This window comes from Zobellia sp. 1_MG-2023 (assembly GCF_030549125.1).
GTDB classification, from domain to species: Bacteria; Bacteroidota; Bacteroidia; order Flavobacteriales; family Flavobacteriaceae; genus Zobellia; species Zobellia russellii.
Genome location: NZ_JAUOSY010000003.1, coordinates 346,029 through 403,699 on the forward strand (window position 1 = coordinate 346,029; position 57,671 = coordinate 403,699).

Sequence of the window (57,671 nt, forward strand, 5' to 3'; positions counted from 1 at the left end):
ACAAGTGTATTTCTAAGTTAAAGGCCGAAAGAACGTACGATGAAATTATCTATATGACACCAGATGGGGAAACCCTGAACCAAAGAATGGCCAACGGCATTTCATTGCTTAACAATGTAATCATACTTTGCGGCCACTATAAAGGTGTTGACCAAAGAGTACGAGATGCTTTTATTACCAGAGAAATTTCAATAGGCGATTATGTACTTTCTGGCGGTGAACTAGGTGCCGCTATTCTTTGTGATGCCGTAATTAGGTTGATTCCCGGGGTTTTAAACAACGAAACATCGGCGTTGACGGATACCTTTCAGGATGACCTCCTTGCTCCTCCTGTCTATACCAGACCCTCAGAGTACAAAGGCATGAAAGTACCGGAAGTGCTTTTGAGCGGTAACTTTCCCAAAATAGAGAAATGGAGGGAAGACCAAGCACAAAAAAGAACGGAAGAACGTAGACCCGATCTACTGGAGTAACAGCCCTACGTATTTTGATATATCAAAAAATCAAAAAAATTATTGTCAGTTCTAAATTATAGAGTATTTTTGCAGCCTGTTAAATCAACCTCTGACGAAAATCGTGAATGTTGACCATAACATAATCATTAATAAAAAAATCATGGAAGAATTATTAAAATTCGTTCAGGACGAGTTTGTTCCAAAAAAAGAATTTCCAAAATTTTCAGCTGGTGATACTATCACTGTGTACTATGAAATTAAGGAAGGTGAAAAAACACGTACTCAGTTCTTTAGAGGTGTTGTTATCCAAAGAAGAGGTTCTGGTGCTACCGAAACTTTTACAATCCGTAAAATGTCAGGTACTGTAGGTGTTGAACGTATTTTCCCAGTAAACATGCCAGCCTTACAAAAGGTTGAAGTTAACAAAAGAGGTAAAGTACGTAGAGCTCGTATCTTCTACTTTAGAGGTCTTACTGGTAAAAAAGCACGTATTAAAGAAGTGCGTTCTTAAGCCAAGAATACATACAATAAAAAAATCCCGCAGTAGCGGGATTTTTTGGTTATGAACAATTGTTAATATCAGCAGTTCATAAGTTGTTGATTTATAATATGTTAAAAAAATTGGTGACTTAGACTATTTTTCCTACATTTATAAAACAATTAAAGAAAACATCTGTCGAAGATAGGTTCTGAAATTGTTATAGAGGTAGCGTTCTTTATAGTATTGTTTAGGTTTTATAAATGTTTAAAGATGTATTTCAGAGTACGCCATTTAGTAAAACGAACATATCAACAAAAGGCTGTCGCTTTTTGAGAAATGATTATGTGAACATATTTGTAAATATTCAACGGATGCAAGTCTAGGAAATATGCACAAAGAATGTGTAAACAATATGAAGAGATATAAATTGTAGCTTGGTTCGATAATTAAGTACAATTCATCTCAAACGTTGAAATTGTGATGCGAATGCAATCAATGGTTGCCGATCTGTCGTAAGAACAGGGAAGAAAGTTTGCAATATCAGTTTCTAAAAAGCCATATCAATGTACAAGTACAATGATATGGCTTTTGTTTTGCCTTTTTTTTTCCTAATTCGCAAGGTTTTTGTTAAAATAGCCCATAAAGAGATACAGCTCAAAACAACCCCTTATCTTTTGGCTTGGAAGAATACATAAAGTTGTATATTTACTCCGCTTTAAATTAAACCTTTCCTTACATGTCCAAAATTTTTTATACAAAAACAGATGAAGCTCCGGCTTTAGCTACACAATCATTTTTACCAATTGTAAAAGCATTTACCAAAACGGCCAATGTTACCATAGAGACCAAAGACATTTCTTTGGCCGGAAGAATTATAGCAGTATTTCCTGATTTTCTAAAAGATGAGCAAAAAATCGCAAATGATTTAGAAGAGTTAGGTGCTTTGGCTAAAAAACCAGAAGCAAACATTATAAAGCTTCCTAACATTAGTGCTTCCGTTCCACAATTAAAGGAAGCCATTAAGGAATTACAAGACAATGGTTATGATTTACCAAGCTATCCGGACGAGCCTTCCAATGAAGCCGAAAAGGATATTAAATCTAGATATGACAAAATTAAAGGTAGCGCCGTAAACCCGGTACTACGAGAAGGAAACTCCGATCGTAGAGCTCCACGCGCCGTAAAAAATTACGCGAAACAAAACCCACACTCCATGGGGGCTTGGAGTCCTGATTCCAAAACCCATGTTGCCACAATGGATCATGGGGATTTTAAAGCCAATGAGAAATCATTGACACTTGCCCAACCTACGGATATAAGAATAGAATTGGTCAAGAACAATGGAGAAACCCAAGTTCTTAAAGATAAATTAGGTCTTCTAGAAGGTGAAATCATAGATGCTACCGTTTTGAGCAAAAATGCACTTGTCGCATTTTTGAAAAAGCAGGTGCAAGACGCCAAAGACCAAGGTGTGTTGTTCTCGCTTCACATGAAAGCTACCATGATGAAAGTTTCTGATCCAATTATTTTTGGACATGCCGTTGAAGTTTTCTTTGCAGACGTTTTCAACAAATATGAAGGCACGTTCAAAACTTTAGGAATTAGTGCAAATGACGGTCTTGAAAACTTGTTCGCCAAGTTAAATGAGCTGCCAGTAGATAAAAAAGAGGCTATTGAAAAAAATATTCAAAAAGCTATAAATGAAGGTCCGGACTTGGCCATGGTAAATTCGGACAAGGGTATTACCAACCTTCACGTTCCTTCGGATATTATTATTGATGCGTCAATGCCGGCTATGATCCGTAATTCTGGTCAAATGTGGAACGCCCAAGGAAAACCACAGGATACCAAAGCGGTAATTCCGGATAGCAGTTATGCAGAAATATACTCGGCCACAATCGATTTCTGTAAAAAGAACGGTGCTTTTGACCCTACTACTATGGGAACCGTTCCCAATGTAGGTTTAATGGCCCAAAAGGCTGAGGAGTATGGTTCTCATGACAAAACTTTTGAAATTGGCGCTGCTGGAACCGTAAAAGTAGTAGACATCAACTCGGGTAAAGTTTTAGAAGAACATGTGGTTGAAGAAGGTGACATCTGGCGTATGTGCCAAGTTAAGGATGCTCCTATCCAGGATTGGATAAAATTGGCCGTATCCAGAGCGAGAGCAACAAATGACCCTGCAGTTTTCTGGTTGGATGAAAATAGGGCGCATGATGCAGAACTTATCAAAAAAGTAAACACTTACTTACCTAATCATGATACCACCGGGTTAGACATTCGTATTCTTTCTCCTAAGAAAGCTACTGAATTTACCTTGGCAAGAATGAAAGAAGGTAAAGACACTATTTCCGTATCCGGAAACGTGCTTAGAGATTATCTTACAGATCTGTTCCCTATTTTAGAAGTGGGCACCAGTGCAAAAATGTTATCTATTGTACCACTTATGAACGGTGGTGGTCTTTTTGAGACCGGGGCAGGTGGATCAGCTCCAAAACATGTGGAACAATTCATTGAAGAAGGTCATTTACGATGGGATTCTTTAGGTGAGTTTCTTGCCTTAGGAGTTTCTTTGGATTTCTACGGAGAAAAAAATCAAAATGAAAAAGCTAGAATTTTAGGTGATGCTTTGGACAGTGCCACAGAAAAATTCTTGATTAATGATAAATCGCCTTCAAGAAAGGTAAAAGAAATAGATACACGTGGAAGCCACTTCTTCTTGGCCATGTACTGGGCCGAGGCTTTGGCCAACCAAGATAAGGATGCCGAATTAAAGGCTACTTTCTCTAAAGTCTATGAAGCTATTCAATCTCAAGAATCTAAAATTGTAGAGGAGTTAATGCAAGCTCAAGGCAAACCTCAGGACATTGGAGGGTACTACAAGCCAGATGCAGAACTTGCCGCTAAGGCAATGAGACCTAGTGAGACTTTTAATTCTATCTTGGATACATTATAACCATTATGAGTTAAGTACTATAAAAGGGCCCTGCATTTGCAAGGGCCTTTTCTCTTTAAAATAGTGTTAACATTTTCTGTAAAGGTCTTTTTCTAGCTACATTTATAAAAAAATTGCTCTTCGATGAACCAACTTACCAAGGTCGTTCTCAGTGTCTTTCTACTTTGTTTTTTTAATAGTTTTGCCCAAAGGCAATACACTTTAAGCGGAACAATCTCAGAAGATTCCAGCAATGAAACTCTTATTGGGGTGGCTATTGTTTTTCCCGAACTGGAAACAGGGGTTACCACCAATGAATACGGTTTTTATTCCATTACCCTTCCAGAAGGCACCTACCAGTTGTTGGTCAGGTATCTGGGTTTTCAGGATGTTGTAAAAACGGTCACTCTGGATGCGGATAAAAAAATGAACTTTCAGCTGATGGAATCCGCTGAACAGTTGCAAGAAGTTGTAGTAACGGAAGACGTAGAAAAAATGGATGTACGCAAACCCCAGATGAGCGTGAACTCCTTATCTGTGGGAACCATTAAAAAAATTCCGGTTATCTTGGGAGAAGCCGATGTTATTAAATCCATTCTCTTACTGCCCGGTGTAACCAACGCAGGCGAGGGTGCTTCCGGTTTTAATGTACGGGGCGGTGCCGTAGACCAAAATCTAATTTTATTGGATGAGGCCACTATTTTTAACTCCTCCCACCTATTCGGCTTTTTCTCTGTCTTTAACCCGGACGCCATAAAGGATATTAAACTATATAAGGGGGGAATTCCGGCCCGTTATGGCGGTAGAGTCTCGTCGGTTCTGGATATTTTCCAAAAAGAAGGAAACAGCAAAAAAATTAAAGTAAACGGAGGTATAGGTGCCGTAGCCAGCCGTTTGTTGGTAGAAGGCCCTATAAAAAAAGACAAAGCTGCGTTTCTTGTGGGAGGCCGTGCTTCCTATGCTCACCTATTCCTGCCCCTTTTTGACGTAGATAATACCGCCTATTTCTACGATTTAAATACCAAGCTCAATTACAACATAAACGATAACAACAGTATTTTCCTATCAGGATATTTTGGTCGTGATGTATTTGGTATAAGCGATAGTTTTGTAAATACTTATGGAAACGCAGTAGGTAATTTTAGATGGAATCACCTTTTTTCAGATAAGTTATTTTCAAACCTCTCTTTAATCTATTCCAACTATTACTATGGTCTAAAACTGGATTTTGTAGGCTTCGATTGGAATTCGGGTATTGAAAACTTCAATATAAAATATGACCTGAAGCACTATATCACGGACAAGTTTCAAATCAATTACGGCATCAATAATATCTACTATCGTTTTAACCCTGGAAAAATACAGCCTAGCAACGAAGATTCCGGTATAGTAGAAGAGCAGTTAACACAAAAGTATGCCAATGAATTTGCAGCCTATATTGATATTGAACATGATATAACCAAAAACCTGAGTCTAAATTATGGACTCCGCTTCAGTAATTTTTTACGATTGGGACAAGACGAGGTAAACGTCTATTTAGATGATAACCCTGTCTTTTTTGACCCGGTACTTCAAGTATATCAGGAAGGCATACCTATAGACCAGTATAACGTAAAAAGAAGTGGTAGCTTGGCTACCTTTAACAATCTGGAACCACGTATATCTTTGGCATACACCTTAAACAACAGCAGTTCTATAAAAGCCAGCTACACCCATTTGGCACAGTACCTGCATTTACTTTCCAACACCAGCTCTCCTACTCCATTGGATGTTTGGACTCCAAGCGGCCCCTTTATAAAACCCCAAATTCTTAATCAATACGCCGTGGGGTATTTTAAAAATCTAAAGGATGGTGATTTCTCTTTTGAAACCGAGGCTTTTTATAAGGACGTTCAAAATCGCATAGACTATATAGATGGCGCCAACCTTATTGCCAATGATGCCATTGAGCAAGTTATTCTAAATGGCGAAGCGCGAGCTTACGGTCTGGAATTTTTACTACGCAAAAACGAGGGTAAGTTTCAGGGTTGGCTTGCCTATACGCTTTCAAAATCTGAGCAAAGGACACCAGGAAGAACCATTGAATTGCAAGACGGGACTTCATTTACGGAAACTGGCATAAACTCCGGAGCCTGGTACAACACCCCGTATGACAAGACCCACGATATATCGGCCTATGCGAGCTATGATTTAAATCAAAAATGGAATTTTAATACCAATTTTGTATTTCAAACAGGGCAACCCACCAATTACCCTATAGGTCAATTTCGTTTTCAGGGGCTTACCGTTCCCTATTACGGACTACGAAATGAAGAGCGTTTGCCCGCTTACCATCGTATGGATGTCTCCGCAACCCTGACCCCAAAAAAGAACAAAAACAGAAAATGGCAGACCGAATGGGTCTTCAGCGTATACAATGTGTACAATCGCAGGAATGCTGCCTCTATAAGTTTTAGTCGCAATGAGGATACCGGGGCCAATGAAGCGGTACGTACATCAATTTTTGGCGTGGTACCGGCGGTAACGTATAACTTTAAATTTTAAGGCCATGAAAAAGTTTATCTATATACTCTGCCTGCTTCCGTTTTTATCCGCTTGTGAAGATGTTGTGGAAGTAGAAGTTCCAACGGACCAGTCTCGCTTAACCGTAGATGCCTTAATGCGAATTGATCTTACTCAGTCCTCCTCTACATATTATGCCGAAGTAAGAGTGAGCACATCAACTAATTTTTTTGAATCTGTAGAACCTACACGACTAGACCAAATAAGCATTACCAATCTGGAAAGCGAAGAAACTATTCCCCTTTTTGAAACCTTTAGCGGTAGCGGTGTCTACCAGAGTGAAACGACCATAGATTTTATGACGTCCGGTGATTTGGTTCTGTTTATTGAACATCAAGGTTCTAGATATGCGGCGCAGACTGCCTATGTGCCTACGGTACCAATTACCAAATTAGAGCAGGGCGATGCAACTCTTTTTTCAGGCGAAGAAACAGAAATAGTAGTAGCTTTTAAGGACCAACCCAACCGAACCGATTTCTATCTTTTTGATTTTGATTTTAACGAATACTTGGTCACGGAAGATACATTTTACCCTGGAGAGACTTTTGAGTTCTCTTATTTTTATGATGATGATGTAAAAGACGGAATGGTACTGGATATAAGTATACTGGGCGTTGATAGGGGCTTCTATAACTATATGAACCAACTTATTGTGCAGTCCGGAGGAGACCAAGGTCCGTTTCAAACCCCAGCAGGCACGGTAAAAGGCAATATTATAAATGTCACTAATGTTGAGGATATTTCGGATTTGGATAATCTTGATAACCTAGTTGACCAAGAGAATTTTGCCCTAGGATATTTTGCCGTTTGCCAAACGTACTCCAAGTCCATTTCTATTGAGTAATTTTGCCCAAATTGAATTTTGCAACTATGTCTCAAAAGAGAACGGATAAAGATTTACTGGTAAAAGGACTTAAACATATTGCCTATACAATTTTCCTAATGTTCCTGGCTCCAGGTGTAATATACCAAGCTTTCAAAAACCAAGGTCATCCCTTGTATTGGCCCGTTCTAATATTAGGTTTTATATTTGCCATTGGAGCAATAGTAATGGCATTTTACGGTTTACGGTTAATTATGGAGTCTCTGTTCGGTAAGAAAAAGAAAAAATAATTCTATTGTTTGCTTCCTACATCTCCCCACTTATTGATTAACTGGGCATAATCATAGTCTAGTACAGACTCTTGGCGCTCCAGCCTAAACTCGGAGAAAGCGCGCTGCAATATATCTTCTATGAGGTAATCTTCATGTACTTGATCAGGCTGAAACCGTTCTTTTAAGCTTATTTTAAACATGCTTGCCGTGGTATTGTACCAAAAGGCACGCCAACCGCTCCTAAGCTCCTTAACGAGGTCAAAAGCCGTTTCTCCGGTCTGCCTGTATATCAGTTTCACCAAAATCTGACCTTCCGTACGAGTCAATTTTTTTAATTCTTCGGAAAATTCCTCTTCAATAAACTTTTGGATTTCTTTGGTATATTTCTTTTGGTGCCTACGCTTCTTGATTTTTGTAATACTGTCATTAAGTTCCTCTAGCCGCTCAGCCGCCAATTTGGCATAGGGATACACCTTTAATGTCTTTCTTCTCAAAATATAATACCTTAATTTATCCTTGTAGGAAGTGAATTTTAATTTCCCGAACAGATAAACTTCGTCCAAATCTATGGAATTCCTAAATATAGAATCGCCTTCTACGATAATCATCTTTTCCGCAATGGAGTCCAAAGGTTCTTCCTCTATTTGAGAATACCCTAAAAGAAAGAGGTTTGTAAAAAATAAAAACAGAATTGTTTTTTTCATAACGGACATTATACAAAAGCCTTGCCAAATTAACGATAAATAGGTCTGCTTATTATTAAATAAAAGTGAATATTAGTAAATTCGTATTTAAATATAAATTTAATGGCTACAAAGAAAATTCTTACCAAAAAATCACTTGATTTTTTTGAAAAATATTTGAATAACGCAGCTCCAACAGGCTACGAATGGGAGGGTCAAAAAATATGGATGGACTACCTTAAACCCTATGTGGACACCTTTATAACGGACACATACGGTACGGCCGTAGGGGTAATTAACCCAGATGCCAAATTTAAGGTAGTAATAGAAGGGCACTCAGACGAAATATCATGGTACGTAAACTACGTTAGCGATAACGGATTACTGTACGTAATTAGAAACGGAGGCAGTGACCACCAAATAGCCCCTTCCAAATGGGTGAATATCCACACCAAAAACGGAATAGTTAAAGGAATTTTTGGATGGCCAGCTATCCATACTCGCGATAAGGGCAAGGAAACACCTCCTAAATTGGATAATATATTTATTGATATAGGAGCAAAAAACAAAGAGGAAGTAGAGAAAATGGGAGTTCATGTTGGGTGTGTTATTACCTATCCGGACGAGTTCCAAATCTTGAACGGCGACAAATTTGTTTGTCGTGCCATTGATAACCGTGCCGGTGGCTTTATGATTGCCGAAGTAGCACGTTTGCTTCACGAGAACAAGAAGAAGTTACCTTTTGGGCTATATATTACCAACTCGGTTCAGGAAGAAATAGGTTTACGTGGTGCGGAGATGATTACGCAGACCATTAAGCCCAATGTGGCCATCATAACAGATGTTTGCCATGACACCACTACCCCAATGATCGAGCAAAAAACACAAGGCCATACCGAAATTGGTGCCGGACCCGTAATTTCCTATGCCCCAGCGGTTCAGAACAAATTACGAGAACGTATCATTGAAACTGCCGAGGCTAACAAAATACCTTTTCAGCGCATGGCAGCTTCCAGGGCTACCGGAACGGATACAGATGCTTTTGCTTACAGCAATGGAGGCGTTGCTTCCGCTCTTATCTCCTTACCGTTACGCTATATGCACACCACTGTTGAAACGGTTCACAGAGACGATGTTGAAAACGTAATCAGGTTGATTTACGAAACGGTCTTGAACATTAAAGACGGAGAAACTTTTAGTTATTTCGATTAAACAAATCTAACCCTCCCCAAAAAGGAGGGTTTATTTTTTACATATGGATGAATTAATTGATATCCTTGACTCCAATGGAAATACCACTGGAAAGACGACAATGAAATCCGAAGCTCACCGAAAAGGATTATTTCACCCAACGGTTCATATTTGGTTGTATACCAAAAATGGACAAATCTTGCTTCAGCAACGGTCTAAAAACAAAGATGTATTTCCTTTACTGTGGGATGTATCGGTGGCAGGCCATATTGGGGGCGGAGAAAATATAGAGGTTTCGGCCACGCGCGAAATTGAAGAAGAGATAGGCCTAAGCGTTCAGCCCGAAGCTTTAGAAAAAATCGGCATTTTTAAATCCGTTCACAGACATTCCGAGCAGTTGCTAGACTGCGAATATCATCACACCTTCTTATGTGAACTTAAAGTGCCCTTACATCAACTAAAAAAACAAGAAAGTGAAGTTGAAGACTTGGCCCTACTATCTTTAATTCAATTTTCTCAAGAAACATGGGGGCTGGCCAACACCCAAAAATATGTTCCTCATAGTACGGAATACTATAAGACCATTATTAAAGAGATTAAAAAGAGGTTATAATGTTGCTATAAAATCGGAAATGGCATTCAAAGCATACGTTTTTTGCTCACCACTTTCCATATGCTTTACAACAAAAGAATTTTCTTCCAATTCTTTTTCCCCGATCAAAACTACATACGGTACATTTCTGTTATTAGCGTATTTGAATTGCTTCTGAATTTTTGCATTGGACGGGTAGACATCTGCTTTAACACCATTTTTACGCAAAGCAGATACCAATTTTAACGCGGCCAAACCTTCTTTATCCCCAAAATTCAAGCAAAGTACTTGCAGGGATTGATCAATACGTTCAGGAAAAAGGCCCAGTTCTTCTAAGACCAAATAGATACGGTCCAAGCCAAAAGAGATGCCAACCCCACTTACATCCTTTAAACCAAAAATACCGGTAAGGTCATCATAACGGCCACCACCACCAATAGACCCCATTTTTACACCTTCCGGTGCACCAACCTCAAAAATAGCTCCTGTGTAATAATTAAGCCCTCTAGCCAGAGTAACATCAATAGAAAGTTTAGCGGATTGCAGACCCATTTCTTCAATAGTGCTCACGATAAAAGTCAGCTCTTCAACTCCCTTACTACCTGTTTCAGAGTCTTTTAACATATTTCTTAAAGCTTGAAGCTGCTCTAAATTACTACCCGTTAGTGAAAAAAGTGGTTCTACCTTGGCAATAGCTTCCGGAGTCAACCCTCTTTCCGCCATTTCTTTCTTCACACCCTCTTCACCAATTTTATCCAACTTATCCAAAGCAACGGTAAAATCTATAAGGAGGTCCTGTGCACCTATAACTTCGGCAATACCCGAAAGAATTTTTCTGTTGTTCATTTTAATGTTGACACCTTCCAACTTTAAATCAGTAAAAACGGCATCGTACAACTGCACAAACTCTATTTCCTGCAAAAGAGAATCAGAACCAACTACATCTGCATCACACTGAAAAAACTCACGAAAACGTCCTTTTTGAGGCCTATCCGCACGCCAAACCGGCTGAATCTGATAGCGCTTAAACGGAAAATCAATTTCATTCTGATGCATGACTACGTAGCGAGCAAAAGGCACGGTCAAATCATAACGGAGCGCTTTTTCAGAAATCTTTGGGGTTAAAGAACTTGAATTTTTAGAACTGTAGGTAACATCATCTACCTTGTTCAAGAAATCACCCGAATTCAAAATCTTAAAAATGAGGCGATCACCTTCATCACCGTATTTTCCCATTAGGGTATCCGAATTTTCAAAAGAAGGGGTTTCAATAGGCTGAAAACCAAAGGTCTGAAAATGCCTTTTTACAATATCAAAAATGTAGTTTCTTTTGATGACTTCGGAAGGGGTAAAATCCCTGGTTCCCTTAGGTATGCTCGGTTTTTGTGCCATTATATGTAATTGTGGTGCAAATATAAAATTTTAGAAAGACGAGCAGTGAATTATATAGACAATCCCTATTCCGTCCTCTGTTGTAAAATTAGCGTACTATAAAAATAAGGTTCGCCTAAACCTCTATAACCTTATCAAACCATTGGTACAGATCACCTTTTGTAATAACTGCACCTTGCTGGATAAGCTTAAATTTATCTAGGTTTTTATCATCAGTATACATCTTGGAAGCCGTTAAATATTCTACGAAGTCTGACTGCCAGTTTTTCTTGAACCAAGAAAACCCAATATTAGTGGTCAAATCTATTTCTGGGTTCATCACCTTTACCGAAATTAATTTCATTTCCTTTTCGGCCAAATAGAATAAATGCATTTGCTTTTCGGAAATATTTTCCAAATATGCTACTTTGGTAAGTACGCCCTCCCAGACCAAATCACTAAAAACATCTATCTCTTCTTCTGCAACTTGTGGTCTGTTCGTTTTAATTTCTTCCCATTCATCACCCGTTATGGATTGTGTAGCCAGGAAGTTTATAAATTCTTGATGCAGCTCTTCTAATTGCTGTTTGGTAAGCCTCATGTATTTCATTCTGCAAAAATAAAAAGACCGTACGATAAGTACGGCCTTTGTTCAATAAAATATGATTATTAGTTCTAGAAAATATAGCGTAGACCAAATTGCATTTGCCATCTAGAGAACAAACTTGAGTCATACCCAAAGGTTTCCGTCAATTGCTCATTAAATGTGTAAGTAGGTACATTATTCTCATCTACGGAAACAGATAATGGATTTGGAGTATTAGGTTGCTGGATTATACCCCAATCACTATTCAATAAATTGCCGAAGTTTAAGATATCAATACTAAATTGAATGGTATGCACCTTATTTTCTGCAACGTTAAAACGATAATCCTGCAATAACTTCACATCCCATTTTCCGCGCCATGGTGCAAGAGCCCCATATCTATCAAAATACTGGCCTCTATTATCGCTCATATACTCATCCTGCTGAATAAACCGCTCAAAAGCATCGGCTTGGCCGGCACCGGAAAACTGCATTTGCTGAACTTCTGCCGTGGTTGGAATATAAAGCAAATCATTATTCTGGAAAGAACTGTCATTATTAATATTACCACCATAGGTGTAATTGAACCTTCCGCCTTGCGCATACTCAAAGAACGTAGAAATAGTTGTAGACCATTTATTATCGTTCCCGTAATTAAATTGTTTAGCAGCAGCTCCAATAACCCTATGTGTATCACCATATTTAGAATACGATAGAACATCTTGATTGGCATCCCCTAGGTTAGGGTTGAAATCAAAAGCATCACCCGTAATCTCCGCCTCAATTGAATTTACATCTTGAGCGTTCAAATAATTATAGGCTACACTTGCAAAAAGACCATTATCCCAAGTCTTTTGAGCTTTTATGGAAGCATTCCATATTCTACCTTTATCGGAATTTGTGAATACGTAAGCATTGGTAGCTCCACCAAATTCATTAACCGATCTATCTGATGCTTGATAAACCGGACGATTATCAACACCTTGCAATGTTCCTGACGGACTATTAAGTCCCCAGTTCTGAACGTGGGCTCCGTTTATATCTTTAGTATAGGAAAGGTCTGCCGTTAGAATAAGACCGTTGTCAAACCTGTGATCTGCACCTATGTTGGTACGCCAAACCTGCGGCCATTTAAAATCCGGATCAACTATTTGATAGAAGAAAAAGTCTACTGCCTGTACTTGGTTTCCTAACCAAACAAAAGGGAAACGGCCAGTAAATACGCCAGTACCACCACGCAATTGAGTTTTATTTTCGCCTTTTACATCCCAATTGAAGCCCAGTCTAGGAGAAACAAGAAAGTCATTACTAGGCAGCGTTGTAGAATCTAAAGTTGTGGCCTCTCCCGTTTCAGGGTCATAATATTCTATATCCGGTTGATAGGTTCCATCAGGAAAAGCACCGCCTTTCCGTTCAATATTTTCCTCAATTTTATCCTGCGTGTCAAAATAGAGCGGCTTATCAAAACGGATACCATATGTAATCTTTAAGTTTTCATTAATATTCCAGTCATCCTGTACGTAAAGCCCTAACTGCCCAACATTGGTTTCCGCCAAAGCCCAGCCTCCAGGGGTGCCTTCTGCAGATTGGTTATTATTAGCAAAGGTTGCCTCCGCTCCTTGAATAAGATTATCAATAAGCCCACCAGGTTGTGCGTTGGCCAAAAATTCATCCACATCTGCAAAATTCCTATCGAAAGGACCACCTAGAGGAAAACCGAAAGTACCTCCGTAAACACCTAAGTTAAAAGAATTGTCAAATTGAAATTTCTCAAAAGAAACACCTGCTGTTAGCGTATGATTACCTATAAAATAATTAAAGTTGTTCGTAACCTGAAAAACCTTTTGATCCAACTTGTTGTTAATTGAAAAAGGCTCATGCCCAGCTACTATATAGTTGCTCTGATCACCTCCCTGAATAATAATACTAGGCGCCGGTGAAGAAAACGGACTTCTAAAATCATCAAAATGAGAATAGCCAACCTGAAGTTTATTGGTTGCATTTTCCCCAAATGTTGAATTCAACTCCAACTGAAAAGATTGCAGGTTGTTATTGATTTCATATCCTGAATTTTCAAACTGTAAAACCTGCGCACTAGGACCACGAATACCTATTGCCGTGGGATGTGCAGGTTTCTCTTTTGAAGAATCCAAGAAATTATAGATTACTGCCAAACGGTGATCATCGTTTATATTCCAGTCTAATTTTAAAATACCTTTTGTTGATTCCGCCCCATAAGTAAACCCTTCATACCTGCCAGTATCATAACCTAAAGCACCAAGAGCAGACTGTACGGATATTAAATCACTTTCTAAGACCCTAGACTCATTAACCGCACCGGAACCGGTATTGGGAACCCAACCGTTAGTCCCTAAATCATCGCGTTGATCGCGCTCAAAATTCGCAAAGAAGAAAAGTTTATTCTTTATAATAGGGCCACCAATACTTACCCCGTACTGGTTTTGTTTTAAATCTGGCTTTACAACTTCTTCCCCTCTAATTTTACCCCCTGTAAGACTTTCATTTCTAAAAAATCCGTATACACTACCGTGAAACTCATTTGTTCCGCTTTTAGTAACCGCATTAACAGTTGCTCCTGTAAATCCAGATAAGGTAACATCATAAGGTGCCAAGAACACTTGAATCTGGTCAATAGCATCCAATGAAATAGGTTGCGAACTTGTCTGTCCTCCAGGACCAGGAGCATCCAGGCCAAAAGGGTTACCAAAGAAAGACCCATCCAAAGAAAAGTTATTGTATTGATCATTACGTCCACCAAAAGAAAGACCACCAGTACCAGGTGTACCCGAAGCACTTGGCTCCAATCGTGTAAAATCTTCTGCAGATCTAGAAATTGTAGGTAGTTTGGTAAGTTCCCTTCTACCCACACTGGTCTCGGAACCGGTACGATCACTCCCGAACGTTCCACCACGGTCTGAAATAACCACAACTTCATCTAATGCTTGGCTCTCTGTAGCCAGCACTACATCTAAAGTAAAGGTTTTACCCAAAGACAAATAAATATCGTCTAGGGTCTTCTCTTTAAAACCGATGTAAGAAACTGTTACCGAATATGGTCCTCCTACCCTAAGGTTTAAAATTTTAAAGAGACCATCCTCATTGGTTATAGCACCAGATTTGGTACCCGTTGGTGTATGAACTACAACTACGTTTGCACCTAATAAAGGTAAGTTCTGATCATCAACCACCGATCCGCTCATGTTGGAGGTCGTAACCTGTGCAATTGCGCTAAAGAAAGAAAGGAATAGCACAAGACTTAAATGAAGTTTGTTAGACATAATCATCTGTTTGAGTTAGTCTTACAAAAGAGCGCAAAAAAAAAGAGCTATGCAAGCATAGCTCTTCTAAGTTATCATAAGGTTATTAACGTTCTGTTAACGTTATTTTTTGTCTGCGACAACCTCAAAAGGGAAATCTACAATTACTTCCCTGTGCAATCTTATTTGTGCATTATAAGGGCCAGTACGCTTAACGGCACCACCTTGAATGCTGATAAATTTCTTATCAATACTGTGACCTTCTTTTTCAAGGGCAGCAGCTAGATCAATAGTAGTAACCGATCCAAATAATTTATCGGCAGCACCTGTCTTAGCAGCTATTTTCAATTCCAAAGCTTTAAGAGCTTCAGCTGTTTTGCTAGCAGCATCAACAACTTTTTTCTCTTTGTGAGCTCTTTGTTTTAAGTTCTCTGCCAATACCTTTTTAGCAGAAGCTGTAGCCATATCAGCTAAACCTCTTGGAATAAGGTAATTTCTACCGTAACCGTTCTTTACGTTTACGACATCATCTTTAAAGCCTAAATGCTCTACGTCTTGTTTTAGTATAAGTTCCATCTTGCCTTAAATTTATTTTAATAAATCTCCTACGTATGGCATCAAAGCCAAATGACGTGCTCTTTTGACTGCTTGAGCCACTTTGCGTTGGTATTTTAAAGAAGTTCCTGTAAGTCTTCTAGGTAACAATTTACCTTGCTCGTTTACCAACTTCATTAAAAAGTCTGCGTCTTTGTAATCGATATATTTAATACCTGATTTCTTGAAACGGCAATACTTCTTTTTAGTATTGGTCTCAATGTTCAATGGAGTCAAATAACGGATTTCACCGTCTTTTTTTCCTTTTGCTTGTTGTTGTAATGTTGCCATAATTCCTTAAGCTTTAGCTTTTAACCTTGTTCTTCTTTTCTCAGCCCACTCAATTGCGTGCTTGTCTAGTTTTACCGTTAAGAAACGCATAACACGTTCATCTCTTTTGAACTCTTGCTCATAAGGAGTAATTACCTCTCCGGTAGCTGTAAATTCGAACAAGTGGTAAAATCCACTTTTCTTGTGTTGGATGGCATAGGCCAATTTCTTCAGTCCCCAGTTTTCTTTGGAGACCATCTTGGCGCCATTTTTAATTAAGAAATCCTCAAATTTCTTAACTGTTTCCGCTATCTGATCATCAGAAAGCACGGGATTCAAAATGAAAACAGTTTCGTAATGGTTCATAAATGTATATTTTTTAGGGTTGCAAAAGTAATAATATTTATGAGACTTTACAAGAAAACGGAAATTTCTTCGTTATACTTTGATAATCCTAAAATCTTACATAACCAAATCTTAACCTATGTCATTACAAATTACACAAAAAAGCAGGCCAAGTTTACAATATTATTGTATTTAAGCCCGTTTTTTTAGTATTTTGTCGATGATTTAACCCCACAAATCGACCCATTTATGAAATTAAGAAGTATTATCGTAGACGATTCGTCCATGCAACGAATGGCAGTCGCGAAGCTTGTAAACAGTCATCCCAACCTAGCTATGGTGGCCGAGTACAGCAATGCGATCGAAGCCAAAAACGGCATTAAGAACAACGAGATCGATCTTATTTTTCTTGATGTTGAAATGCCTATCATCAGTGGATTTGACCTACTCGAATCCTTAGAAAACAGTCCTCAAGTAATTTTGATTACAGGTAAGCCAGATTATGCTCTTAAAGCATTTGATTACGATGTAACCGATTATTTGCATAAGCCTATTACCCTTGCCAGATTTGATGCTTCGGTAAAAAGAGCGGTTGCCAAATATGAACAAATGAATAAAGTTCAAGAAGACGAAGAACATATTTTCGTTAAGAGCAACCTTAAAAAACGTAAAGTTATATTAAACGATATTAAATGGATAGAAGCTCTTGGTGACTATATTAAATTGGTTACGGATGAGGCCAACATTGTTATCTTATCTACCATGAAGTCATTTGAGCAGCAACTACCGGAAGATAAATTCTTGCGCATTCACAAATCCTACATTGTGAATCTAGAAAAGATAGAAAAATTCAACAGTAAAAATGTTGAAGTTAGTGGAAGGTCCATTCCTCCGAGCAGGAACAAGAAGACCGAGTTAGCAGAAGCATTGGCCAATGTCTAGCACTTCTACTTTAAAATATAAATCCCGAACATCAAATGGTGTTCGGGATTTTTTTTGATTCACCCTTAAATATGGTCTACATTATAGATAACCCGTACACTACGATACTGTGAAACGGAATTAAACGATTTTTCTATTCTCTTCATAGCCATTTTCGTCTTTACAACAGATTGGGCATGTGGTATCTTTATCAATACGTTTTTTAAGAAAAGATTCCGCACTCTGGCCACCGGCGGATACTCGGGCCCTAGTACATTACCCCCTAAAGTTGCACGAAGTGCTTTTGCAAACCATTCTGTTGCTTCGTTCAGACGGTTATACTCCCTATGCTTAAAAGTGATTTTTATTATTCTATTACTGGGAGGATATTTATACTGTTCCCGCTCGTACAACTGCTCATTGAACATAGTATCATAATCATGGGTAGATACCTGTTGCAAAATTTGGTGGTACGGATTATAACTCTGTATTAAAACTTTACCTCTTTTTTTGGTACGCCCTGCCCTACCCGCTACTTGTGTCAATAGTTGAAAACAACGTTCGTGCGCCCTGTAATCCGGAAAATTCAGAAGAGAGTCCGCATTCATAATACCTACCAAACTCACATTTCTGAAATCAAGCCCTTTGGTCAACATTTGCGTACCCACAAGAATATCCATCTCTTGTTGCTCAAAAGCGGTTATTATCTTTTCATATCCGTGTTTACCACGAGTGGTATCTAAATCCATACGCCAGGTCTTAGCATCTGGAAATAAGGTTTCCAGCTCCTTTTCCACCTGTTCTGTCCCAAATCCTTTGGTATCCAAAGTCTGGCTACCACAGGCTTGGCAGCTTACCTGCAATGCCATATGATACCCGCAATAATGACAGCGTAATTGTTTTTTATATTGATGATAGGTTAAACTTACATCGCAATTGGGGCACTGGGGCGAATGCCCACAAGTAGTACATTCCATTATTGGTGCGTACCCTCTTCTATTTTGAAATAAAATTACCTGCTCGCCTGCCTCCAGAGCTTCTTCGATCGCCAGAAACAAGCGTTCCGAAAAATGTCCCTTCATACGGCGCTTACGGCTCTGTTCCTTTATATCTACCAATTCAATATCCGGCATAAGCACATTTCCGTAACGCCGGGTAATTGCCGCATATCCGTATTTTCCAATTTTTGCATTGTAAAAACTTTCAATACTTGGTGTGGCCGACCCTAACAGAACTTTACTATCATGTAATTTTCCCAACACTATAGCCGCATCGCGCGCATGATATCTTGGCGCCGGATCAAACTGCTTAAAAGAACTCTCGTGCTCCTCATCAACCACAATGAGCCCTAGATTGGAAAAAGGCAAAAACAAAGCGGAACGCGCTCCTATGACTATTTGCGCCTTATTTTTGCTGGTCAAAACATTGTTCCAAGCCTCTACACGCTCCTGCACACTGTATTTGGAATGATACACCGTTATTTTTTCACCAAAATAATTCTGTAAACGAGAAATAAGCTGGGTGGTCAAGGCTATTTCAGGTAGAAGGTAAAGCGCTTGCTCTCCTCTTTGCAAACATTCTTCTATCAGTTTTACATACACCTCTGTCTTTCCCGACGAAGTTACTCCGTGTAAAAGAGTAATCTTATCCGCTTTAAAACTCTCGGTTATATCGTCAAAAGCTTGTTGCTGATATTCGTTTAAATCCTTTAAACTATAGTTTTCTTCCTCTCCTTCATAATTGACCCGGTCTGTTCTTATAAAGTACTCTTCCAGGATTCCTTTATGTACTAGCGATTTTATAACCGCTTTTGACCCCCCACTGGTTTTTTCAAGCTCGTCAACTTTAATTGGCTTTTTATTGGCAGCTTGTAATTGAAATAAGGATAGAACCACTTGGCTTTGCTTGGGAGCCCTGGACAGATTGGTTAAAAGAGCTTCTAGTTTTTCTTCCGAAAGGTATTCTTTGCCCAGTTTTACATAACGAACCAATTTAGGCTTATACTGCTCGTACATTTCTTCTTTAAGAAGAATAACATTCTTTTCTATTAGCCGGTTCAATACCGGCAGAATATTTTTTCGTTCAATAATAGCGCTTACCTCCTGCACTTTTAGTACAGCCTGATGCTGTAACGCTTCATAGACCAAGAACTCATCATCCTCCAGTCCAGATTCATCTATCTCCCCACTATTGTTCCGTAGAATAAGGGTCTCGCTTTCCAATAAGAAAGCTCCAGGTACGGCACTCCTGAAAACCTCGCCAATAGTACACATGTAATACTCAGCAACCCATTGCCAGTGTTTTAACTGAATAGTATTAATAATTGGGTCTTCATCCAGAATACGGTCAATCTCCTTTGCTTCGTATATTTCAGGGGCATTGGTATGCACCTTGTGAACCAAGCCCGTATAGACCTTAGACTTTCCAAAAGGCACTCCTACCCGCATACCAGGACGCAAAAACTCAGCCTCGGTTTCAGAAACGGTGTAGGTAAATAGTTTCTCTAAAGGAATCGGTAATATAACATCAATAAAATACTGCATACAGTGGGGTGAAAATCTATCCGTCTACCCGTACCCAAGTCTGGGTGCGGTAAATAAAGGCCAAATACCCTCTTACTTTAAGTTCATCAGGATTATCTGGGTTAAGCCAAATTTTACATCTAAAGGTCATTGCCTGCTGAGGGTCAAAAAGAGTATCTCCTTTATAAACCCCGTTCCCATGGTGTTCTGCATCTTCAATAATGGTCATACCCAATACAGGCTTGTCTTTCATATCTCCCTCGCATTTGGTGCAAATAAAGTTTTCCTTTCCTTCTTCCACTATTTCAATCACCTTACCATGCATTTTTCCATCTTCTTCATAAATTTCGATAATGGCTTTTGGTTTACCGGTGCGGTCATCTATGGTTTTCCATTTTCCGAATACACTTTGGGACTGCCCCATTGGAAGCATTGATAAAAACAGGAAAATTAAACTCGTAATATTGGTTACACTCATCTTCTAGAATATGTTTTTCTTAAAGAGTTCAATGAAGCATTAAGCTCGAACCCGAGCAACAATATATTAGAATTTAGCCAGATATATACCATAAGTATCAACAAACCTCCTAAAGCTCCGTATAATTCATTATATCTAGCAAATTTTTCAACATATACCCCAAAAAGATATGATGTAAGCATGAACAATAAGGTAGTCATTAAAGCTCCAACAGAAAAGAAGCGTGCATGTTTACCCTCCATCGTACCAAAATAATACAATATAGCCGTTGTAAAATAGGACAGTATAACAAAGAAGAGCACCTTACCTATCTGAGCTCCAACAATATCATTCTCAGTAAGATCATAACCACGTGTTTTGGCTGCCCAAACACTTAAGTAATCCGTAATATAAAACTCAAAATACCCGTAGGTAACAGCACCCACAATGAGCAAAATGGACAGGATAAGCCCCACCATTAAAGCATAAAGATATTGACGGAAAAAATTTCTGGTAAGCTCTACATGATACGAATTTTCAAACCCTCCAAAAATGGCATTTACCCCATTGGCCATCAGAAAAATGGAAAACAAAAAAGCCGAGGATAGCAACCCACCTCTTTTCTGGTCTTTTATTTGCTGATAAATATCCCCAAAATAATCACTTGTAGCCGAAGGTAAAAAAGACTCTAAAAAAACAAGGAACTGAGAATCAAAATTTTCATTGCCCACACTTACGTAAGGCAGTATAAAAGGTATTAAGGTGATGAGAAATATAAGTAACGGAAACAGCGCTAAAAACAAACTAAACGCAATGGAACTGGCACGTGTAGAGATAGCCCCACGGAAAATACCAAGAATATACATTTCCATTAAATCATAGAGCGATAGCCCCTCAAAAGCCGGTAATTTTATTCGTTTTAAGAAACGAGCAAGCCGGTTAATGACAGGAATTTTTTCAATTCTATCCTCTATCTCCTGCGACATTTACACCGCTTTTAAGCTTAAATCCATATTGTAGACAGAATGTGTTAGCGCTCCAGAAGAAATATAATCCACACCACACTCCGCATATTTACGCAAGGTATCTTCGTTTATCCCTCCCGAAGATTCCGTTAGGCACGTATCACCAATTAACTTTACCGCTTTACGGGTATCTTCATAATTAAAGTTATCTATTAGAATACGGTAGACACCACCGGCTTCAAGAATTTGCTCTATCTCATTTAAGTCCCTAGCTTCAACTATTATCTTAAGGTCTCTATTGGTTTCCTTTAAATAGTCTTTTGTTTTCTGAACAGCCCTGCCAATTCCACCCGCAAAATCTATATGGTTATCCTTAAGCATGATCATATCATAAAGAGCGAATCTATGGTTTTCTCCACCCCCTATTTTTACCGCCCATTTCTCCAAAGCACGAATGCCGGGCGTAGTTTTTCTTGTATCAAGAATTTTAGTTCCCGTACCCTCTAGCAACTTTACGAACGAATTTGTTTTGGTTGCGATGGCGCTCATACGCTGCATAGCATTCAAAACCAATCTTTCTGCCTTTAAAATGCTCTGTGATTTTCCTGTGACATAAAAAACACTATCACCATGTTTTACCGCCGAACCATCTTCTATAAGTGTTTCTACCTCCATACCAGGGTCTACATACTTAAAAACTTGTTTAGCGAATTCCACACCCGCAATAACACCTTGGTCCTTTACCAATAATTTAGCCTTACCCGTTGCTGTATCTGGAATACAAGCTAGAGAACTATGGTCTCCATCTCCCACATCTTCACGAATAGCGTTGATTATGATATACTCTATTTCTTTTTGAAATTGTTCTTTGGAAATCATCTATGAAAATTTACTTAAAGCTAAATTAGTAAATTGTTGGGGGTTTATAGACTTTACCCCAAGGGTTATTTATAAGAACTGCTTTGGATAGGAATAACGAGTTTTTATTATTTCAAATTATATTTGCAGCATGACCATAAAACTCATCGCTATCGGAAAAACGGATAGCCAGGCATTGTTGCAACTTATTAGCGAATACGAGAATAGATTGAAGCACTATGTTAAATTTGACCTGACCATTATACCCGACATTAAAAACACCAAAAACCTCTCTGAAACCCAACAAAAGGAAAAGGAAGGTGAACTTATCTTAAAACAATTGACCAATACGGATGTACTGGTTCTCCTAGATGAAAACGGAAAACAGTTTTCATCCGTAGATTTCTCTGCCTATCTACAGAAAAAAATGAATGCCGGTCTTAAACAACTAGTTTTTGTCATAGGCGGGCCGTACGGTTTCAGTCCAGAAGTTTACAACAAGGCACAGGGCAAGATAAGTCTGTCTAAAATGACTTTTTCACACCAAATGGTACGTTTATTTATAGTGGAACAAGTTTACAGGGCATTTACCATTCTACGTAACGAACCTTATCACCACAGGTAGAACAATACCCTATTCTTCAACCGTTCAATCTAAAAAAAACCTCTTGTAGCTCATATTAACAAATCAACTTTTCTACATTAGCAGTCTAACAAAAAAATTGCCATGATTGTTACTAAAGGAATTCCGTTTAAGAAGTTATTTGATTTGTCTTTCCACCATATAATTTGGCTATTTCTATATATGGGTAGTGTTGCCGTGCTATACCGTTTTAATATTATTTCGTACGAAGTTCCTTGGTTACCAGTCTCCGTAATTGGTACCGCTGTTGCCTTTTATGTTGGTTTTAAAAACAATCAATCCTATGACAGAATGTGGGAAGCCCGAAAAATATGGGGAGGAATAGTAAATGGTAGCCGTACATGGGGTATGTTGGTAGATGGGTACATAACTAACATGAATGCCGTAGAAAAACACGATGAAGAGGACTTACACGCCATTAAAAAAAGACTTATCTACAGGCAGATAGGATGGCTTTACACCCATAGAGAACAATTATTGGTATCTACCTCTTGGGAACATGTTTCACAAGGTGGCTTGACCACCAAGCACGCCCAAAGACTTGAAGATAACTTTGGTGTGGGTATCATAAGTGACCATCTAGAACATCGTCAATTAAAAAACTTTCTTTCTAAAGAAGAATTTGAACGTTTGGTGACCAAAGCCAATACTGCTACGCAAATTATAAATGAACAATCCAGAGATTTACGAGAATTACGCAAAAAAGGATTAATTGACGATTTTAGGCATATTAAGATGCAAGATGTTTTGCGTACTTTTTATGAATTACAAGGTAAGAACGAGCGAATTAAAAAATTTCCCTTCCCCCGCCAATACGCAAACATGAGCTATTACTTTGTCGGTATATTCATTTTTCTATTGCCATTTAGTATGATGCCCGAAGTGCTAGATTCCGGAACCGCCAACCTATGGCTTGCTGTACCAATCTGCGTATTGTTAGGATGGATATATGTTATGATGGAATTAATTGGGGATTATTCTGAAAATCCATTTCAGAGAATGGCGAATGATATTCCTATGCTTTCGCTTTGCAGAACAATTGAAATAGACCTTAGGGAAATGCTGGGAGAAACAGAACTGCCACCTCCGGTAAAAGCAGAAAAAGGGGTGCTTATGTAGTTTTATATTGTAGTGATAGCATTATAAATTAAAAGTTGCTTATGCCCATCCTGCCTAGAGTCGCAACGGACCTTAACGGAAGTAGGCCAAGAAACATTTACATAATAACACATAAAAAAAGCCCTAATTAAAGGGCTTTTTCAATTCTTATCATTTAGAGAAGGGTTTAGTACAATACTCTAAACTTAATGGTATTCTCAACCTTTTTAAGGGCTTTGATTACGTCTTTATTATATTCCTTATCCAAATCGGTTATAACGTAGCCAACCTCACTATCCGTAGAAAGAAATTGTCCTGAGATATTTAAACCATACGTAGCACATACTTCGTTGATTTTTGCCATAATGCCAGGAACGTTCTTATGAATATGCAAGAAACGGTGTGCGTTCTGTTGTTTTGGCAAACGGATGTTAGGGAAGTTTACCGCATCTACCGTATTCCCAGAATTGATATAGTCCATAATTTTATTAGGAACAAAATCAGCTATATCACGTTGTGCCTCTTCAGTACTACCACCTACATGAGGCGTTAGGATAACATTCTTTAAACCTTGAAGCGGTGTATAGAAATCACCATTGCTACGAGGCTCCTCAGGATATACATCAATTGCAGCACCTCCAATTTTTCCGGATTTTAGACCATTGGCCAAAGCTTCAATATCTACAACAAAACCTCTAGAAAGATTGATAAGCATTGCGCCGTTTCTCATTTGGCTAATTTCTCTTGCGCCAATGAAATTCTTGTTTGCCTTGTTATCATCTATGTGTAAGGTAACTACGTCCGAAACATTCAACAAGTCCTCTAACGTATTGCACTTTTTAGCATTACCTAAGGACAACTTATCCTCAACATCATAGTAATACACACGCATACCTAGAGCTTCCGCCAAAATAGAAAGTTGCTTACCTATATTACCATAACCAACAATACCAAGATTCTTACCACGAACCTCTCTTGAACCTTCGGCGGTTTTTTGCCATTGCCCACTATGAATTTCGCTACTTCTAGAGAATACACTACGCATAAGCATAATGATTTGCCCAATAGCCAATTCCACAACGGAACGGGTATTACTGTACGGAGCGTTAAAGACTACAACGCCGTTTTTCTTGGCATGCAGCAAATCTATTTGTGTAGTACCGATACAGAACGCACCAACAACCAAAAGTTTATCCGCCGCATCCAATACTTTTTGCGTCACTTGGGTCTTAGAACGAATACCCAATACATGAACACCTTTAATCTTCTCTATAAGTTCTTCTTCTCCAATACTGTGTTTTACCAGTTCTACTGAAAAACCATCATCTGACAGGTTTTTGAACGCATCAGGGTGAACATTTTCCAAAAGAAGAATTTTAATTCTGTTCTTGGGATAAGAGATATTACGAGGTAAATCGTTTACAAAAAGAAATTCATCCATATTAGGTGTGATATAATCTGCATTTTTTGCCGCTTTTTCGCGATGCACATTTTCCGTGTACGCAAAGAATTTATCGGCAATACCGGCTTCGCGCATTACATAATCGCTATACCCATCTCCAATAACTTGAACTTCTCCTTCTAAGTTCATGTTTTTAAGACATTCTATTTTCCCGTTATGCTGAGAAAGCACATTTTTAGCATCAAAACCAATAATATTTCCTTCTTTATCAAATTCAAAGGTATTTGCATATACCCTATCCGATGGAATATTATACTCCTTAACAATAGGGTCTATGAACTCTTTAAACCCGCAAGAGATGACATAAATATCATCCGAAAATTTTTCAAAAAACTCTTTGTTTGAAGCAATAGACTTTGAAATTTTATGGCGCAACTCCTCAACTAACGGCCCTAAATCATCTTTATGGGCGTTTAATAATTTTATTCGTCTTTCAAGTGATTCGGTAAAGGATATATCTCCGTCAATACCCAGATTTGTAATCTCTTGAATTTGACTAATGATTTCGTCTCGGTTAGACTTGCCTTCCAAGGTCATTTCGGCCAGTACATCCAAAGCTTCTACCCTTGTTAAGGTGCTATCAAAATCGAATACGTATTTTCTACCTGTTTCTACCATGTCTTTGCTAAAAAATTAAGCAACAAAAATAAAGATTATTTCTGTCCAAATTGGACTAATGTTGCTAAAAGTTATCCTTATAACTAATCTAGTTCTTTTTGATAGGGATTTTCATTTTAATAAGAATGATAAAACGTACTGTGCTAATCTAGAAAAGAGAGTATCGCCTTTGAAAAAGCAGGAGTTTTATATGTTCCGTTATGGTCTCCGTCCACAATTACAAATTCGCTTTTGGGAATAGCTTGATGTAATTCCTCCGGACTGCCATTGTCCAAATCTTCATTACCCGCTATGACCAAAACTTTGGCCTGCACATAACTTAAATGACTTTTTCTTGTATACGGCTGAAAACGCTGTTGCAAGTACAGACTCCTAAAATCCGCATTTACGGATTTAGCATAATCTACCGCTTCTTGGGTCTCTTCCGTTACCCTGCCGTTAAATGCCTGCATAAACTTTATTTTTCGGGGCCACCGGTAATGGGTGAAATCTATTCCCATACCGCCCAATACCGCTTTTTTTACCCGTTTATCCTTCAACAAGAGTTTGGCAAGCACAATACTCCCTCTAGAATACCCAACGGCCATATATTTTTTAAGCCTAAGGTGCTGCATGAGAAACATAATATCCATGATTTCTGAATCTAAGCTATATGCATCTTCCGTTTGCGGTTTGTCCGATTCTCCGTTACCCCTTAAATCAAGCGCAACCACCCTAAAACCTTCGGCCAATAGGTCAGCCTTTAAACTTGTATCTTCCCACGATTCCTTGGTATTTATGAACCCGTGAACCAACAACACAACATCTCCTTTACCTTCATCCGTATAGGCTATTTTTGTATCATCAAACGAATTGAAAAATTGGGTCTGAGCCGATAATTTGGTAACGAACATGAACGGCATCACCAAAAGAAAAATACGAAGTGTACGCTTATACATTAACATAGATAATCCCTGTAATTACAGCAAGTCCAAAACTTAGCAATGTTCCTATTAAAATATATTCCGTAAGTTTCCTGTTGTTGCTTTCCTTTAAATCGTTAAAGCGAAAAACAGACTTTGCCCCTATCAAAAGCCCTATAGCCTCCCATCTGCCCATAATAATGAACATAAGAACAAATAACCTTTCTATTATTCCAATATACTTTCCGGCATTGGGCAAAGATTTATGATCCAGTTCAATTTTATCGGACATGGCTTCCAACAACTTCCCCATAATAATCGCAGCAGGAGAACTAACAAATACAAGAGCGGTTACCAACGGCCAATCCAAACCTTGAAAAAGAGCTACCGTATGCTCTGTTAGGTTTCCATAGTATACACAGCAGTACAGTACGGCCACATGCAGTATCTGATCTATGAAAAAAGGAATGCTCTTGAGACGGAATTTTGGAGTTAAGTATAGTTTTAGCAAATCGATAACATAATGCGAAACCATAATAACCAATGCTATTTTCCAAAAATTTAAATCCCAGACCAAAAGCATGGTCAAGGCAAAGTGAAGCAGGACGTGTGCGTATAAGTATTTAGACTTCTCCTTATTAGCTTCCTTATGAACTACCCAACGGTTGGGTTGCAGCAAAAAATCACCTATTAAATGTGCCAATAAAAGTTTTGTAAACAGAACCATCTAACCTAAATCTTTTAAAGTTTTTGAATAGTACCCAAGCAACTCCAGAACCAAATCTAGACGTGCTCTTTTTTGACGTTGACTTACCGCAGATTGTTTAATATTAAGCCTTTCGGCGATTTCCCGTTGTGAAGCATTGGGATTGTCTAGCGCCAATACAATTATTTCTGCCGATACGGTGCTCCAATCATCCATAAAGTGCAGGGCCAACTTAAGCATAAGATTTAAGGTGTCATCAAAAAAGCCATTGCCCGTAGCTATGGTTAAATTAAGCTTATCCTCTTTTAGTGATTCAAAAGTTCTACCGGATCTATGATAAGCCGGACCGTTAGACTCACTAACCCCCACCCCCTTAAACGTTTCATTACCCAAACCAATACCCATACGGACATCTAGCCCTTTTACGGTCTTCATTAAAGCCTTGATATATATTGCCGCTTGCAAAGCATCTTCCTTTGCTATTTTTAACTGAAACTCATCTCCTCTGTAAACCTCCCAATCTACTGGCGATTTACCTAGTTTGGATAAGTAATCCTTAAGAATGCCCAACCACTCCGATGAGTTGTAACCCTCGGAATTAATAATATCTCCTGTTATTATTGCTACCATAAATAATATAAGCTAAAACGCTAATATATTAAAATATAAGCTAAAACGCTAATATTTTTATTTATAAGTCAAAATGCTTATAATCAAAACCATCTTCGCACATTTAGACAGTACTGCTTGTACTCCTTTCCAAAAAGCTCCAAAAGAGCCATTTCTTCAGGAATAATCTGAAACCTGTTCATATACGCCACAAAACCGGCAGCCAATAACGTATTAAAGGCATTCCCTAACCAAATGCCCAAAGCCAGTAACAATATGAGCAATGCCAAATACATAGGGTTTCTAGAATAGGCAAAAATTCCTCCATAAACCAATTTACTTGCTTTAGAAGGTTTGGTCGGGTCTATAGTGGTTCGCTGGCGAAGAAACTGAAAAAGCGCAACACCAGCTACAAGCCCGGCAAACACTAATAAGCCATAAATCAAATAATACCTACCAAAAAAATCAAAATAACCAAAAGGCAAAAAAGTAGCAAGCAAATACATAAGACCTGCAAAAATCAAGAAAACAACTGCTGGAGGTATCTTCAATTCCATAGAAAGAAATATTTATAGCATATCAAAATTACTACTTTTGAGATCGGTAAATGCATCCAAGGAAAAACAATCTTAAAATTGGTCTATATGAAACTTGTTTTCGCTACGCATAACAAAAATAAACTTGAAGAAGTTAAAAAAATCGTACCTCCACATATAGAATTGGTTTCCTTAACGGACATTGGTTGCTTTGACGATATTCCGGAAACAGGGGCTACTTTGGAAGAAAACGCCCATATAAAAGCAGACTACGTTACCAAAAACTACGGCCTTGCATGCTTTGCCGACGACACAGGACTCTTGGTAGATGCATTAAATGGTGCTCCAGGCGTTTATTCCGCCAGATACGCCGGCACAGATAAAAATTCCGATGACAACATGAATAAGCTTTTAGAGAATCTAAAAAGCAAAAATAATCGCGCTGCACACTTTAAGACCGTTATAGCTCTGAACATCGATAATGAAAAATATGAGTTTAGCGGTATCGTAGAAGGAGAAATAACAGAAGCAAAAAAAGGCGATAAAGGTTTTGGGTACGACCCTATTTTCCTTCCCAATGGTTATAATGAGACCTTTGCAGAACTTCCTTTGGAAACCAAAAACGCCATTAGCCACAGGGGCCGAGCCATGAGAAAATTAATAGATTTCCTCCAATAACGGCTATTTCAATAATAAAACGTACCTTTGCGCCTTAATTTTAACGCCGCCGGTATGGCAGGTGTTGCTCTGAGTACTAAGGTTATACACGATAATCGCTCTATGCAACACACCTATTAGCGATTAAGTATACCTTTTTTATGACAAAATTTGAAGCCTTAGGGCTAGACAAGTCCATATTGGACGCTGTCAAGGATATGGGATTCGAAAGCCCATCTGAAGTACAAGAAAAAGCAATCCCTATTTTATTGGAAAGTGAAACCGACCTAGTTGCACTAGCGCAAACAGGAACCGGTAAAACTGCTGCTTTTGGTTTTCCGTTAATTCAGAAAATAGATAACAACAGCAGAACTACCCAAGGTTTGGTACTCTCTCCTACCCGTGAACTTTGTTTGCAGATTACAAATGAGATGCAAGCTTATTCCAAATATGTAAAAGGCCTCAATACCGTTGCCATTTACGGAGGAGCAAGTATTACGGAACAAGCAAGACAGATCAAACGTGGCGCACAGATAGTTGTAGCAACTCCTGGGCGAATGAAAGATATGATCAGCCGTGGCCTGGTAGATATAAGCAAAATAGACTACTGCGTTCTAGATGAAGCAGATGAAATGCTTAACATGGGCTTCTTTGAAGATATAAAGGATATCCTTTCAAATACTCCCAAAGACAAATCTACGTGGTTGTTTTCGGCTACTATGCCAAGAGAAGTAGCTACCATAGCTAAAAAGTTCATGCACAGCCCTATGGAAATTACCGTGGGAGCTAAAAATGCTGGTACTTCAAACGTACAGCATGAGTATTATGTAGTTGGGGGTAGAGATAGATACCCAGCACTTAAAAGACTTGCAGATGCCAACCCTGATATTTTCTCGGTAGTTTTCTGTAGAACAAAAAGAGACACTCAACGTGTAGCTGAAAAGCTAATTGAAGACGGTTATAACGCAGGTGCTTTACATGGAGATTTAAGTCAAAACCAGAGAGATTTGGTAATGAACTCTTTCCGTAAAAAACAAATACAAATGCTTGTTGCTACAGATGTAGCGGCACGTGGTATTGATGTTGATGACATTACGCATGTTATCAATTACCAGCTTCCAGATGAAATTGAAACCTACACCCACCGTAGCGGTCGTACCGGTAGAGCTGGGAAATCAGGTATTTCAATGGTTATCGTTACCAGAAGTGAGATGCGTAAGATTCACGCTATAGAGAAAAAGATACAGCAAGATTTTATCTCCAAGAAAATTCCGACCGGAATAGAAATCTGTGAGATTCAACTATATCACTTGGCCAACAAAATCAAAGAAACAGAAATTAATGCAGATGTAGAAAACTATCTTCCTGCCATTAACGATGTACTAGTAGGTCTGGACAGAGATGAGCTTATTAAAAAAATAGTATCCGTAGAGTTTACACGTTTTTCGAATTATTACAATAAGACGAAAGACATGAACACCTCTGATGACCGTGGTCGCGACAGAGATAGAGGAGAAAGAAACGCACACGTACCTTCAAACGGTTCTGTACGTTACTTCATAAACGTTGGAGAAAAAGATGGTTACGATTGGATGTCCTTAAAAGATTTCTTGCGCGACACATTGGATTTAGGCAAAGAGGATGTTTACAAGGTTGATACTAAAGATTCTTTTTCATTCTTTAATACCGAAGCCGAACATACAGATAAAATTCTTTCGTTTTTCACAGACTTTAAACTTGAAGGCAGGTTTATAAACGTAGAAGTATCCAAAAACCCTGGCGGAAGTGGCGGCGGTGGTCGTGGCAGAAGCAGAAGCGGCGGTGGCAGAAAAAGAGATCGCGACAACGATCGTGGTGGCCGTTCAAGAAGCAGAAACTCTTCTAAAGGAAAGCCAAGTCATTCCGGAAAAAGAAGAAGCTCAAAAAGTAGAAGCGATTTCTTCTAGACCTCAAGAAACTATTTTTAAAGTTAATTGTATATTAAAAAATACGCTTCGGCGTATTTTTTTGTTTTGTTTAGTACTTTTAAACCTGTATGCTTAAAGTAATGAAACCACTCTTAATAATTATTCTACTATTTATCTCAACCTTTTCATTTGCTCAAGAGGAAGAAGTTTTAGAAGAAAAAGAAATAAAAGCCATAGTTGTTAATGCCCAAACCGATGCGGTTATGGGTGATGTTCATGTTATAAACTTGAACAAGGTAAAAGGAACAATTACTAAAGAAGATGGGGAATTTACAATTTCGGCATCGGTAGACGATATTCTTTATTTTTCTTTTTTAGGTTTCAAATCACAAAAAATCAGGGTTACCAATGACATGTTTAAATTCAAGGACACTAAAATTGCCTTAACGGAACTGGCATATGCATTAGAAGAGGTGATCGTTAAACCGTATCAACTCACCGGCTATCTTGAAATAGACGTTAAGAACGCTCCTATAAATAATGCGTACCAATATAGTATTTCAGGACTTTCTGTAGGTTATGAAGGCGGTAATAAAAACCCAAGCGCCGTTACCAAAGTGTTGGGCGCCATTTTAAATCCCGCAGATTTATTGCGCAATCTCTTTGGAAAACAGCCCAACCAGATGAAAAAGCTACGCAAAATAAAAGAAGATGATCAGATACGAGATCTCTTGGCTTCAAAGTTTGACCGTGAAGTCTTAACGGAACTACTTCAGATAGAGAAACTGGACATTCAAGATATTCTAAACAATTGTAATTACTCCAAGTCCTTTATAAGAACTGCCAATGACCTGCAAATTCTAGATGCTATAAGCAGTTGTTACGAAGATTTTAAAGTATTAAATCGTAAAAAATAAATTTTCTATTTTCCACAGCATTTTATAGCTTTAGGGAAAATAGACTACTTATGAAAAGACTGCTCTCTGCGGTTGTTATTTTCTCCCTTCTTATCGCCTGCAAAGAAAAGCGAAAGGATCTTATAGAAGAAGTATCAATTAAAACCGATACTGTTTCTAAAACTATCGAACCCAAAAAAAAACTGCCCTTTATATGGGATGCAGCCAATATTTACTTTCTACTAACGGATAGATTCAATAATGGCAACCCTGAAAACGATGTAAATTTTGAAAGATCTCAACCCACCGGGCCTTTAAGAGGTTTTATGGGTGGAGATATTCAAGGTATCACCCAAAAAATAGAGGACGGTTATTTCTCAGACTTAGGTATCAACGCCATTTGGTTTACGCCCGTAATAGAACAAATTCACGGTAATACAGATGAAGGTACGGGAAGTACCTATGGTTATCATGGCTATTGGGCAAAGGATTGGACCGCTTTGGATCCTAATTTTGGGACCCGAAAAGATTTGGAAATAATGGTTAAAACCGCCCATAAAAACGGAATTAGAGTTTTAATGGATGTGGTACTGAACCACACCGGACCTGTTACGGAGATAGATGAAGCATGGCCTGAAGAATGGATTAGGACTAAGCCTACTTGTGATTTCAGTTCCTACCAAACTACTGTAGAGTGTACTCTTGTAGCTAACTTACCTGACGTTAAAACGGAATCCAATGAAGCCGTAGAACTGCCTGATGCCCTATTGGCCAAATGGAAAGAAGAAGGACGTTTAAGTCAGGAGCTAGATGAACTTCAGCTTTTCTTTGAACGTACCGGTTACCCAAGGGCTCCAAGATACTATATCATAAAATGGCTTACGGATTATGTAAACAATCTTGGAATAGATGGTTTTAGAGTAGACACGGTAAAACATGTTAACGAAAATGCATGGTCCGAACTTTATAAAGAAGCTTCCCACGCCTTTGAAAATTGGAAAAAGATGCATCCTGATAAGGTACTTGATGACCAGCCGTTCTACATGGTGGGCGAAGTGTACAATTATGGTATTTCCGGTGGTAGGGAATATGATTTTGGCGATAAAAAAGTAGATTATTTTGCCCATGGATTTAAAAGTCTCATCAATTTTGAACTAAAGGAAGATGCCAAAAAAGACTACGAATCTATTTTTCGCAAGTATAGTAAGATACTGCACTCGCAGCTTTCCGGGAAAAGTGTGGTAAACTACCTAACCTCTCATGATGATGGTCACCCTTTTGATGCCGAGAGAACAAACCCATTTAAAGCCGCAAACATACTGTTGCTTACGCCTGGTGCCTCACAAATCTATTACGGAGATGAAACGGCCCGAGATCTAACCATTAAAGGTTCCGAAGATAACCCCGTACAAGGAGACGCCACACTACGCTCCTTTATGAATTGGGACAAACTTGATAGCTTACCAAGGACTCAAGAAATACTACAGCACTGGAAAAAACTGGGTACTTTTAGAAGAAACCATTTGGCAGTTGGCGCGGGAAGGCATAAAAGACTGGGAAAGACGCCTTATGTTTTTAGCCGAAGCTACGTAGACGGTGACTACAAAGACAAAGTAGTTGTTGGGCTAGATTTACCAAAAGGGAAAAAATCGCTTTGGGTAAAAGGCTTCTTTGGTGATGGCACAACACTTTACGACACCTATTCAGAAACAGAAGTAGTGGTTGCAAACGGTAAAGTAATCTTAGAAAATGATTATGATATTGCTCTTTTGGAACTGAAAGAATAAAAAGAGAATAAACGCAATAAAAAGAGCCCTTTAAAACAAAGGGCTCTTTTTTATTTTATATCAAATTTACTTTTCCAAGTTTTCCTTTAAACTGGCCAAACCTGCTTCAAAATCCTTTCCTACGGCCTTATCCATGCTCATAAAGAGCATCATAATATTCATAGGAAACTTATGCTTTCCTGAAAAGCCCCAAGTTACCTTAGTATTTCCGTTACTCGCATCGTCTACCTGAAGATAACAATCAGAGGTAGATTTAAAGGGTTTCAAAAACCGAAGTTCAGATTCTATGCGTTCTCCATCTATAATATTTTTAATTTCCTGTTCTCCTTCCCCTACTTCTTTGTTTCCGTTCCAATAACTGGTACAACCTACTTCGCCATCAGTACCGGTAAAGCGCTTCTCCATATTCGGGTCTTTTTTTGCCCATGGAGACCACTCATCCATTTTTTTTAAAGATTTCAAATATTGAAAAACTTCTGGTTTGGACTTGGCCACCTCCACCGTCCTAAAAACATTATAGGTTTTTGGTGCAATTAGTGATAATACAAAAATTAACACGACAACACTTACTACAACATAAAGTAATGTATACATAATAGATTGATTTGTTGGTTATTACAGAAATATACTAAAAACTCCCGTGATTTTAAACAAATCAAAAATCTGAATTCTCCTTTTTAAATATAGCTAGTAACTTATGCACCGTCTTTTTTAATTTCGGCTTCGTATCGCTTCAAGACGTCATCAATACTCCGCACAGATTTTTTGGTCCAATCCAGCTGTTTTTTGGCCTTTTCCTCTTCGGTCAAACCCCATTCCAAATCCGTAGCACGCATTTTCACCGTTAAGTGCTGTAAAATAATCGCTGCCGAAACGGATATGTTCAAGCTTTCCGTAAAACCCATCATAGGAATTTTTAAAAACCCGTCACTCATATCAATTGCCTCCTGGCTAAGCCCTTTCCGCTCCGTCCCGAAAAACAGGGCCGTTTTTCCTTCAATCTTAAAATCCTCTAGCAAATTAGAATCGTTATGCGGTGTTGTAGCAATGATTTTATAACCCTCGTTCTTAAGCTTTTCTATACAGTCTCTAGTGTTTTTATGACGGTGTACATCTACCCATTTCTGTGCTCCCATAGCTATTTCACTGTCCAATTTTTTACCAAACCTAGACTCTATAACATGCGCTTCTTGAATACCGAACACTTCACAACTACGGATTACGGCACTGGTATTGTGCATCTGGTATACATCTTCAATGGCTACGGTAAGTAATTTTGTACGATCTTTTAATACATCTAGAAACCTTTGCTTCCTTTCTTCGGTTATAAAATTCTCAAGATATTTAAGAAGTTGTTCATCTGCCATATATCGAATATAATAAAAACTCTATTTTTATAACGATGAAGAAAAACATTACCGTTTTAACAGGAGCCGGAATCAGTGCGGAAAGCGGCATAAATACGTTTAGGGATGCCGGTGGATTATGGGAAGGACATGATGTTATGGAGGTGGCATCTCCCCAGGGCTTTGCCAAAAATCCAGAACTAGTACTTAATTTCTATAATCAAAGGCGAAGACAATTACCCGAAGTATTCCCCAATGAAGCACACAAGGCTCTTTTTAAGTTAGAAAATTCGTATGATGTTACCATTGTTACCCAGAACGTAGACGACCTTCATGAAAGGGCGGGCAGCACCAATCTTATTCATATTCACGGAGAACTTCTAAAGGCAAGAAGCACAGGAAACGAAAACACGGTACTTCCTTGGAAGGCCGATTTAAATTTAGGCGACCTATGTGAAAAAGGCTATCAGTTACGACCGCATATTGTTTGGTTCGGAGAAGCGGTACCTCTTCTGGAACAGGCCGCTTTTGCTACTCAAAACGCGGATATTGTCATAATTATAGGTACCTCTATGCAAGTCTATCCTGCTGCAAGCTTAATTGATTACGCTCAGGAAAACGTGCCCATATATTTTATAGACCCCAACCCTAACGTTTCCAAAAACCATTATAACAACCTGACCGTTATTGCAAAAACAGCCGTAGAAGGTGTCCCAAATTTGGTTAACGAACTCCTGAAGCAGGCTTAAAATAAAGCTATAATGACACAAGAGGAACTATACAAAGCACTGGACTATGTGAATCACTCACGTGAAAAACGAGCAGAAATGGCCAATCTTATTAGTAAAAACCCACAATTGGTGGATGCCCTTTTACAAATTGCCTTTACTGTTGATGACCCTCTTTCCAATAGAGCATGCTGGGTACTGGAGTTTACAGCAAAAGAAAACCTATCTTTTATTTACCCACATCTAGATGTTTTCACCGCTAATTTAAGCAGAGTGCGTTTTGATTCTGCCATTAGACCAGTTGCCAAGATTTGCGAATTCCTGACCATGGCTTATTTCTCAAAGGAAAAGAATGAACTGCAGCAAGTATTGACGGAAGACCAACTAGAACAAATAACCACTGCCTGTTTTGATTGGCTGATAGGAGATTACAAAGTAGCCGCCAAAGCGTATTCAATCACTTCCCTCTATTTATTAGGGCACAAATTCCCATGGATACACCCCGAACTAAAAATGGTCCTAGAGCAAAGTTATGCAGATGGAAGTGCCGCATACAAAGCCAGAGCCAGACATGCTTTGGCCAAACTCAAGAAGCATTAGCCCTAAAAACCGAGTTATTAACTTTTTAGGTACAACTTTTTACCACAAGAACCTTAAAAACCTTTTAAAACTACCCATCTTAAGGTATCTTTGCTTTTTTTCAAAAATCAACCTTATACAACGTTATGTCGCTAAACGCTTTGAACGCTATTTCGCCTATAGATGGGCGCTACAGAAGTAAAACTGAACCATTGGCACCGTTTTTCTCGGAAGAAGCCCTTATAAAATACAGAGTACGTGTTGAAATTGAATATTTCATAGCTCTTTGCGAAATTCCGCTACCTCAGCTTGCCGATTTTGACCATTCCAAATTTGGGGCACTTAGAGAAATCTATCAGAATTTTGATACCGTAGATGCACAGGAAATAAAAGATATTGAGAAAACGACCAATCACGATGTAAAAGCAGTAGAGTACTTCATTAAAGCTGCTTTTGACAAATTGGGACTTTCCGCTCATAAAGAGTTCATTCATTTTGGACTTACTTCCCAGGATATTAACAATACGGCAATTCCCCTTTCCATAAAAGAGGCTACCAACGAAGTATATGTACCCGAGTACACCAAGCTATTGAACAAAATTCAAGAATTGGCAACAGAATGGGCAGAAATACCCATGCTGGCAAGAACACATGGCCAACCCGCATCTCCTACGCGCTTGGGAAAAGAAATTGAAGTTTTCGTGGTTCGTTTAAAAGAACAGTTCAACCTATTGAACGATATACCCAGTGCGGCTAAATTTGGTGGAGCTACGGGTAATTACAACGCTCACAAAGTGGCCTACCCATCTATTGACTGGAAAGCTTTTGGAACTAAATTCGTTCAGGAGAAATTAGGTCTTCACCATTCTTTTCCTACTACACAAATAGAGCATTATGACCACATGGCCGCCTTGTTCGATACTTTAAAACGAATAAATACCATTATTCTAGATTTGGACCGTGATTTTTGGACTTACGTATCCATGGATTATTTCAAACAAAAAATTAAAAAGGGAGAAGTTGGCTCTTCTGCCATGCCACATAAGGTAAACCCAATAGATTTTGAAAATTCAGAAGGTAACATAGGTATCGCCAATGCGCTGTTTGAACACTTATCCGCCAAATTGCCTGTTTCAAGATTACAGCGCGACCTTACGGACAGCACCGTACTTAGAAATGCCGGTATGCCATTTGCACATACAGTTATTGCTTTTCAATCTACTTTGAAAGGATTGAACAAGCTTTTATTGAACAAAGATAAGTTTGAACAAGACCTTGAAAATAACTGGGCGGTAGTTGCCGAAGCTATCCAAACCATTTTACGAAGAGAAGGTTACCCTAACCCATACGAAGCTTTAAAAGGGTTAACCCGTACCAATGCTAAAATAGACCAGAATTCAATTGCAGATTTCATTGATACACTTGATGTTTCGGATGCAATCAAAAAAGAATTAAAAGTAATAACACCAAGTAATTATACTGGTATTTAAGGATTATAAAAAATATCCCTAACGAAAAAAAGGCCGCAAATGCGGCCTTCTTCGGGGGATAATGGTTAGTGTTTATGTAAAAATTATCCTTTCTTTTGAATCTCAACTTGATGTGGGTAAGGAATTTCAATTCCAGCTTTATCCAGTGCGATTTTACAGTTTTCTAAAGTTCCAAAATATACATCCCAATAGTCTTCTGGCTTACAGAAAGGACGTACGGCAAAGTTAATCGAGCTATCTGCCAATTCCGAAACATTTACAGAGGGTGCAGGATCTTTTAAAACCTTTGGGTCTGCCAAAAGAACGTTAAGCAAAACTTCCTTGGCTGTTTTAATATCCTCTCCATACCCTACTCCAATAGTAGTATCTACTCTCATTTTACCTTCCGCAGTATAGTTTATGATATTTCCATTTGCCATGGCACCATTAGGGATAATGGCCAATTTGTTCTGGGGTGTTACTAGTTTTGTGGTAAAAATTTCAATTTCTTTTACAGAACCTAAAACTCCTTGTGCTTCTACCAAATCGCCAATTTTATAAGGCTTAAATATGATAAGCAATACGCCACCCGCAAAATTGGACAAAGAACCTTGTAACGCAAGACCAATAGCAAGACCTGCTGCTGCAATAATGGCGGCAAAACTAGTTGTTTCAACTCCTAATTTTGAAATGACCATTATAATCAAGAAAATTGTAAGAGCCCATTTTACCAAACTCAATAAAAACTTCTGTAAAGATTCATCATAACTCTTACGAGCCATTCCTTTACTAAGAACATTCATTATTTTTTTGATAATCCATGAACCAATAATGTAAATTACTATTGCTCCTAATACTTTTGGACCGTATTCAACAACAAAGTCAATTCCTTTGCTCATCCATACTTCTGCTTGTTCCATAATCTTTTATAGTTTTCTGGTTAACGTTATACTAGGTAAGACACCCAATATTTTAAAAGGTCACTTAAAACTTAAATTTTATTCAAAAAAAAAAACAAACCAGAAGAACTGGTTTGTTTTTTCAAAATATAATATGAGGTGTACTTTATTTCATAAAATCCACAAAATTAGATAGTTCACTTTCTTTTAATTCCGATTTTTCAAGTGCTTGAACAAACTGAATCATTTTTGCCGGATTCATATTATTTCCTAAAACCCGGACCACTAAAAAGCCCTTATCATCATTATCTCCATAAATCACTACCTCATCTATGGCATCTTCATCTCCCAAATACTTAATGGTAGCCTTGCCAAAATCTGTATTCATTTTCATGAGTTCAGTAAAACCTTCAGCGTTTAGTATAGATTTTACAATAGCCTTCTCCTTCTGAAAATCTGCCTTGTTGGCCTCTGTTTTCTTAAAAGCAAGAACATTTAGTTTCTTTAACGAACCTAAGCTTTCTTTTTGTTCAGGAGACAATTCTGCTTCCTTGATATTTAACAGACCCGCGGGCAAGTCTAAGGTCAGGAAATTAGGGTTCTCTGAATTTGTTACATAATACTGCTGTAGGCTAGGTGTAGAATTACAAGCACCAAGTAGACCCAGAAGCAGTACTGCCACAATCATATTTATTCTTTTCATATAATTCTTTTTAAAGGATTAAGTTTTACCAAAAGTTTATGCGGGACTCCAGTATTACCTTCCTCCTACTTCGTTTAACTCTTCAGGTAAATCCATCTTTCTAGTTAGCGCCCCAATCTTATTTAGATCTATATCTCCCGTTAAGGAAACCAACACACTTTCAAAACTTCTGTTGCCCATATCAAGTTCATCGTTATTAATATCCGACACAAATAATAAAAGCTCACTAACATGATCTTCATCCCTACCTTGCTTAATATAGAATTTTACGGTGGCATCTTTATCCCTCACTTTCATGAGTTCTTCAAGGTTAGAAGATTTTAGATACTTTTTTACCGTTTTGCCCATGTCTTCCGAAATTCTAACATCTTCGGTAATAAAAACTTTAATACCATCCAGACCTTGAGCAATATCCGCAAAATCTTGGGCGTCTTGGTCTTCCTTATCAAAAGCGGCAATATTACCCGCTAACCTTATCATACTTTTATTCACGGTTACTGACCCCACATTTTTCATATTATCATACTTATCGAATATGGACTGCGAAATTCCAAAGAATGGCAAAAGGGCCAATGCTAGTACTACACTTAATTTTTTCATGACTGTTCGTTTTAAGATTAATAATGATTTTGATTATTGATTGATGATGATTTCTGTATTATCTATTCTTACCTGCCTCATTAAGTTCTTCGGGCAAGTTCATTTTTTTCGTTAATGAACCTATTTTGTTCAAGTCTATGTCTCCGGTTAAGGATAACAATACGGTTTCAAATTTTCTTCCGTTTACATCTATGTCAGATTTCATTCCGGTTACGAACATCAAGAGTTCGCTCACATGGTCATCGTCTTTACCACTACGGATGTAAAATTTTACGTTGGCATCTTTATCCTTTACGCGCATAAGTTCTTCTAACTTGGCTGATTTAAGGTATTTATCTACCGATAGTTTCATATCGCTCGCAATAGCTTTGTCTTCTGTAATAAAGACCTTTAGGTTATTTAAACTCTTGGCTATATCCATAAAATCTTTGGCCTCAGGGTCATCTACCTCAACATCTATTTTACTTAATAAATTAAACATGCTACGGTTTACTACTACCGCACTTACCTTATCTAGGTCTTCATATTTATCAAAAAGGGACTGTGAAAAGCCTATGACCGGTAACATTGCTACCATTAGTACAATTAATATCTGTTTCATTTTTCGGGTTTTAATTTTACTTCTTGTTATAAATTTTTTGTTTTGCTACCACAAACTCGTTTAGGTAGCCCATTTTTTCCGTGCCTCTCTCCATATTCTGGCTAAGCATATCCAAGGCCTTTTTGGTTTCGTTATAAGCGTAAAGGGCCTGTTGCTGCTCTAGTTCTTTTTCATCATAATAGGTTTTGCCCAAATACACCCCAAACATAAGTACCACCGCTGCAGCAATTGACATCCATTTATACAAACTTCTGCTACTTCCTGTAGTTTTAGGTTCCAAAACAATTTCTTTAGAAAGTTGTTCCTTTTTAGCTCCACTCGTAAAACTGAACAGCGGAATATACTGCTCCAAGTTTTCAGGCACCTCTCCTTTAGAAAAAAACGCTCGTAGCTCTTTTTCTTCTGCCACTGTTGTTTCTGCTTCAAAATATTTTTTCAGCAATTTTTCTATTCTATCCAATTCCATAGCTGTGTTTTTGAATTAATCTCTCCCTTACGGTCTTCCTTGCCCTGGACAAGGCCACTCTTACCGCCGTGGGTTTCATTTCTAACATTTTTGCAATCTCTTCATAGTCATATTCCTCAACATCTCGCAACTGCAATACCATTTTTTGTTGTTCCGGCAAATCTTCCATTATTTTTTCTACCCATGAAACACTGTCATTTGCTTCTACTTGTTTTTGTAACGAACTACCTTTTTCTACATAGTTGGTATGCATCAACTTCAGGTTTCCGGCCTGTTTGGATTTTAAGCGATCCAAACAAAAGTTTTTGGTCATGGTCATAGCAAAAGCTTCTACATTCTTATATTGGCCCATATTCTTGCTTTTGGCCCAAAGTTTCAGCAGAATTTCCTGTGTGGCATCTTCAGCTTCTTCCCTTGACACCAATAATCGTTTTGCCAAACGAAATAGCTTATCCTGAAAAGGACCAACAATTTTTAAAAAATCTGCCTGTTGCATTCTATTGGTATAGTTATTTAAACATCTTTAAAAGACGTTACACAATGAAGACGAACCACTCTTAATTATGTTACAAATATTTTTTATATTTCATTTTTGTAAGTAAAGGCTACAACCTTTTACTAATCATCTACGTATACTAATTAAGAACTTTTAATTTAAACTCCCCCATTATATTATCACTCATTTTTTGGAACGGTAATTGATTCGGTAGTTATAGCCTCATAAAAAAACTATGAAAAAGTATTTCTTATCGCTCCTATCTGTTGGACTTCTATTCGCTAGTTGTAAAAATGACGACAATATTTTTCCTGATGAACCGGAAGAAGTAAAGACGACATCTGATTTTCCTGCTCAAAATTTCATGTACCAGGTCATGAATTCTTTTTACTTCTGGCAAGCCGAAGTTCCAAATCTCTCGGATAACAAGTTTGAAGACTTGGCGGATCCTGATTATATTTCGTTTTTAGCTTCTGAGGATGACCCTAGTCGCTTTTTTTACAACGATTTATGTAAAGATCATGTTGACGCTGTTGGCGAGAGTGCCGCCCAAGACAGATTCAGTCGTGCTGTTGAAAATTATAAAGATCTAGTAAATTCGTTACAAGGCATTTCTAGTAGCAACGGTCTTGAATTTCAATTATATCTTGCAGAAAATGAGATTGATGTATACGGTGTTGTCACTTATATTTTACCAGATTCAGATGCAGCTAGCAAAGATATTTCAAGAGGGGAGATCTTTAATGGTGTAAACGGACAAGCCCTTACCCTTAGCAACTATATAGATTTACTTTTTAGTGATAATACGAGTTATACTTTAAATATGGCAGATTTGTCTGAAGATGACCTTATAGGAAATGGTAAAGAGGTAGCGTTGACCAAGATTGAGAATTTTGCGGAAAACCCTATCCATTTGAGTAAAATCATAGAGCAGAACGGCACAAAAATAGGTTACATAATGTACAACGGTTTTTTAGCCGCATATGACGACCAATTAAATGATGTTTTTGGTACGCTAAAAGAACAAAATGTTCAAGAATTAATTTTAGATTTTAGATACAATGGTGGTGGCAGAGTAACTTCCGCAATACAAATTGCCAGTGCGGTATATGGTACAGAAACGGATAAGCTTTTCTTAAAAGCCCGTTACAATGATAAAATTATGGCCACTTTTGAAACTGGAGATGGAGAGGATTATTTTACGGATGTAACATATGACTCAAAAACGCCTCTCAACACCCTTAATCTAAAAAGGGTCTTTGTTATTGCTACAGACAGAACGGCATCCGCCAGTGAGCTTGTTATGAACGGTCTGGCTCCATATGTAGATGTTGTACATATTGGAGACGTAACCGTAGGTAAGAGCGAATTTTCAAATACAATGGTAGACGATCGTGAAAGTAATTATTTCTATTCAGAAGACCGTGAAGACTTTATCAACCCTGACAACCAGTGGGGGCTACAACCCTTATTTGGTAAAAATGAAAATGCAGATGGGTTTTCAGATTATGAAAGTGGATTAATTCCTGATTACCCATTAAGGGAGGATTTTGAAAATATGGGGGTACTTGGCGAAGAAGATGAGCCGTTATTAGCATTGGCCTTATCAGTAATTTCGGGTAATACGGCCAAACAAAATTTGAACGCTACATTAGCTCCCAAACCCTTTTCAAATTCTAGGGTTTTCTCTTTGACAACGAACGCAATGGTTATGGATGGTTTACTTAAACCGTTAAAAAGGAAAAATTAAAAAATAAGATTATAATTTTTACGTTGTGATATTCTATTCACGGTGTTCTTTAAAACTTCCCCGAGTAACTTATATCAGCGGCTATGAAAAAAAGTATAACAACAGGATTGTTCCTTTCGCTTTTTCTATTTTTCTCTTGTACTAAAAGTGATGATTTCTCCATTCCTGACACAGTAGACCCGAATCCGGATGCAGGAGTGGAAGTACAGGATTTTATGTGGAAAGCCATGAATTTCTGGTATTTCTGGCAAACTGATGTTGAGAACCTTTCAGACACCAAGTTTCCTAATACTCCAGAGGGTTCCGAAGCTTACACTGCATTTCTAGCTTCTGAATCTGACCCTGGAAAGTTTTTTGACAACAAGCTACTGTCTTCCAAAGACCGCTTTAGTTTCTTTTCGGATGATTATGTAGAGCTTACCCAATCTCTTGCGGGAATTTCCAAAAGCAACGGCCTTATGTTCGGTCTTGCCAGACAGAACAAGAACAGTAGTGAGCTTTATGGCTATGTTCAATACATTGTACCCAACTCTAATGCTTCCACAAAAAACATTCAAAGAGGAGACCTTTTTACAGGTGTTAATGGTACTACCCTTACCGACCAAAACTATATAGCACTTCTTTTTGGCGATAGTGATACCTACACCTTAAATATGGCCGATATTGTAGGGGAAAATGCAGAACCTAATGGTACGGATATACAATTAACCAAAGAAGTGGGCCTTATGGAAGACCCTATTCTTCTAGATGAGATTATAGAGATACAGGATAAGAAAATTGGCTATTTGGTCTATACAGGTTTTACCAATGAATATGACGAAGAGCTTAATAGGGTATTTGGGCGCTTTAAAGCAAGTAACGTTACAGACCTTGTACTAGACCTTAGGTATAACCCTGGCGGATCAGTAAATACTGCCGTTCTTTTGTCTAGCATGATATACGGCACCAATTCCAAAGATGTTTTTCTAAAGGCTCTTTACAACGAAAAGTATCAAAAAATATTAGATAACAATGATACCGAACTGAGACAGTTTTTTACAGAAAAAACAGGAAAAGGAACAGCTATCAACACCTTAAACTTAGATAAGGTCTATATTTTGACCACTAGTGGAACCGCCTCGGCAAGTGAACTAGTTATTAACGGACTTGACCCCTACATGGATGTTATTCAAATTGGGGGTACTACTCGCGGAAAAAATGAATTCAGTGTAACCATGGTAGATGATAGGGACAATAACTACATCTATAGTCCGGAACGAGTAGGAAAAATAAATAAGAAAAATAATTGGGCCATTCAGCCTTTACTGGGAAGAAATGAAAATGCGGAAGGTTTTTCCGAATTCACTAGCGGACTCGCTCCTCAGGTTGAGCTACTAGAAGACCTTAGCAATTTAGGGGTTCTAGGTGATTTGCAAGAGCCGTTTTTGGCCAAAGCCATAGAACTTATAACCGGTTCATCTGCAAAAGGTGTGCAGAAAGTAGAATTCCCTATTGAAACCATGACCAATTCTAAAATGTTTACACCTTTAAAGGATAATATGTACGTTACCGACCCACCTATAATCTGGTAACCTGATATAACTTAAAACTAAAAAACGACCTGTTGAATACAGGCCGTTTTTTTATTTAATAATCTATTATAGCTTCAGTACTCATAAAACTTTTGATACTTACGTTTTAAATGCGAGGGAATAGAAATTGCTTCCGGATGAAACAATCCCGCCAACAGCTCTACTCCATCTACCAAGGTGGCTGCAGAAGATTGCGTAAACAAATCAAAATCCGCAATATAAACTTGTTGTTTCTGTACAGCTTCCAGTGAAGTCCAACCTTCTTTTAATAGTAACAAGTACATTTCCTTTAATGTTCTGTTCATATTAAAACCGCAAGGAGCTATGACCATTACTTCAGGGTCATACAACTTTACCTTGTCCCAAGAAAGAACTCCACTGTTCCCAGATGGATTAGAAAGCATATCCACCCCACCGGCAAAACCTATTTGGTGCGGAATCCAATGGCCACAATTATAAATTGGTTCTATCCACTCCAACAACAACACTCTTTTTGTACGCACTTTAGCTGCCCTTAGTTGGTCTACCACATAATCTATTCGTTCATTTAACTTTGACAAATACGTATAGGCCACCTCTTCCTTATTCAATGCCTTGGCAATGGTAATGGCATTTTCAAAGACGTCGTCAAAACTAGATGGACTTATTGAAATAAGCTCCGGTTGCTTTTCTAGGTTTGCAACGGCCGCGGCGGTACATTCCGTATCAATCTGGCAAACATCGCACATATCTTGTGTAAAGATTACATCGGGAGCAATATCCGCCAGTGCTTTTTCATCTACGTAATAGAGTTTCTTTCCTTCTTTTTTACTTTCGGAAAAAAACACGTCTATCTCTTTACTGGAATAGTTTTTACCTTCCAATATACATCGTACTACGGGCTTTTTCTCCTTTAGTGCTTGTAGCGGACATTCAAACGTTATGCCATATAAATGCTCTTGCAGCCCCATATCATAGAGCATTTGCGTAACAGCGGGCATGAAAGAGCAGACTTTGAGCATTTAGTTTAATTAAAATATATACCTCCTGGAATGATTCCTACAGCAATGGTGCTGATTAACTCCTTAGTACTTAAATCATAAATATATAAGTCTCCTTTACTAGCATAGTCTTTTGCATCTGTACCATAAAGCTTACCATCATTAACAGTCATACTATAAAACGAGACATTGGTTATATGAGCCTCGGTTGGCAATGCCTCTGATCCAGAATCAAATGAATAAACCGCATTAGACATGCCAAAATATAATGTGTTATTTTCCACACTTAAATCGCCAGGATGCTCTGTAGTTTCAAAATCTAAAATCTGTGCCAACGTATTGTCTGACGTGTTAATTTTTACAAGTGTGCCATTGGTCTCTTCTCCAGTATATGCTGGAGCTCCACTACTTAATACCCATAAATTTCCAGCATTATCCCATTGCATAGAATTGGGAAAATCACCAACAATGAGCGTAGTTGACACCACATCAGTGGAGACATCTATGATAGAAACCTTATTGTTCTGGCCAAAAGCCCCTTGATGTGCAACATATACAAAATCTTCATTGGAAGTAATTGCCTCTGGTCCTAACTCGGTAGGAATGGATTTTAAAACTACATTGGACTCTAAATCAATAATGGCTACGTAATCATCCGTTTCATCGGCCGTATCACCCCAGTTTGTAACGTACCCCTTACCATTGGCCACAGTAAAGTACCTAGGATTTAAAAGTCCGTCTTCTATGACCGCTTCACTTTTAAACGTATACCGGTTGACCACATGAATTTTATGTGAGTTGTTAACTACAATATATGCCATGTCTTCATCAAAAGCTATTGATTGCACAATGTTGCCAAGATCTTCATTGTTTTCTGCCTTAAAAATAGTCTCTTTAACAAGCAATGAATCATTTGATATATATGTGACAGTTCCAGTACCATTGTTAAACGGACCTTCATTACTTATCAAAATTCCATTTTGGTAATCTCCCTTCACCTCTTCCATTATAACCTCATCGTCATCATCAGAACAACTAACTGCAAATAAAGCCGCCATGGCTACTAAAATTGATACCTTTTTCATTTTCATTTTGTTTTTTAAATTTTCAACTTTAACTTTAATTGTATGTTTCTATTTGGCATAGGCCTAAAAGCCACATTTTGATACTCTTTATTATATAGATTGTTTATTTGCATTAACACTTCCATATTCAACTTCCCCTTCATTCTAAAATTTCTTCCAAACCCTAGGTTTGAAACGGAATAGCCAGGCAACGACCCAGAATTATCCGAAGTACTAAATACGCTACTATTAAAAAATAATTGGTAAAATAAGCGCCAATCCGAATATGCATACGTTAAACTAGAAGTTACCTTATGCTGGGGCACATACATTAAAGTTTTATCTGTCTCTGAATCTACCGCCTTAGTGTGCGCGTAACTATTGTCCCAATTAACATCATGATTCCCCCAATTTTGCGAGAATTCCAAAGAAACTTCTAGACCATAGTTTAATGCGTCTTTGATATTGACTGGAGACCAAATTCCCATATTGTTAGGTCTCCATTGTATTAGGTCCTCTGAATCAATATAAAAAGCAGCCCATTGAAAGGTATAACTCCTTTTTTTAAAGGTCTGCCCAATTTCTGCCTGTAAAGAAGATTCCGGCCTAATATCCGGGTTTCCACCAGCCCCCCCACCTAAAATCCAATAAACTTCATTGAATGTAGGAACCCTATAATTTTTTGAAGCATTAAAATAAACAGCGTGTTGAGGACTAAAAGAATATCTAGCGTTTAATGAGTAAATTAATGGGCTTTTGTAGTCACTTATAAATTCTTTTCTCAAGTTAGCTCCATAGGTAATTCTATCACCTAAATCGTGCTTAAATAAAAGGGTTGCAGCAAGTGTTTTTCTCTTGCCATTTTCAATAGAAGTCCCTTTTGCTTTAATATGATTATAATCGGCAATTCCATTAAGGACAACATTTTTGAAATTAATTTTATAATCATAATTGACCAAAAACGTATTTGTATTTCCAAAGGAAAAGTCTTCTCTTTCCTTGTTATCATAGTATTTGTACTTTTCATACAGATAACCAAGCTTAACCCGATGAATACGTCTTGCATTAAAGCTACTCCATTCCAAAAGGTTACGGGAATTGTAATCCCGATAGTTAGAATTTGAAGGTGCGGTGATAGTGCCAGAAAAGTCACGATCGCCAATAAAAGTATTGTGGTAGTACTTTAGTAATTGCCCATCAGTTATTTGGTACCCTATGTTTGTATTGACATTGACATTATTAAAGGCTCCATTTTCATTTCTTTGGTCTGTTCCCAAATATTTATAATTATTTTCTGATTCAAGATAGCCTACTCCAAAACCCACTGTGGTTTTCGCGTCTCCAATAGAAGTATGATAGTTAAAATTCCTTGTATCAAAGCTTCCGTAACTAAAAAGCAACTCATGTTCAGAATGTTTATAGAATCTAAACAAGTCGTTCAAGTGTATACTACCCCCAATTGCTCCACTACCAAATTGCACACTCCCACCCCCACTTCTAACACTTACTGACCCGTAATTTCTTGGTATAATTGTATTAAAATCGGTTTGTCCAGTAAGTTGTGAGTTAATATTGACACCATTCCAGATGACCGCCGTCTGTGATGCGTTAGTTCCACGAAAAGATGGAGAAGAAATCATTCCTAATCCATTTTCTTTCAAATACACATTAGAATTAAATTGTAACAGGTCCGTTAAGGAACTACCGTTACGGTCTACTACAGAGTCATTTAGGATGTCTACTTTTCCATTTGAAAAATGCAAAAGTCGAACATCTGTAAGAATGACCTCATCCAAAACAGTTATGCTTTCCTGTTGGGCATTACAAAGGATAGTGCATAATAAAATATGAATAATCAAAAATGGCTTATAATCTCTCATACCGTTAAAGACCTTTTACCCGAAAGTCTTGTTTAAGGTTATGAAATTGGCAGGTCTCCTGACTTGTTCCATGTTATTTTACCTTCCCATCCATTTAAACGGACAGTGGTCTAGAAGAAAACAACACCCTCATTAAGAGGTACCAAGAAATTCTTGGCAAGAACATACAGTTGCGGGAACAGTTCCGGATTTTAACCGGATTCCCTTTTAATCGACAAAGTATATGCTACCGTATCGAACCAAAATTCGCGGCGAAGGTAATCAATTCGTTCAAAATTACAACCCTAAAAAAAGTCCGTTCTCAAACGATATAGAACAAAATAGATGTGCTTTTTACAAAAACGTCTTAATTAGTGGCTAAAAGCTTAACCTCAAAAATAAGTACGGAACCCCCAGGAATACCACGGTTATCAGAGTTTCCATAACCCAAAGCCGCAGGTACCAAGAGAATACCGTTTCCTCCCTCTTTAAAATAGGTGATTCCTTCTGTCCACCCAGCAATTACCTGCCTTAGGTTAAAAGAAATACCTTCCGCACTACTTTCATCAAAAACTTCTTTGTCCGTAAAGTAACCTTTATACGCTACAGTAACATCCGAATTAAAATTTGGTCGTTCTCCCGTTCCTTCTTCTTCAACTACATAATAGAGTCCACTATCGCTCCTGGTGGCATTTAAACCATTGGCCGCAATATATTCCTTTATCTCCTCCTCGTTCTTGGCTACATAATCTACTTTTTCATCATCACTACACGAGCCAAATACAACTAAGGCTAAAACAAATAAAATTTTCTTCATTACAATTTTTTTAAGCATCAAATATAATGAACTATTAACAGGCCTTAAACTATTTTTAAACTCCCTTAAAATTAATTTAATAGCACAATGACAATTAGTGGGTTACGTACCTCCTCTTTCTAAAAATATTTAGCTCGCCACTTTTTTCTTAGGGCATAAAGAATGTACCTTTAATGCCATAATAGAGCCATACCTTAACTACAGAAACAAAACAAACCCATTGAAAAACAGCATCTTAATTCTATTTTTTTGCTTCTTTATCGCTTGTAAGACCGATAAAAAAAGTGATTCGCAATTACAACTTGAGCCTTCAACAGAAATTGAAATTAGCCATGCCAAAGGTTTTTCAATTGAGACCTCCAGTAACGGACTAACCACTATTGAAGTCTCATCTGCTTGGCCCGGAGCAAACACTTCCTTTAAATATGCGTTGATTCCAAAAAGTAAATTGGCCTCAATTACGTTTAATAAGGACGAATATGATGCTGTTGTTGCCGTACCCATAGAACGGTTGATCGTAACTTCTACAACTCATATACCAGCCCTTGAAGCCTTGGGCGTAACCAACAAACTGGTTGGCTTCCCTAATACAGATTTAATTTCCTCTGAAAAGACACGTAAACGAATTGATAATGGATATATAAAGGAACTAGGGAACAATGAAACGTTGAATACCGAAATTACCCTAAACCTTAAACCTGATGTAGTTGTAGGTTTTGGTATTAACAATCAGAATAAGGCGTACCAAACCTTAATTCGTTCTAATGTTCCTGTGGTTTATAATGGAGACTGGACAGAGGAATCTCCCTTAGGAAAAGCGGAATGGCTTAAGTTTTTTGCTCCTTTTTTTGGTTTGGAAACTAAAGCGGACAGTATATTTAAATCTATAGAAAAGTCTTACTTACAAACAAAAGACATTGCTAATCGTGCTACCAAAAAACCTACGGTTCTTACAGGCGGACTATACAAAGACGTTTGGCATGTTGCTGGAGGAAAAAGCTGGATGGCACAATTTTTAAGGGATGCCAAAACCGATTATTTATGGAAAGAAACTCCCGAAACAGGGGGAATTGGCCTGAGCTTGGAATCTGTTCTAGCCACTGCACAAGATGCAGATTATTGGCTAAACCCTTCTATGCTTACCTCCTATGAAGAAGTAAAAGAATCCAACAAACATTACACTCAATTTAAGGCTTACAAGGACAAAACCGTTTTTTCCAATACAATTGCCAAAGGAGAAACAGGCGGTTTATTATACTATGAATTGGGGCCTATGCGGCCAGACCTTGTACTAAAAGACCTTATCCACATTTTTCATCCAGAATTGCTTCCGGACCACGAACTGTTTTTCTTTAAGCCTTTAAACTAATTGCAAGACCCTAAAACATACCGTAATTCATTCATTTTCCTGATTGCTATTTTAGTAGTTGCACTAGGGGTCAATATCTCTTTGGGCTCGGTTTCTATTCCCTTTTCGGAAACATTACATTCCATATTTGGCAAAGAAATAGAAAATATCGCTTGGGAATATATCATTTGGAACTACAGGATACCCAAAGCTTTTACGGCTATATTGGTAGGCGCAGGATTATCCTTAAGCGGGCTCTTGATGCAAACCTTGTTCAGGAACCCCTTGGCAGGCCCATTCGTACTGGGTATTAGCTCCGGGGCCAGTTTAGGTGCCGCTTTCTTAATTATGGGGTCATCAACATTGGCATCATTATTCGGGTTGAGTCTGGTTACGGATGTATCTATGGCCATTGTTTCCAGTATAGGTAGTTTTCTGGTGCTTTTGGCCGTTATCACTGTGGCCTCCAAAGTAAAGGACACTATGGCCCTTTTGATAATAGGACTCATGTTCGGGAGTATTAGCGCTGCAATAGTGAGTGTGCTTTCTTACTTTACGGATGCAGAGAAGCTTCAACAGTTTGTGTACTGGTCTTTTGGGAGTGTTGGCAACCTATCTTGGCACCAATTGGGCCTACTGTTCATCATTATCCTTTTAGGAATACTTCTTGCCATATTGTGCATAAAACCGTTAAACGCCCTTCTCCTTGGAGAAAACTATGCAAAAAGTTTGGGTGTAAATTTAATTCGTTCACGGTATCAAATTATTATTGCAACGGGCTTATTGGCCGGGGTTGTTACCGCGTTTGCCGGTCCCATTGCTTTTATAGGTTTGGCCGTGCCACATTTAACGCGCCAAATCTTCAATACTACGGAACATCGCATTTTACTTCCTGCCGTTCTAATCTACGGAGCCATTTTAATGCTTATTTGTGATACTATAGCCCAACTTCCTAATAGTGCCGAAGTATTCCCTATCAACGCAATTACAAGCATTCTAGGAGCTCCTGTAGTTATTTGGTTGTTAATTAGAAAAAGAAAGATGGTGTTTTAACAATAGTTCCTTTCTTTAAGCTTTAAATTATACATATAAGATCATATGTTATACTCTCGTTGTTCCTAATCCTATAGTTTTACGAGTAATGAACTATTGAACTTTTTTCGTTAAATCAATCTTAACAACACCAATGAAAACTAAACTAATTTACCTGCTTCTTCTTGTATCTACAACCTATTTCTTGAACGCTCAAAAGAACGATAAAGGATGGGAGAACCTATTGGACAAAGACCTTACGAACTGGGATATTTTCATGGGTGTACCTCATACGTCATTAGACCTAGAAGGCTATGAAAAAGGAGACGGTATGCACGGCACACCAATTGGACTCAACAATGACCCTTTAAATGTCTTTACCACTACTCAAGAAAACGGGGAAACCATTTTAAATGTAAGCGGGGAAATTTACGGAGGTTTAAGCACCAAAAAAGAATATGAAAACTACCATTTGATCTTTGATATAAAATGGGGAACGAAAAAATACGAACCACGCTTAAAAGATAAAAGAGACAGTGGTGTACTCTACCACGCCCAAGAACCTCACGGACAGTTCTGGAACGTTTGGATGCGTGCCCCGGAAATGCAAGTACAAGAAACGGATTGTGGTGATTTCTTTCCACTGGCCGGTGTTAGCATGGACATCAAGGCTACAAAACGAATGGACAACGGAAAAGAGTTTTGGTTCTATGACCCAAATGGCGAAATGCGCACTTTTAAAACCGGCGGTAATGGCCGTTGTAGAAGAATTGCTAATTTTGAAAATCCGCATGGGCAATGGAGCCGTTTGGAGCTTATCTGCATAGAGGATAAGGCCTACCATATTGTAAACGGAAAAGTGGTTATGGTTCTAGAAAATGCAAAAGAATACAACAAAGAAGGTATCGCAAAATCACTGACAAAAGGAAAAATACAGTTTCAGTCCGAAGCCTGCGAGGTTTATTACAAGAATATTAAAATTAAGAACATCAAGAAGTTACCAAAGGAAATCAAAAAACAACTTTAACAAAAAATCGTCATAGGGCTCCTAAAAAAACATACTACGCTTTCATCTGCCAACCTATCTATTGGATACGGTTCCAATGCTATTGCCCAAAATATTACTTTTGGCCTGGAGCCCGGTGAGCTTACGGCCATAGTTGGCGTGAACGGTATTGGAAAATCTACTTTATTGCGAACCCTGGGCAATTCACAACCTCAGCTGGCCGGCCATATAGCGGTTAAGGGCAAACCTATTGCCGCTTACTCTCCGCAAGACCTATCAGCTGAGATAAGCATGGTTCTTACGGAGCCTATTGCCTCTAAAAACCTTTCCGTTATTGAATTAGTGGCTTTAGGAAGGCAGCCCTATACCAATTGGCTGGGTACTCTTACAGCAACGGACAAACAGAAAATAAAAGAAGCCCTAAAATCCCTGCAGCTAGAAAAACTTCAGGATAAAAAATGTTATGAGCTAAGCGACGGGCAATTGCAACGTGTTATGATTGCCCGGGCTTTAGCGCAAGATACATCTATCATCCTATTGGACGAACCCACTACGCATCTAGACCTTTACCATAAAATACAGATTTTAAAACTGCTTCGTTCCATTGCACATTCCACAAAAAAAATTGTGCTATTTACTACCCATGAGATTGAAATGGCTATTCAGCTGTGCGACAAAATGGTTCTGTTAGATGGAAAAGAGAATTACTTTGGACAACCTTGCGAACTAATTGAACAAAAAGCGTTTGAGTCGTTATTCCCTTCCGATACCGTTGCTTTTGACCCAAAGACAGGTTCTTTTAGGATAAAAAAGTAACGTAAGAGTGATGTTTGGTTTTAAAGCCAATCTCGTATCTTTACCCCCGAACACTTTATTTTACAAATGAACATTTACCTTATATATTTATTAATAGGACTGATATGTCTTGCGGCAGGTTATTTCCTAGGAAACTATATTCAAAATTTAAAGACAAAAAGCAGCCAGAGTGCGCTTGAAGAACGCGAACAACAATTACATGCCAATCTTGGTGTTATGGAGCAACGGCTACGTGACAGTGAAGAACATAAACTGCAACTGCAGAGTGAAAAAGAACAACTGGGCAACCAGATTGTACGTTACCAGGCCGATTTAGAGAACCTTCAACTAAAAAATAGGGAACAAAAAGACGAGGTAGAAAAGCTTCAAGAAAAGTTTACCAAAGAGTTTGAAAACCTTGCCAACAAGATTTTAGAGGAGAAAAGTTTAAAGTTTACGGAGCGTAACGAAAAGAACATTAAAGACATCCTATCCCCTTTAAATGAAAAAATACAACTTTTTGAAAAGAAAGTTGAAGAGAGCCAAAAGGAGAACATCAGCATACATTCAGCCTTAAAAGAGCAACTTTTAAACCTGCAGACGCAAAACCTAAAAATCACCCAAGAAGCAGAGAACCTTACCAAGGCATTAAAAGGCGACAGCAAAATGCAAGGAAATTGGGGGGAATTGGTTCTGGAACGTGTATTGGAAAAATCCGGTCTTGAAAAAGACAGGGAATATTCCGTGCAACAAAGTTTTACCCGAGAAGATGGTTCAAGGGTACTTCCAGATGTTATTATTAACCTACCCGATGGGAAAAAGATGGTTGTTGATTCCAAAGTATCCCTTACCGATTATGAGCGGTACGTAAACGCGGAAGAGGACCTGCGCGACAAATTCCTAAAGGACCATATTAATTCCCTTAAGCGTCACGTAGACCAGCTTTCTTCAAAAAAATACGAAGACCTGTACGCTATGGAAAGTCCGGATTTTGTGCTCATGTTCGTACCCATAGAACCTGCTTTTGCCATTGCTATAAACAATGATCCTACGTTATACAACAAAGCATTTGAACAGAACATAGTTATAGTTACCCCATCTACCTTACTTGCTACCCTGCGTACCATAGACAGTATGTGGAACAATGAAAAGCAACAGCGCAACGCCATAGAGATTGCCAGACAGGCGGGAGCTCTTTATGATAAGTTTGAAGGTTTTGTAAACGACCTTACCAAAGTTGGTAAGAAAATGGACGAGGCCAAATCTGAATACAAAGGAGCCATGAACAAGCTTGTAGAAGGGCGGGGCAATATTGTTATTAGCATAGAAAAATTGAAGAAAATGGGTGCCAAGGCTAAAAAATCCATTCCCGAACCCATATTAAAACGCGCTCAAGACGATGATTTTGAAAGCGAACTAAAACTGAAACCATGAAAAAGTCGCTTTTTGTAACCCTGGGCATTATTATAGCCCTTTTCGTAATTGTTTACGCCTTTATTTACTTTGTACCGTATAGCGATGGTATACGCTCTGGAGAGCTAATAAAAATAAGCCACAAAGGAGTTATCGTAAAAACTTGGGAAGGCGAGATAAGTCAAGGTATTTCCGGAGCTCAAATCTTTTCTTTTTCTGTATTGGACAAGGATAAAGAAGTAATAGAGAAGCTTCAAGAATATCAGGGCCAATATGTAAAATTGCACTATGTAGAGCGCTTTGCCACCTTTCTTTGGTTGGGCGATAGTAAATATTTCATTACCGACGTACAGAAAGAACAATCACCTCATTTTAGAAACTAATGGAAAAGTTTAAAAGCGCTAACGAGTCTAGAGTATCAATAACAGAGCTTATGCTCCCCTCCCATTCTAATTTTGGGGGTAAGGTTCACGGTGGCCACATTCTTAATCTTATGGACCAAATTGCCTTTGCCTGTGCTTCCAAACACTCGCAGCGGTACTGTGTAACGGCATCCGTTAACCGTGTAGATTTTTTACACCCTGTAGAAGTGGGTGAACTGTTAACGCTTAGAGCCTCTATTAACTATACGGGAAAAACATCTATGGTCGTGGGGGTTCGCGTAGAATCGCAAAACATAACCACGGGTACAAAGCGCCATTGCAACTCTTCCTATTTTACTATGGTAGCGAAAGATGAAAACGGGAAAAGTGTTCCCGTACCCGGCTTACTTCTAGAAAACGAACAAGGTGTTAGACGTTTTTCCAGAAGTAAACAGCGTAAAGAAGAGGCCTTTTCAAGAGACACTCAATTTGACTCTTCACAATTTAAAATGGAAATGCATTTAGAGAGTCTTAGCAACGAAAATGTTAAACTTGCCCTTCGGTAATTTTAGCGGCCGCGGCCTTATCCAAAAACCAAAGTAAATCTCCTGTTGTAGGTGCCACTAAATTGGCAGGGTACGCAGTGTACGAACCTTCCTTATTTATAATTTCTCCTACCTTTTCCTCTTTACTGGCCCCTGTTACCAAAAAGGCCACAGTTTTAGAGTGGTTGATGACATTCCCTGTTATGGTAACTCGTTTTTGACCAGAATCTGGATGAACGGCAACTGCGCAAAGGTTTTCTGAGTCCCACAATTCTATTTCATGCGGAAAAATAGATGCTGTATGACCATCATCTCCCATACCCAAAATAACTAAATCAAATTGAGGGAATCCATTTTTGGCCGGAAGTTCATTTTTCAATACTTGGGCATAACGCTCTGCTTCCTTTTCAGGGTCATTTTCTCCTTCTACCCTATGAATATTACCCTCTGGGATATCAATTTTTGACAAAAGGTGCTCTACGGTCATTTTATAATTACTTTCATCATCCGTAGGAAGTACACAGCGTTCATCTCCCCAATAAAAATGTACCAGTTTCCAATCTATACTAGCTCCAAACTTTTCGGCCAGTACATCAAAAACTATTTTTGGCGTGCTTCCTCCCGAAAGCGCTACATGAAAAGGTTCGTTTCCTTTGGTCTGCTCTGCAAAATACTTTGAAAACTCTTGAGCAACTTCAACTTTATCTTGATATATCTTTAATTCCATAATTTTATTTAAATGAACAAAAGAGCCCTTCTTTAAAAAGGGCCTTTACTTTAATTAACAAATGACACAAAAACCAGGGTCGTCCGTAAGATTAGGACCTGGATTTCTCCACTCACCAATACCATCTATGAGCTCATGAGAATTTTCAGGGCCCCAAACACCGGCGGCATACCCGTACATACGCACATCTTTGCCGTTTTCCCAGTACTTTAAGATAGGGTCTACAAATTCCCAAGCCGCCTCAACCTCATCAGCTCTCGCATATAAGGTTGCATCACCCTGCATAGCATCTAACAATAAGCGCTCATACGCATCCATTACATGGGTTTCAGCTAAACTAGAATAGTAAAAATCTAAATTAGCACGTTCTACCTTAAAGCCCTGACCTGGTACTTTTACACCAAATTTCAATAGAATACCTTCATCTGGCTGAATACGGATTACCAATTTATTGTCCTTGCTATCTAACCCGGAGTCTTGAAAAATTTGATGATGAGGGGTTTTAAAGTGAATCACCACTTCCGTTGCCTTGG

The 57,671-nt window shown here is 38.3% G+C and carries 57 protein-coding genes and 1 riboswitch (2 of these 58 cut by a window edge); of the genes, 27 read left to right on the plus strand and 30 right to left on the minus strand.

Annotated features, from left to right (window positions below):
* From trmD to Q4597_RS08900, 6 genes are all read left to right on the plus strand, one after another.
* Nucleotides 1–473, plus strand: partial view of a tRNA (guanosine(37)-N1)-methyltransferase TrmD gene (trmD, locus tag Q4597_RS08875; RefSeq protein WP_215439023.1) — the 3' portion only. The gene continues 202 nt to the left of window position 1, outside the view; only the last 473 of its 675 coding nucleotides appear in the window; the start codon falls outside the window, past its left edge; it ends in the stop codon at nt 471–473.
* A gap of 142 nt (nt 474–615) precedes the next feature.
* Nucleotides 616–966 carry a 50S ribosomal protein L19 gene (rplS, locus tag Q4597_RS08880; RefSeq protein WP_215439022.1) on the plus strand — a complete coding sequence of 117 codons (351 nt, stop codon included), beginning with the start codon at nt 616–618 and terminating at the stop codon, nt 964–966.
* Nucleotides 967–1,672: 706 nt separating this feature from the next.
* On the plus strand, nt 1,673–3,892 hold the full coding sequence (locus Q4597_RS08885) for an NADP-dependent isocitrate dehydrogenase (protein WP_303405906.1): 2,220 nt from the start codon (nt 1,673–1,675) through the stop codon (nt 3,890–3,892).
* 123 nt (nt 3,893–4,015) lie between these two features.
* Nucleotides 4,016–6,415: a TonB-dependent receptor gene (locus Q4597_RS08890; protein ID WP_303405907.1), complete on the plus strand. Its 2,400-nt coding sequence runs from the start codon at nt 4,016–4,018 to the stop codon at nt 6,413–6,415.
* A 4-nt stretch (nt 6,416–6,419) separates the two neighbouring features.
* A complete protein-coding gene (locus Q4597_RS08895; RefSeq protein WP_303405908.1) occupies nt 6,420–7,277 on the plus strand; it encodes a DUF4249 family protein in 858 nt (285 codons plus the stop codon).
* Nucleotides 7,278–7,303: 26 nt separating this feature from the next.
* Nucleotides 7,304–7,546 (plus strand): DUF6095 family protein, encoded by a 243-nt coding sequence (locus Q4597_RS08900; RefSeq protein WP_303405910.1) that lies wholly within the window; start codon nt 7,304–7,306, stop codon nt 7,544–7,546.
* Between the two features lie 2 nt (nt 7,547–7,548).
* Here Q4597_RS08900 and Q4597_RS08905 read toward each other — a convergent pair whose 3' ends face one another.
* On the minus strand, nt 7,549–8,232 hold the full coding sequence (locus tag Q4597_RS08905; protein ID WP_215439017.1) for a DUF4294 domain-containing protein: 684 nt from the start codon (nt 8,230–8,232) through the stop codon (nt 7,549–7,551).
* Between the two features lie 102 nt (nt 8,233–8,334).
* On the opposite strand from Q4597_RS08905, the gene Q4597_RS08910 reads away from it, so the two are divergent.
* The gene (locus Q4597_RS08910; RefSeq protein ID WP_215914607.1) at nt 8,335–9,423 is read left to right on the plus strand and encodes a M42 family metallopeptidase; all 1,089 of its coding nucleotides are present in this window, start codon (nt 8,335–8,337) and stop codon (nt 9,421–9,423) included.
* 43 nt (nt 9,424–9,466) lie between these two features.
* The gene (locus Q4597_RS08915; protein ID WP_303405924.1) at nt 9,467–10,015 is read left to right on the plus strand and encodes an NUDIX domain-containing protein; all 549 of its coding nucleotides are present in this window, start codon (nt 9,467–9,469) and stop codon (nt 10,013–10,015) included.
* Here Q4597_RS08915 and hisS read toward each other — a convergent pair.
* The 6 genes from hisS to rpsF all read right to left on the minus strand — a co-directional run bounded on the left by hisS (nt 10,010) and on the right by rpsF (nt 16,459).
* On the minus strand, nt 10,010–11,386 hold the full coding sequence (hisS, locus tag Q4597_RS08920) for a histidine--tRNA ligase (protein WP_303405926.1): 1,377 nt from the start codon (nt 11,384–11,386) through the stop codon (nt 10,010–10,012). The genes Q4597_RS08915 and hisS overlap by 6 nt on opposite strands.
* A 115-nt stretch (nt 11,387–11,501) precedes the next feature.
* Nucleotides 11,502–11,975 (minus strand): DUF6495 family protein, encoded by a 474-nt coding sequence (locus Q4597_RS08925; RefSeq protein WP_303405928.1) that lies wholly within the window; start codon nt 11,973–11,975, stop codon nt 11,502–11,504.
* Between the two features lie 65 nt (nt 11,976–12,040).
* A complete protein-coding gene (locus Q4597_RS08930) occupies nt 12,041–15,250 on the minus strand; it encodes a TonB-dependent receptor (protein WP_303405930.1) in 3,210 nt (1,069 codons plus the stop codon).
* 102 nt (nt 15,251–15,352) lie between these two features.
* A complete protein-coding gene (rplI, locus tag Q4597_RS08935) occupies nt 15,353–15,805 on the minus strand; it encodes a 50S ribosomal protein L9 (protein WP_289040253.1) in 453 nt (150 codons plus the stop codon).
* Nucleotides 15,806–15,817: 12 nt separating this feature from the next.
* Nucleotides 15,818–16,114 (minus strand): 30S ribosomal protein S18, encoded by a 297-nt coding sequence (gene rpsR, locus Q4597_RS08940; RefSeq protein WP_013991412.1) that lies wholly within the window; start codon nt 16,112–16,114, stop codon nt 15,818–15,820.
* 6 nt (nt 16,115–16,120) lie between these two features.
* Nucleotides 16,121–16,459, minus strand: coding sequence for a 30S ribosomal protein S6 (rpsF, locus tag Q4597_RS08945; protein WP_215439010.1), 339 nt, complete (start codon nt 16,457–16,459; stop codon nt 16,121–16,123).
* Nucleotides 16,460–16,687: 228 nt separating this feature from the next.
* On the opposite strand from rpsF, the gene Q4597_RS08950 reads away from it, so the two are divergent.
* Entirely contained in the window at nt 16,688–17,380 is a 693-nt protein-coding gene (locus Q4597_RS08950; RefSeq protein WP_303405932.1) for a LytTR family DNA-binding domain-containing protein, read from the plus strand.
* 65 nt (nt 17,381–17,445) lie between these two features.
* Here Q4597_RS08950 and priA read toward each other — a convergent pair whose 3' ends face one another.
* The 4 genes from priA to nadC are packed head-to-tail and all read right to left on the minus strand — an operon-like array spanning nt 17,446 to nt 22,182.
* Nucleotides 17,446–19,902 carry a primosomal protein N' gene (gene priA / locus Q4597_RS08955; protein ID WP_303405933.1) on the minus strand — a complete coding sequence of 819 codons (2,457 nt, stop codon included), beginning with the start codon at nt 19,900–19,902 and terminating at the stop codon, nt 17,446–17,448.
* 16 nt (nt 19,903–19,918) lie between these two features.
* The gene (locus Q4597_RS08960; protein ID WP_215439007.1) at nt 19,919–20,359 is read right to left on the minus strand and encodes a DUF2147 domain-containing protein; all 441 of its coding nucleotides are present in this window, start codon (nt 20,357–20,359) and stop codon (nt 19,919–19,921) included.
* Complete coding sequence (locus Q4597_RS08965) at nt 20,356–21,324, minus strand: YihY/virulence factor BrkB family protein (RefSeq protein ID WP_215439006.1); 969 nt, start codon at nt 21,322–21,324, stop codon at nt 20,356–20,358. Before Q4597_RS08965 ends, Q4597_RS08960 begins: the two co-directional genes overlap by 4 nt.
* The gene (gene nadC / locus Q4597_RS08970; RefSeq protein ID WP_303405935.1) at nt 21,325–22,182 is read right to left on the minus strand and encodes a carboxylating nicotinate-nucleotide diphosphorylase; all 858 of its coding nucleotides are present in this window, start codon (nt 22,180–22,182) and stop codon (nt 21,325–21,327) included.
* Between the two features lie 130 nt (nt 22,183–22,312).
* Here nadC and rlmH point away from each other — a divergent pair, with 130 nt between their 5' ends.
* Together rlmH and Q4597_RS08980 are read left to right on the plus strand one after the other, a co-directional pair.
* Nucleotides 22,313–22,786, plus strand: a complete 474-nt coding sequence (gene rlmH / locus Q4597_RS08975; protein WP_303405937.1) for a 23S rRNA (pseudouridine(1915)-N(3))-methyltransferase RlmH — start codon at nt 22,313–22,315, stop codon at nt 22,784–22,786.
* A gap of 102 nt (nt 22,787–22,888) precedes the next feature.
* Complete coding sequence (locus Q4597_RS08980) at nt 22,889–23,923, plus strand: bestrophin family protein (RefSeq protein WP_303405939.1); 1,035 nt, start codon at nt 22,889–22,891, stop codon at nt 23,921–23,923.
* Nucleotides 23,924–24,089: 166 nt separating this feature from the next.
* Here the strand turns inward: Q4597_RS08980 and serA are convergent, their stop codons facing one another.
* The 5 genes from serA to Q4597_RS09005 all read right to left on the minus strand — a co-directional run bounded on the left by serA (nt 24,090) and on the right by Q4597_RS09005 (nt 28,756).
* Nucleotides 24,090–25,982, minus strand: a complete 1,893-nt coding sequence (gene serA, locus Q4597_RS08985; protein WP_215439002.1) for a phosphoglycerate dehydrogenase — start codon at nt 25,980–25,982, stop codon at nt 24,090–24,092.
* 143 nt (nt 25,983–26,125) lie between these two features.
* A complete protein-coding gene (locus Q4597_RS08990; protein ID WP_303405942.1) occupies nt 26,126–26,926 on the minus strand; it encodes an alpha/beta fold hydrolase in 801 nt (266 codons plus the stop codon).
* Nucleotides 26,913–27,611: a DUF3307 domain-containing protein gene (locus Q4597_RS08995; protein WP_303405943.1), complete on the minus strand. Its 699-nt coding sequence runs from the start codon at nt 27,609–27,611 to the stop codon at nt 26,913–26,915. Before Q4597_RS08995 ends, Q4597_RS08990 begins: the two co-directional genes overlap by 14 nt.
* Nucleotides 27,612–28,220: a SatD family protein gene (locus Q4597_RS09000; protein WP_215439000.1), complete on the minus strand. Its 609-nt coding sequence runs from the start codon at nt 28,218–28,220 to the stop codon at nt 27,612–27,614. It lies immediately after the preceding gene.
* 83 nt (nt 28,221–28,303) lie between these two features.
* Entirely contained in the window at nt 28,304–28,756 is a 453-nt protein-coding gene (locus tag Q4597_RS09005; RefSeq protein ID WP_303405944.1) for an isoprenylcysteine carboxylmethyltransferase family protein, read from the minus strand.
* 87 nt (nt 28,757–28,843) lie between these two features.
* On the opposite strand from Q4597_RS09005, the gene Q4597_RS09010 reads away from it, so the two are divergent.
* The 4 genes from Q4597_RS09010 to Q4597_RS09025 all read left to right on the plus strand — a co-directional run bounded on the left by Q4597_RS09010 (nt 28,844) and on the right by Q4597_RS09025 (nt 33,982).
* Nucleotides 28,844–29,413: a non-canonical purine NTP diphosphatase gene (locus Q4597_RS09010; protein ID WP_303405945.1), complete on the plus strand. Its 570-nt coding sequence runs from the start codon at nt 28,844–28,846 to the stop codon at nt 29,411–29,413.
* 140 nt (nt 29,414–29,553) lie between these two features.
* Nucleotides 29,554–31,338 carry a DEAD/DEAH box helicase gene (locus tag Q4597_RS09015; protein ID WP_303405946.1) on the plus strand — a complete coding sequence of 595 codons (1,785 nt, stop codon included), beginning with the start codon at nt 29,554–29,556 and terminating at the stop codon, nt 31,336–31,338.
* Between the two features lie 101 nt (nt 31,339–31,439).
* On the plus strand, nt 31,440–32,216 hold the full coding sequence (locus Q4597_RS09020; protein ID WP_215438996.1) for a carboxypeptidase-like regulatory domain-containing protein: 777 nt from the start codon (nt 31,440–31,442) through the stop codon (nt 32,214–32,216).
* 50 nt (nt 32,217–32,266) lie between these two features.
* The gene (locus tag Q4597_RS09025; protein WP_303405947.1) at nt 32,267–33,982 is read left to right on the plus strand and encodes an alpha-amylase family glycosyl hydrolase; all 1,716 of its coding nucleotides are present in this window, start codon (nt 32,267–32,269) and stop codon (nt 33,980–33,982) included.
* Nucleotides 33,983–34,048: 66 nt separating this feature from the next.
* Here Q4597_RS09025 and Q4597_RS09030 read toward each other — a convergent pair whose 3' ends face one another.
* Both Q4597_RS09030 and Q4597_RS09035 read right to left on the minus strand, forming a co-directional pair.
* Nucleotides 34,049–34,576, minus strand: a complete 528-nt coding sequence (locus Q4597_RS09030; protein WP_215438994.1) for an SRPBCC family protein — start codon at nt 34,574–34,576, stop codon at nt 34,049–34,051.
* 101 nt (nt 34,577–34,677) lie between these two features.
* Nucleotides 34,678–35,349: an RNA methyltransferase gene (locus Q4597_RS09035; protein ID WP_303405948.1), complete on the minus strand. Its 672-nt coding sequence runs from the start codon at nt 35,347–35,349 to the stop codon at nt 34,678–34,680.
* A 35-nt stretch (nt 35,350–35,384) separates the two neighbouring features.
* On the opposite strand from Q4597_RS09035, the gene Q4597_RS09040 reads away from it, so the two are divergent.
* The 3 genes from Q4597_RS09040 to purB all read left to right on the plus strand — a co-directional run bounded on the left by Q4597_RS09040 (nt 35,385) and on the right by purB (nt 38,125).
* The gene (locus Q4597_RS09040; protein ID WP_303405949.1) at nt 35,385–36,077 is read left to right on the plus strand and encodes an NAD-dependent deacylase; all 693 of its coding nucleotides are present in this window, start codon (nt 35,385–35,387) and stop codon (nt 36,075–36,077) included.
* Between the two features lie 12 nt (nt 36,078–36,089).
* Entirely contained in the window at nt 36,090–36,656 is a 567-nt protein-coding gene (locus Q4597_RS09045) for an adenylosuccinate lyase (RefSeq protein ID WP_303405950.1), read from the plus strand.
* Between the two features lie 125 nt (nt 36,657–36,781).
* Nucleotides 36,782–38,125 (plus strand): adenylosuccinate lyase, encoded by a 1,344-nt coding sequence (gene purB / locus Q4597_RS09050; RefSeq protein ID WP_215438990.1) that lies wholly within the window; start codon nt 36,782–36,784, stop codon nt 38,123–38,125.
* A gap of 83 nt (nt 38,126–38,208) precedes the next feature.
* On the opposite strand, the gene Q4597_RS09055 is transcribed toward purB, so the two are convergent.
* The 6 genes from Q4597_RS09055 to Q4597_RS09080 all read right to left on the minus strand — a co-directional run bounded on the left by Q4597_RS09055 (nt 38,209) and on the right by Q4597_RS09080 (nt 41,869).
* Nucleotides 38,209–39,024, minus strand: coding sequence for a mechanosensitive ion channel family protein (locus tag Q4597_RS09055; protein ID WP_303405951.1), 816 nt, complete (start codon nt 39,022–39,024; stop codon nt 38,209–38,211).
* Between the two features lie 145 nt (nt 39,025–39,169).
* Nucleotides 39,170–39,706, minus strand: coding sequence for a DUF4252 domain-containing protein (locus Q4597_RS09060; protein ID WP_215438988.1), 537 nt, complete (start codon nt 39,704–39,706; stop codon nt 39,170–39,172).
* A 54-nt stretch (nt 39,707–39,760) separates the two neighbouring features.
* Nucleotides 39,761–40,306 (minus strand): DUF4252 domain-containing protein, encoded by a 546-nt coding sequence (locus Q4597_RS09065; protein WP_215438987.1) that lies wholly within the window; start codon nt 40,304–40,306, stop codon nt 39,761–39,763.
* A gap of 58 nt (nt 40,307–40,364) precedes the next feature.
* A complete protein-coding gene (locus tag Q4597_RS09070; RefSeq protein ID WP_303405952.1) occupies nt 40,365–40,907 on the minus strand; it encodes a DUF4252 domain-containing protein in 543 nt (180 codons plus the stop codon).
* 16 nt (nt 40,908–40,923) lie between these two features.
* Nucleotides 40,924–41,373, minus strand: coding sequence for a hypothetical protein (locus Q4597_RS09075; RefSeq protein ID WP_303405953.1), 450 nt, complete (start codon nt 41,371–41,373; stop codon nt 40,924–40,926).
* Nucleotides 41,360–41,869: an RNA polymerase sigma factor gene (locus tag Q4597_RS09080; RefSeq protein WP_303405954.1), complete on the minus strand. Its 510-nt coding sequence runs from the start codon at nt 41,867–41,869 to the stop codon at nt 41,360–41,362. Before Q4597_RS09080 ends, Q4597_RS09075 begins: the two co-directional genes overlap by 14 nt.
* A 235-nt stretch (nt 41,870–42,104) precedes the next feature.
* On the opposite strand from Q4597_RS09080, the gene Q4597_RS09085 reads away from it, so the two are divergent.
* Together Q4597_RS09085 and Q4597_RS09090 are read left to right on the plus strand one after the other, a co-directional pair.
* Nucleotides 42,105–43,619 carry a S41 family peptidase gene (locus Q4597_RS09085; protein WP_303405955.1) on the plus strand — a complete coding sequence of 505 codons (1,515 nt, stop codon included), beginning with the start codon at nt 42,105–42,107 and terminating at the stop codon, nt 43,617–43,619.
* A gap of 83 nt (nt 43,620–43,702) precedes the next feature.
* Complete coding sequence (locus Q4597_RS09090) at nt 43,703–45,190, plus strand: S41 family peptidase (RefSeq protein WP_303405956.1); 1,488 nt, start codon at nt 43,703–43,705, stop codon at nt 45,188–45,190.
* 74 nt (nt 45,191–45,264) lie between these two features.
* On the opposite strand, the gene Q4597_RS09095 is transcribed toward Q4597_RS09090, so the two are convergent.
* From Q4597_RS09095 to Q4597_RS09110, 4 genes are all read right to left on the minus strand, one after another.
* A complete protein-coding gene (locus Q4597_RS09095; RefSeq protein WP_303405957.1) occupies nt 45,265–46,191 on the minus strand; it encodes an ABC transporter substrate-binding protein in 927 nt (308 codons plus the stop codon).
* Nucleotides 46,192–46,196: 5 nt separating this feature from the next.
* Nucleotides 46,197–47,255 carry a YncE family protein gene (locus Q4597_RS09100; protein WP_303405958.1) on the minus strand — a complete coding sequence of 353 codons (1,059 nt, stop codon included), beginning with the start codon at nt 47,253–47,255 and terminating at the stop codon, nt 46,197–46,199.
* Nucleotides 47,256–47,269: 14 nt separating this feature from the next.
* Nucleotides 47,270–49,114: a TonB-dependent siderophore receptor gene (locus Q4597_RS09105; protein WP_303405959.1), complete on the minus strand. Its 1,845-nt coding sequence runs from the start codon at nt 49,112–49,114 to the stop codon at nt 47,270–47,272.
* A 30-nt stretch (nt 49,115–49,144) separates the two neighbouring features.
* A riboswitch (cobalamin riboswitch) is annotated at nt 49,145–49,373 on the minus strand.
* An 87-nt stretch (nt 49,374–49,460) separates the two neighbouring features.
* Nucleotides 49,461–49,910: an FKBP-type peptidyl-prolyl cis-trans isomerase gene (locus Q4597_RS09110; protein WP_215438978.1), complete on the minus strand. Its 450-nt coding sequence runs from the start codon at nt 49,908–49,910 to the stop codon at nt 49,461–49,463.
* A 220-nt stretch (nt 49,911–50,130) separates the two neighbouring features.
* Between Q4597_RS09110 and Q4597_RS09115 the strand changes: the two genes are divergently transcribed.
* From Q4597_RS09115 to Q4597_RS09145, 7 genes are all read left to right on the plus strand, one after another.
* Entirely contained in the window at nt 50,131–51,279 is a 1,149-nt protein-coding gene (locus Q4597_RS09115) for an ABC transporter substrate-binding protein (protein ID WP_303405960.1), read from the plus strand.
* Nucleotides 51,280–52,311, plus strand: coding sequence for an iron ABC transporter permease (locus Q4597_RS09120; protein WP_303405961.1), 1,032 nt, complete (start codon nt 51,280–51,282; stop codon nt 52,309–52,311).
* Nucleotides 52,312–52,444: 133 nt separating this feature from the next.
* Nucleotides 52,445–53,317: a DUF1080 domain-containing protein gene (locus tag Q4597_RS09125; protein WP_303405962.1), complete on the plus strand. Its 873-nt coding sequence runs from the start codon at nt 52,445–52,447 to the stop codon at nt 53,315–53,317.
* A 12-nt stretch (nt 53,318–53,329) separates the two neighbouring features.
* Nucleotides 53,330–54,112, plus strand: coding sequence for an ABC transporter ATP-binding protein (locus tag Q4597_RS09130; RefSeq protein ID WP_303406058.1), 783 nt, complete (start codon nt 53,330–53,332; stop codon nt 54,110–54,112).
* Between the two features lie 66 nt (nt 54,113–54,178).
* The gene (rmuC, locus tag Q4597_RS09135) at nt 54,179–55,525 is read left to right on the plus strand and encodes a DNA recombination protein RmuC (protein WP_303405963.1); all 1,347 of its coding nucleotides are present in this window, start codon (nt 54,179–54,181) and stop codon (nt 55,523–55,525) included.
* On the plus strand, nt 55,522–55,887 hold the full coding sequence (locus Q4597_RS09140) for a 6-phosphogluconate dehydrogenase (protein ID WP_303405964.1): 366 nt from the start codon (nt 55,522–55,524) through the stop codon (nt 55,885–55,887). The genes rmuC and Q4597_RS09140 overlap by 4 nt, the downstream gene beginning before the upstream one ends.
* On the plus strand, nt 55,887–56,432 hold the full coding sequence (locus tag Q4597_RS09145; RefSeq protein WP_215438972.1) for an acyl-CoA thioesterase: 546 nt from the start codon (nt 55,887–55,889) through the stop codon (nt 56,430–56,432). The genes Q4597_RS09140 and Q4597_RS09145 overlap by 1 nt, the downstream gene beginning before the upstream one ends.
* Here Q4597_RS09145 and pgl read toward each other — a convergent pair.
* Together pgl and zwf are read right to left on the minus strand one after the other, a co-directional pair.
* Complete coding sequence (pgl, locus tag Q4597_RS09150) at nt 56,413–57,138, minus strand: 6-phosphogluconolactonase (RefSeq protein WP_215914636.1); 726 nt, start codon at nt 57,136–57,138, stop codon at nt 56,413–56,415. The genes Q4597_RS09145 and pgl overlap by 20 nt on opposite strands.
* Nucleotides 57,139–57,192: 54 nt before the next feature.
* On the minus strand, nt 57,193–57,671 hold the end of the coding sequence (gene zwf, locus Q4597_RS09155; RefSeq protein ID WP_215438970.1) for a glucose-6-phosphate dehydrogenase. Its footprint extends 1,054 nt past the window's final position; only the last 479 of its 1,533 coding nucleotides appear in the window; the start codon falls outside the window, past its right edge — the gene reads right to left on this strand; its stop codon occupies nt 57,193–57,195.

What these genes read in the sequence shown, in the direction of transcription:
- rplS (WP_215439022.1), top strand. Translation starts at nt 616, where the DNA reads ATGGAAGAATTATTAAAATTCGTTCAGGACGAGTTTGTTCCAAAAAAA.
- Q4597_RS08885 (WP_303405906.1), top strand. Translation starts at nt 1,673, where the DNA reads ATGTCCAAAATTTTTTATACAAAAACAGATGAAGCTCCGGCTTTAGCT.
- Q4597_RS08890 (WP_303405907.1), top strand. Translation starts at nt 4,016, where the DNA reads ATGAACCAACTTACCAAGGTCGTTCTCAGTGTCTTTCTACTTTGTTTT.
- Q4597_RS08895 (WP_303405908.1), top strand. Translation starts at nt 6,420, where the DNA reads ATGAAAAAGTTTATCTATATACTCTGCCTGCTTCCGTTTTTATCCGCT.
- Q4597_RS08900 (WP_303405910.1), top strand. Translation starts at nt 7,304, where the DNA reads ATGTCTCAAAAGAGAACGGATAAAGATTTACTGGTAAAAGGACTTAAA.
- Q4597_RS08905 (WP_215439017.1), bottom strand. Translation starts at nt 8,232, where the DNA reads ATGAAAAAAACAATTCTGTTTTTATTTTTTACAAACCTCTTTCTTTTA.
- Q4597_RS08910 (WP_215914607.1), top strand. Translation starts at nt 8,335, where the DNA reads ATGGCTACAAAGAAAATTCTTACCAAAAAATCACTTGATTTTTTTGAA.
- Q4597_RS08915 (WP_303405924.1), top strand. Translation starts at nt 9,467, where the DNA reads ATGGATGAATTAATTGATATCCTTGACTCCAATGGAAATACCACTGGA.
- hisS (WP_303405926.1), bottom strand. Translation starts at nt 11,386, where the DNA reads ATGGCACAAAAACCGAGCATACCTAAGGGAACCAGGGATTTTACCCCT.
- Q4597_RS08925 (WP_303405928.1), bottom strand. Translation starts at nt 11,975, where the DNA reads ATGAAATACATGAGGCTTACCAAACAGCAATTAGAAGAGCTGCATCAA.
- Q4597_RS08930 (WP_303405930.1), bottom strand. Translation starts at nt 15,250, where the DNA reads ATGTCTAACAAACTTCATTTAAGTCTTGTGCTATTCCTTTCTTTCTTT.
- rplI (WP_289040253.1), bottom strand. Translation starts at nt 15,805, where the DNA reads ATGGAACTTATACTAAAACAAGACGTAGAGCATTTAGGCTTTAAAGAT.
- rpsR (WP_013991412.1), bottom strand. Translation starts at nt 16,114, where the DNA reads ATGGCAACATTACAACAACAAGCAAAAGGAAAAAAAGACGGTGAAATC.
- rpsF (WP_215439010.1), bottom strand. Translation starts at nt 16,459, where the DNA reads ATGAACCATTACGAAACTGTTTTCATTTTGAATCCCGTGCTTTCTGAT.
- Q4597_RS08950 (WP_303405932.1), top strand. Translation starts at nt 16,688, where the DNA reads ATGAAATTAAGAAGTATTATCGTAGACGATTCGTCCATGCAACGAATG.
- priA (WP_303405933.1), bottom strand. Translation starts at nt 19,902, where the DNA reads ATGCAGTATTTTATTGATGTTATATTACCGATTCCTTTAGAGAAACTA.
- Q4597_RS08960 (WP_215439007.1), bottom strand. Translation starts at nt 20,359, where the DNA reads ATGAGTGTAACCAATATTACGAGTTTAATTTTCCTGTTTTTATCAATG.
- Q4597_RS08965 (WP_215439006.1), bottom strand. Translation starts at nt 21,324, where the DNA reads ATGTCGCAGGAGATAGAGGATAGAATTGAAAAAATTCCTGTCATTAAC.
- nadC (WP_303405935.1), bottom strand. Translation starts at nt 22,182, where the DNA reads ATGATTTCCAAAGAACAATTTCAAAAAGAAATAGAGTATATCATAATC.
- rlmH (WP_303405937.1), top strand. Translation starts at nt 22,313, where the DNA reads ATGACCATAAAACTCATCGCTATCGGAAAAACGGATAGCCAGGCATTG.
- Q4597_RS08980 (WP_303405939.1), top strand. Translation starts at nt 22,889, where the DNA reads ATGATTGTTACTAAAGGAATTCCGTTTAAGAAGTTATTTGATTTGTCT.
- serA (WP_215439002.1), bottom strand. Translation starts at nt 25,982, where the DNA reads ATGGTAGAAACAGGTAGAAAATACGTATTCGATTTTGATAGCACCTTA.
- Q4597_RS08990 (WP_303405942.1), bottom strand. Translation starts at nt 26,926, where the DNA reads ATGTTAATGTATAAGCGTACACTTCGTATTTTTCTTTTGGTGATGCCG.
- Q4597_RS08995 (WP_303405943.1), bottom strand. Translation starts at nt 27,611, where the DNA reads ATGGTTCTGTTTACAAAACTTTTATTGGCACATTTAATAGGTGATTTT.
- Q4597_RS09000 (WP_215439000.1), bottom strand. Translation starts at nt 28,220, where the DNA reads ATGGTAGCAATAATAACAGGAGATATTATTAATTCCGAGGGTTACAAC.
- Q4597_RS09005 (WP_303405944.1), bottom strand. Translation starts at nt 28,756, where the DNA reads ATGGAATTGAAGATACCTCCAGCAGTTGTTTTCTTGATTTTTGCAGGT.
- Q4597_RS09010 (WP_303405945.1), top strand. Translation starts at nt 28,844, where the DNA reads ATGAAACTTGTTTTCGCTACGCATAACAAAAATAAACTTGAAGAAGTT.
- Q4597_RS09015 (WP_303405946.1), top strand. Translation starts at nt 29,554, where the DNA reads ATGACAAAATTTGAAGCCTTAGGGCTAGACAAGTCCATATTGGACGCT.
- Q4597_RS09020 (WP_215438996.1), top strand. Translation starts at nt 31,440, where the DNA reads ATGAAACCACTCTTAATAATTATTCTACTATTTATCTCAACCTTTTCA.
- Q4597_RS09025 (WP_303405947.1), top strand. Translation starts at nt 32,267, where the DNA reads ATGAAAAGACTGCTCTCTGCGGTTGTTATTTTCTCCCTTCTTATCGCC.
- Q4597_RS09030 (WP_215438994.1), bottom strand. Translation starts at nt 34,576, where the DNA reads ATGTATACATTACTTTATGTTGTAGTAAGTGTTGTCGTGTTAATTTTT.
- Q4597_RS09035 (WP_303405948.1), bottom strand. Translation starts at nt 35,349, where the DNA reads ATGGCAGATGAACAACTTCTTAAATATCTTGAGAATTTTATAACCGAA.
- Q4597_RS09040 (WP_303405949.1), top strand. Translation starts at nt 35,385, where the DNA reads ATGAAGAAAAACATTACCGTTTTAACAGGAGCCGGAATCAGTGCGGAA.
- Q4597_RS09045 (WP_303405950.1), top strand. Translation starts at nt 36,090, where the DNA reads ATGACACAAGAGGAACTATACAAAGCACTGGACTATGTGAATCACTCA.
- purB (WP_215438990.1), top strand. Translation starts at nt 36,782, where the DNA reads ATGTCGCTAAACGCTTTGAACGCTATTTCGCCTATAGATGGGCGCTAC.
- Q4597_RS09055 (WP_303405951.1), bottom strand. Translation starts at nt 39,024, where the DNA reads ATGGAACAAGCAGAAGTATGGATGAGCAAAGGAATTGACTTTGTTGTT.
- Q4597_RS09060 (WP_215438988.1), bottom strand. Translation starts at nt 39,706, where the DNA reads ATGAAAAGAATAAATATGATTGTGGCAGTACTGCTTCTGGGTCTACTT.
- Q4597_RS09065 (WP_215438987.1), bottom strand. Translation starts at nt 40,306, where the DNA reads ATGAAAAAATTAAGTGTAGTACTAGCATTGGCCCTTTTGCCATTCTTT.
- Q4597_RS09070 (WP_303405952.1), bottom strand. Translation starts at nt 40,907, where the DNA reads ATGAAACAGATATTAATTGTACTAATGGTAGCAATGTTACCGGTCATA.
- Q4597_RS09075 (WP_303405953.1), bottom strand. Translation starts at nt 41,373, where the DNA reads ATGGAATTGGATAGAATAGAAAAATTGCTGAAAAAATATTTTGAAGCA.
- Q4597_RS09080 (WP_303405954.1), bottom strand. Translation starts at nt 41,869, where the DNA reads ATGCAACAGGCAGATTTTTTAAAAATTGTTGGTCCTTTTCAGGATAAG.
- Q4597_RS09085 (WP_303405955.1), top strand. Translation starts at nt 42,105, where the DNA reads ATGAAAAAGTATTTCTTATCGCTCCTATCTGTTGGACTTCTATTCGCT.
- Q4597_RS09090 (WP_303405956.1), top strand. Translation starts at nt 43,703, where the DNA reads ATGAAAAAAAGTATAACAACAGGATTGTTCCTTTCGCTTTTTCTATTT.
- Q4597_RS09095 (WP_303405957.1), bottom strand. Translation starts at nt 46,191, where the DNA reads ATGCTCAAAGTCTGCTCTTTCATGCCCGCTGTTACGCAAATGCTCTAT.
- Q4597_RS09100 (WP_303405958.1), bottom strand. Translation starts at nt 47,255, where the DNA reads ATGAAAAAGGTATCAATTTTAGTAGCCATGGCGGCTTTATTTGCAGTT.
- Q4597_RS09105 (WP_303405959.1), bottom strand. Translation starts at nt 49,114, where the DNA reads ATGAGAGATTATAAGCCATTTTTGATTATTCATATTTTATTATGCACT.
- Q4597_RS09110 (WP_215438978.1), bottom strand. Translation starts at nt 49,910, where the DNA reads ATGAAGAAAATTTTATTTGTTTTAGCCTTAGTTGTATTTGGCTCGTGT.
- Q4597_RS09125 (WP_303405962.1), top strand. Translation starts at nt 52,445, where the DNA reads ATGAAAACTAAACTAATTTACCTGCTTCTTCTTGTATCTACAACCTAT.
- rmuC (WP_303405963.1), top strand. Translation starts at nt 54,179, where the DNA reads ATGAACATTTACCTTATATATTTATTAATAGGACTGATATGTCTTGCG.
- Q4597_RS09140 (WP_303405964.1), top strand. Translation starts at nt 55,522, where the DNA reads ATGAAAAAGTCGCTTTTTGTAACCCTGGGCATTATTATAGCCCTTTTC.
- Q4597_RS09145 (WP_215438972.1), top strand. Translation starts at nt 55,887, where the DNA reads ATGGAAAAGTTTAAAAGCGCTAACGAGTCTAGAGTATCAATAACAGAG.
- pgl (WP_215914636.1), bottom strand. Translation starts at nt 57,138, where the DNA reads ATGGAATTAAAGATATATCAAGATAAAGTTGAAGTTGCTCAAGAGTTT.